Annotated in this window: 36 protein-coding genes and 1 pseudogene (2 of these 37 only partly in view); 20 read left to right on the forward strand and 17 right to left on the reverse strand. The window is 69.5% G+C overall.

Features of this window, described 5'->3' with window-relative positions; all coding sequences use genetic code 11:
• Nucleotides 1–559: the beginning of a MocR-like pyridoxine biosynthesis transcription factor PdxR gene (pdxR, locus tag H5411_RS07375; RefSeq protein WP_183123335.1), read on the reverse strand. 839 nt of this gene lie to the left of the window's left edge; only the first 559 of its 1,398 coding nucleotides appear in the window; it begins with the start codon at nt 557–559; its stop codon lies beyond the left edge, outside the window.
• Nucleotides 560–605: 46 nt separating this feature from the next.
• Here pdxR and H5411_RS07380 point away from each other — a divergent pair, with 46 nt between their 5' ends.
• Nucleotides 606–1,091 carry a carboxymuconolactone decarboxylase family protein gene (locus H5411_RS07380; protein ID WP_101438221.1) on the forward strand — a complete coding sequence of 162 codons (486 nt, stop codon included), beginning with the start codon at nt 606–608 and terminating at the stop codon, nt 1,089–1,091.
• Nucleotides 1,092–1,166: 75 nt separating this feature from the next.
• Here the strand turns inward: H5411_RS07380 and H5411_RS07385 are convergent, their stop codons facing one another.
• The 3 genes from H5411_RS07385 to pdhA are packed head-to-tail and all read right to left on the reverse strand — an operon-like array spanning nt 1,167 to nt 4,512.
• Nucleotides 1,167–2,399 carry a dihydrolipoamide acetyltransferase family protein gene (locus tag H5411_RS07385; protein WP_183123336.1) on the reverse strand — a complete coding sequence of 411 codons (1,233 nt, stop codon included), beginning with the start codon at nt 2,397–2,399 and terminating at the stop codon, nt 1,167–1,169.
• Nucleotides 2,399–3,415, reverse strand: coding sequence for an alpha-ketoacid dehydrogenase subunit beta (locus H5411_RS07390; RefSeq protein ID WP_183123337.1), 1,017 nt, complete (start codon nt 3,413–3,415; stop codon nt 2,399–2,401). The genes H5411_RS07385 and H5411_RS07390 overlap by 1 nt, the downstream gene beginning before the upstream one ends.
• Nucleotides 3,412–4,512 (reverse strand): pyruvate dehydrogenase (acetyl-transferring) E1 component subunit alpha, encoded by a 1,101-nt coding sequence (gene pdhA, locus H5411_RS07395; RefSeq protein ID WP_183123338.1) that lies wholly within the window; start codon nt 4,510–4,512, stop codon nt 3,412–3,414. The genes H5411_RS07390 and pdhA overlap by 4 nt, the downstream gene beginning before the upstream one ends.
• A gap of 140 nt (nt 4,513–4,652) precedes the next feature.
• Here pdhA and H5411_RS07400 point away from each other — a divergent pair, with 140 nt between their 5' ends.
• On the forward strand, nt 4,653–5,105 hold the full coding sequence (locus H5411_RS07400) for an Lrp/AsnC family transcriptional regulator (RefSeq protein ID WP_246368832.1): 453 nt from the start codon (nt 4,653–4,655) through the stop codon (nt 5,103–5,105).
• Nucleotides 5,106–5,111: 6 nt separating this feature from the next.
• Here H5411_RS07400 and H5411_RS07405 read toward each other — a convergent pair whose 3' ends face one another.
• Both H5411_RS07405 and H5411_RS47445 read right to left on the reverse strand, forming a co-directional pair.
• Nucleotides 5,112–5,600: a GNAT family N-acetyltransferase gene (locus H5411_RS07405; RefSeq protein ID WP_183123339.1), complete on the reverse strand. Its 489-nt coding sequence runs from the start codon at nt 5,598–5,600 to the stop codon at nt 5,112–5,114.
• A 40-nt stretch (nt 5,601–5,640) separates the two neighbouring features.
• Nucleotides 5,641–5,895: a hypothetical protein gene (locus H5411_RS47445; RefSeq protein WP_246368833.1), complete on the reverse strand. Its 255-nt coding sequence runs from the start codon at nt 5,893–5,895 to the stop codon at nt 5,641–5,643.
• 529 nt (nt 5,896–6,424) lie between these two features.
• On the opposite strand from H5411_RS47445, the gene H5411_RS07415 reads away from it, so the two are divergent.
• The gene (locus H5411_RS07415; protein ID WP_220816612.1) at nt 6,425–7,111 is read left to right on the forward strand and encodes a GNAT family N-acetyltransferase; all 687 of its coding nucleotides are present in this window, start codon (nt 6,425–6,427) and stop codon (nt 7,109–7,111) included.
• Here the strand turns inward: H5411_RS07415 and H5411_RS07420 are convergent.
• Complete coding sequence (locus H5411_RS07420; protein WP_183123341.1) at nt 7,090–7,932, reverse strand: alpha/beta hydrolase; 843 nt, start codon at nt 7,930–7,932, stop codon at nt 7,090–7,092. The genes H5411_RS07415 and H5411_RS07420 overlap by 22 nt on opposite strands.
• A 172-nt stretch (nt 7,933–8,104) precedes the next feature.
• Between H5411_RS07420 and H5411_RS07425 the strand changes: the two genes are divergently transcribed.
• From H5411_RS07425 to H5411_RS49255, 3 genes are read left to right on the forward strand one after another with little or no spacing between them, the layout of a single operon-like run.
• Entirely contained in the window at nt 8,105–8,875 is a 771-nt protein-coding gene (locus tag H5411_RS07425) for a thioesterase II family protein (protein WP_183123342.1), read from the forward strand.
• Nucleotides 8,868–10,436: an acyl-CoA carboxylase subunit beta gene (locus H5411_RS07430; protein WP_183123343.1), complete on the forward strand. Its 1,569-nt coding sequence runs from the start codon at nt 8,868–8,870 to the stop codon at nt 10,434–10,436. Before H5411_RS07425 ends, H5411_RS07430 begins: the two co-directional genes overlap by 8 nt.
• 38 nt (nt 10,437–10,474) lie before the next feature.
• Nucleotides 10,475–11,575: an acyl-CoA carboxylase epsilon subunit gene (locus H5411_RS49255; protein ID WP_376772102.1), complete on the forward strand. Its 1,101-nt coding sequence runs from the start codon at nt 10,475–10,477 to the stop codon at nt 11,573–11,575.
• A gap of 306 nt (nt 11,576–11,881) precedes the next feature.
• Here the strand turns inward: H5411_RS49255 and H5411_RS07440 are convergent, their stop codons facing one another.
• The 3 genes from H5411_RS07440 to H5411_RS07450 are packed head-to-tail and all read right to left on the reverse strand — an operon-like array spanning nt 11,882 to nt 14,926.
• Nucleotides 11,882–12,535, reverse strand: a complete 654-nt coding sequence (locus H5411_RS07440) for a response regulator transcription factor (RefSeq protein WP_183123345.1) — start codon at nt 12,533–12,535, stop codon at nt 11,882–11,884.
• A gap of 22 nt (nt 12,536–12,557) precedes the next feature.
• The gene (locus H5411_RS07445; protein ID WP_183123346.1) at nt 12,558–13,673 is read right to left on the reverse strand and encodes a sensor histidine kinase; all 1,116 of its coding nucleotides are present in this window, start codon (nt 13,671–13,673) and stop codon (nt 12,558–12,560) included.
• Nucleotides 13,664–14,926, reverse strand: a complete 1,263-nt coding sequence (locus H5411_RS07450) for a nucleotide disphospho-sugar-binding domain-containing protein (protein ID WP_183123347.1) — start codon at nt 14,924–14,926, stop codon at nt 13,664–13,666. Before H5411_RS07450 ends, H5411_RS07445 begins: the two co-directional genes overlap by 10 nt.
• Before the next feature lie 233 nt (nt 14,927–15,159).
• Between H5411_RS07450 and H5411_RS07455 the strand changes: the two genes are divergently transcribed.
• Together H5411_RS07455 and H5411_RS07460 are read left to right on the forward strand one after the other, a co-directional pair.
• On the forward strand, nt 15,160–16,092 hold the full coding sequence (locus tag H5411_RS07455; RefSeq protein ID WP_183123348.1) for a proline iminopeptidase-family hydrolase: 933 nt from the start codon (nt 15,160–15,162) through the stop codon (nt 16,090–16,092).
• A complete protein-coding gene (locus tag H5411_RS07460; RefSeq protein WP_101438235.1) occupies nt 16,085–17,044 on the forward strand; it encodes an ACP S-malonyltransferase in 960 nt (319 codons plus the stop codon). Before H5411_RS07455 ends, H5411_RS07460 begins: the two co-directional genes overlap by 8 nt.
• Here the strand turns inward: H5411_RS07460 and H5411_RS07465 are convergent.
• Nucleotides 17,037–17,282 (reverse strand): phosphopantetheine-binding protein, encoded by a 246-nt coding sequence (locus tag H5411_RS07465; protein ID WP_101438236.1) that lies wholly within the window; start codon nt 17,280–17,282, stop codon nt 17,037–17,039. The two genes, H5411_RS07460 and H5411_RS07465, sit on opposite strands and share 8 nt — an antisense overlap.
• Before the next feature lie 238 nt (nt 17,283–17,520).
• Between H5411_RS07465 and H5411_RS07470 the strand changes: the two genes are divergently transcribed.
• From H5411_RS07470 to H5411_RS07510, 9 genes are all read left to right on the forward strand, one after another.
• A complete protein-coding gene (locus H5411_RS07470) occupies nt 17,521–19,011 on the forward strand; it encodes an AMP-binding protein (RefSeq protein ID WP_183123349.1) in 1,491 nt (496 codons plus the stop codon).
• 187 nt (nt 19,012–19,198) lie between these two features.
• Nucleotides 19,199–20,668, forward strand: a complete 1,470-nt coding sequence (locus tag H5411_RS07475; RefSeq protein WP_312877861.1) for an AMP-binding protein — start codon at nt 19,199–19,201, stop codon at nt 20,666–20,668.
• A complete protein-coding gene (locus tag H5411_RS07480; RefSeq protein ID WP_183123350.1) occupies nt 20,665–21,879 on the forward strand; it encodes a type III PLP-dependent enzyme domain-containing protein in 1,215 nt (404 codons plus the stop codon). Before H5411_RS07475 ends, H5411_RS07480 begins: the two co-directional genes overlap by 4 nt.
• A complete protein-coding gene (locus tag H5411_RS07485; protein ID WP_101438240.1) occupies nt 21,876–22,352 on the forward strand; it encodes a cobalamin B12-binding domain-containing protein in 477 nt (158 codons plus the stop codon). The genes H5411_RS07480 and H5411_RS07485 overlap by 4 nt, the downstream gene beginning before the upstream one ends.
• On the forward strand, nt 22,349–23,617 hold the full coding sequence (locus tag H5411_RS07490) for a methylaspartate mutase (protein ID WP_183123351.1): 1,269 nt from the start codon (nt 22,349–22,351) through the stop codon (nt 23,615–23,617). The genes H5411_RS07485 and H5411_RS07490 overlap by 4 nt, the downstream gene beginning before the upstream one ends.
• Entirely contained in the window at nt 23,614–24,810 is a 1,197-nt protein-coding gene (locus tag H5411_RS07495) for a cytochrome P450 (RefSeq protein WP_183123352.1), read from the forward strand. Before H5411_RS07490 ends, H5411_RS07495 begins: the two co-directional genes overlap by 4 nt.
• Nucleotides 24,811–24,918: 108 nt before the next feature.
• The gene (locus H5411_RS07500) at nt 24,919–40,686 is read left to right on the forward strand and encodes a type I polyketide synthase (RefSeq protein ID WP_220816613.1); all 15,768 of its coding nucleotides are present in this window, start codon (nt 24,919–24,921) and stop codon (nt 40,684–40,686) included.
• Nucleotides 40,683–46,067 carry a type I polyketide synthase gene (locus H5411_RS07505; protein WP_183123354.1) on the forward strand — a complete coding sequence of 1,795 codons (5,385 nt, stop codon included), beginning with the start codon at nt 40,683–40,685 and terminating at the stop codon, nt 46,065–46,067. The genes H5411_RS07500 and H5411_RS07505 overlap by 4 nt, the downstream gene beginning before the upstream one ends.
• Nucleotides 46,068–46,349: 282 nt before the next feature.
• Nucleotides 46,350–46,820 (forward strand): GNAT family N-acetyltransferase, encoded by a 471-nt coding sequence (locus H5411_RS07510; RefSeq protein WP_220816614.1) that lies wholly within the window; start codon nt 46,350–46,352, stop codon nt 46,818–46,820.
• A 325-nt stretch (nt 46,821–47,145) separates the two neighbouring features.
• Here H5411_RS07510 and H5411_RS07515 read toward each other — a convergent pair whose 3' ends face one another.
• The 3 genes from H5411_RS07515 to H5411_RS07525 form a co-directional block, all read right to left on the reverse strand.
• The gene (locus H5411_RS07515) at nt 47,146–47,415 is read right to left on the reverse strand and encodes a hypothetical protein (protein ID WP_183123355.1); all 270 of its coding nucleotides are present in this window, start codon (nt 47,413–47,415) and stop codon (nt 47,146–47,148) included.
• Nucleotides 47,416–47,524: 109 nt separating this feature from the next.
• A complete protein-coding gene (locus tag H5411_RS07520; protein WP_183123356.1) occupies nt 47,525–48,307 on the reverse strand; it encodes a thioesterase II family protein in 783 nt (260 codons plus the stop codon).
• 50 nt (nt 48,308–48,357) lie between these two features.
• On the reverse strand, nt 48,358–49,746 hold the full coding sequence (locus tag H5411_RS07525; protein ID WP_220816615.1) for an HNH endonuclease signature motif containing protein: 1,389 nt from the start codon (nt 49,744–49,746) through the stop codon (nt 48,358–48,360).
• Between the two features lie 288 nt (nt 49,747–50,034).
• Between H5411_RS07525 and H5411_RS07530 the strand changes: the two genes are divergently transcribed.
• Entirely contained in the window at nt 50,035–52,623 is a 2,589-nt protein-coding gene (locus tag H5411_RS07530; protein WP_183123358.1) for a helix-turn-helix transcriptional regulator, read from the forward strand.
• Nucleotides 52,620–52,808 (forward strand): LuxR C-terminal-related transcriptional regulator, encoded by a 189-nt coding sequence (locus tag H5411_RS07535; RefSeq protein WP_183123359.1) that lies wholly within the window; start codon nt 52,620–52,622, stop codon nt 52,806–52,808. The genes H5411_RS07530 and H5411_RS07535 overlap by 4 nt, the downstream gene beginning before the upstream one ends.
• A 47-nt stretch (nt 52,809–52,855) precedes the next feature.
• Here the strand turns inward: H5411_RS07535 and H5411_RS07540 are convergent, their stop codons facing one another.
• From H5411_RS07540 to H5411_RS07550, 3 genes are all read right to left on the reverse strand, one after another.
• Nucleotides 52,856–53,815: an NAD-dependent epimerase/dehydratase family protein gene (locus H5411_RS07540; RefSeq protein ID WP_183123360.1), complete on the reverse strand. Its 960-nt coding sequence runs from the start codon at nt 53,813–53,815 to the stop codon at nt 52,856–52,858.
• 53 nt (nt 53,816–53,868) lie between these two features.
• On the reverse strand, nt 53,869–55,161 hold the full coding sequence (locus tag H5411_RS07545) for a nucleotide sugar dehydrogenase (RefSeq protein ID WP_183123361.1): 1,293 nt from the start codon (nt 55,159–55,161) through the stop codon (nt 53,869–53,871).
• Nucleotides 55,162–55,236: 75 nt separating this feature from the next.
• Complete coding sequence (locus H5411_RS07550) at nt 55,237–55,920, reverse strand: PIG-L deacetylase family protein (protein ID WP_183123362.1); 684 nt, start codon at nt 55,918–55,920, stop codon at nt 55,237–55,239.
• A 254-nt stretch (nt 55,921–56,174) separates the two neighbouring features.
• Here H5411_RS07550 and H5411_RS07555 point away from each other — a divergent pair.
• Nucleotides 56,175–57,671: pseudogene (locus tag H5411_RS07555) on the forward strand (SDR family NAD(P)-dependent oxidoreductase) (its annotated part continues 8,005 nt past the right edge of the window); the annotation flags it as partial.

Genomic DNA, 57,671 nt, shown 5'->3' on the forward strand with positions numbered 1-57,671 from the left:
CGAGCACGATGAGACTGTGCGACGTACCGGTGGACAGCATGATCTGGTCCGGGTGTGCGCGTACGCCGCGAGTACGGGCGAGATACGCGGCTACAGCTTCGCGTAGCTCTGGACGGCCGTACGGGCCGCCGTAGCCGAACGCGTCGTCGGGCGCGTCGCTCAGGGCACGGCGAGCGGCTTTGAGCCAGTCTGCGCGGGGGAACGCGGAGAGATCGGGGTGGCCGGGGCGTAGGTCGTGCACGATTCGATGTCGCGACGCTGGCTTCGGCACAGCCGGTGCGGGCGCGATTTCGGCGCGCGGGGCAACCCGGGTTGCGGCGCCTTGCCGCGCGGTGAGCCAGCCTTCGGCGACGAGTTCCGCATACGCTTGCGCCACGGTGTTCCGGGCGATGCCGAGATCCGCGCCGAGTGTGCGGCTGGACGGCAGTTTCGCGCCCGGGGTGAGCCGCCCGGTGCGGATGGCGTCGCGCAGGGCCTCCATCAAGCCGTCGCGCAGGCGAGGCCCGCGCAGGTCGAGGTGGAGGTCTTCACTCAGCGAACTGGCCCACTCGGCGCGCACGGAAATGGACCATAACAGAGTGCCAATCGCTCGTAGGGTCGAAACTATGACCACGACAGAACGACTTCCGGTGCAACCGCCTCGGCTCACGATGGCGGAGCTGGCACCCGAGGCATACAAGGCGATGATCCGTCTCGACGCCGCGACCCGCCACGGCCTCGACCCGGCTTTGCGGCAGCTGGTGCTGATCCGGGCGTCGCAGATCAACCACTGTGCCTTCTGCATCGACATGCATTCGAAGGACGCGTTGGCCGCCGGCGAAACGACCGAACGCGTCATTCAGCTCTCGGCGTGGCACGAGTCGAAGCACTTCTATACGGCGAAGGAGGTCGCCGCGCTGGAGCTGACCGAGGCGGTCACCGTGCTCACCGACGGCTTCGTGCCCGACGACGTCTTCGCTCGCGCCGCCGAGCACTTCGAGGAGGCCGAACTGGCTCAGTTGATCGCCACGATCACGGTGATCAACGCGTGGAACCGGTTCGCGGTGACGACGCGGATGGTGCCCGGCGAGTACGTTCCGGGCAAGCACTGAGCGGTCTGAACCGCTAGGTGAGCAGAGTCGCGGGCGAAAACGGTCAGGCTGGCGGAGCTGCCAGCCCGACCGTCCTCACAGCGTGCGCAGCAACCGCACGGGGTTTTCGATGCAGTCGGCGACGAAGCGGAGGAATCCGCCCGCGGTGCCCCCGTCGCACACGCGATGGTCGAACGCGAGCGTCAACTCGGTGATCTTGCGGGCGGTGACCTGACCGTCCACGATCCACGGCCGGTCGATGATCCGGCCGACGCCGAGGATCGCCACCTCCGGATAGTTGATGATGGCGGCCGAACCGTCCACTCCGAACACGCCGTAGTTGTTCACGGTGAACGTGCCGCCGGTGAGGTCGGCCGGAGCGAGGCGTCCGGCGCGGGCCTGTTCGGTGCGGTCGGCGAGCGCGGCGGAGAGGTCTTCCAGGGTGTGCTGATGTGCGTCCTGGACCACCGGGACGACGAGGCCGCGGTCGGTCTGCGCGGCGAAGCCGAGATGCACGGCGGACGGGATGACGATCTCGTCGCCTTCCAGATGCGCGTTCAACTCGGGGAACCGGCGCAGGCCCGCGACGGCGAACCGGGCGATGAGTGCGAGCAGGCTGATCTTCGGGGCGTGCGGATCGCTGTTGAGCGCGGTGCGCAGGCGCAGCAGTTCGGTCGCGTCGACGTCCACCCAGACGGTCGCCTCAGGGATCTCGCGGCGGGAGCGGGCGAGTTTGTCGGCGACGGTTTTGCGCAGGCCGCGCAAGGGGATTCGCTGCTCGTCTGCTGCTGCCGCGGGGGTTTCGGTGGCGGCGATCGCGCGTTCTACGTCCGCGCGGCTCACGATGCCGTCGGTGCCGGTTCCGGTCAGTGCCTGAAGGTCCACTCCGGACTCACGAGCAAGTCGGCGGACTAGCGGAGACACCACGCGGACTCGGTCCGAAGTGGACTTTGGTGCTGGGGCCGGTGCTGTCGCCGGTGCTTTGCTGCCGCGCGGCCGCCTCGCGCGCCGGGTGCGGGTTTGGCTGGTGCCATAGCCGATCAGGACGTTTCCGCTGCCCTCCGGCGTCACGACGCCGGGTTCGGTGAAGTCCGCGGCACTGTCCACAGTGATCAACGGACTGCCGACGGTCAGCACTTCGCCCGGTGCTCCGTGCAGCGTCGCGACCCGGCCCGCGAACGGCACCGGAACCTCGACGCTCGCCTTCGCGGTTTCGACTTCCACGACGGTCTGGTCCACGGTGACGGTGTCGCCGACCGCGACGTGCCACGCGACGATTTCCGCCTCGGTCAGGCCTTCGCCGAGGTCGGGCAGTTTGAAGACGGCCATCACTTCTCCCCGTCGAGCGGTGCCGCGTCGTCCCACTGGAGTCGTTCGACGGCGTCCAGGATCCGGTCGACGCCCGGCAGGTGGTGCTGTTCCAGATTCGGTGCGGGATAAGGAATGTCGAACCCCGCGACGCGCAATACCGGTGCTTCCAGGTAATGGAAACAGTGCTCGGACAGTTGCGCGGCGACCTCGGCGCCGTAGCCGCAGAATCGGCTCGCCTCGTGCACTACGACCGCGCGACCGGTGCGTCGCACGGACGCGGCGACCGTTTCCAGGTCGAATGGCGCGAGGTTCCGCAGATCGATCACCTCGGCGTGGTAGCCCTCTTCGGCGGCGGCTTCAGCAGCTTCGAGCGTCGTGCCGAGAGCGCCGCCGTAGGAAATGAGGGTGACGTCGCTGCCTTCGCGGCGGATCACCGCTTTGTCGAGACCGGGAGAACGGCGTTGCGGGTCAACGGTTCCCTTTTCCCAATATCGGCGCTTGGGCTCGAGGAAAATGACCGGGTCCGGGCTGTCGATCGCTTCGCGCAGCAGCGTGTAGGCGTCCTCCGGCGTGGCCGGGGTGACGACGCGCAGGCCGGCCGTGTGCGTGTAGTAGACCTCGGACGAGTCGCAGTGGTGCTCGACGCCTCCGATGCCGCCGCCGTAGGGCACCCGGATCACTACGGGCAGTTCGACCTGGCCCTTCGTGCGGTTGCGGAGTTTGGCGAGGTGGCTGGTGATCTGCTCGAACGCGGGGTAGGCGAACGCGTCGAACTGCATCTCGATCACCGGGCGCAGGCCGTTCATCGCCATCCCGATCGCCGTGCCGACGATGCCCGATTCGGCGAGCGGCGAGTCGAAGACCCGTGCGTCGCCGAAGCGTGCGGCGAGTCCGTCGGTGACACGGAAGACGCCGCCGAGCGTGCCGACGTCCTCGCCGAAGACCAGCACGCGCTCGTCCTCGGCGAGCGCGTCGGCGAGGGCGCGGTTGAGCGCTCCGGCGAGGGACAGCGTCGTGTCGAGCGTGGCGGTCATGCCTGGTCCTCGGTGTTCTCGTGCGCCAGTTGGGCGGCCTGCTGTCGCAACGCGGCGGTCGGTTCGGCGTAGACGTGCCGGAAGAGGTCCGCCGGGTCGAGCTCGGTGTCGACGTTCATCCGCTCGCGCAATGTCGCTGCTTCCTCTTCGGCGCGCGCGTCGATCTCATGCTGCGTCTTGTCGTCGAGGAGGCCACGGTCGGTGAGGTACTGCTTGAGGCGGCTGATCGGGTCGCGCGTGAGCCACTCCTCCACTTCGGCCTTCTCGCGATAGCGCGTCGCGTCGTCGGCGTTGGTGTGCGACTCCATGCGATAGGTGACAGCTTCGATCAGCGTCGGCCCTTCGCCGGCGGCGGCGCGCGCGACAGCCTGTTCGACGACAGCGTGTACGGCGGCCGCGTCGTTGCCGTCAACGAGTACGGACGGCATGCCGTAGCCGACACCCTTGTACGCGAGCGAAGGCGCAGCCGTCTGCTTCTCGAGCGGGACGCTGATGGCGTAGCCGTTGTTCTGTACGAGGAAGACGACCGGTGCCTTCCAAACGGCGGCGAAGTTCAACGCTTCGTGCGTGTCGCCTTCGCTGGTAGCACCATCGCCCACGAGAACGAGCGAGACCGTGTCTTCGCCCTTCACGCGCGCAGCGTGCGCGAAGCCGACCGCGTGCAGCGTGTTCGTGGCAAGCGGCGTGCACTGCGGCGCGACGTTGGCACGGTATGGGTCGTAGCCGCAGTGCCAGTCGCCGCGCAGCAGCGTGAGCACCGCGACGGGGTCGACGCCGCGCGCGACGACGGCCATCGAGTCGCGGTAGGTGGGGAAAAGCCAGTCCTGCGGGCGAAGTGCGAGGATCGAGCCGATCTCGGCGGCCTCCTGCCCTCGCGCCGACGGGTACACCGCGAGCCGGCCCTGTTTGGTGAGCGCGGTGGCCTGGGTGTCGAAGCGGCGTCCGGAAACCATGCCGCGGTAGAGGCGGAGGAGGACGTCGTCCGCGGGCATCGCGAGCGCCGGGTCGGGCGTGGGCGTGCCGTCGGCGGTCACGAGGCCGAGCGGCTCGTCGCTGGGCAGGAAATAGGACGCGGCAGTGCGTTCCGTGGTAGTCACCGGCAGCTCCCATCGACGAAGACGAGTAGAGCCTGATATTCGCTGCCGGGCGATCAGAGATCCAGACTTGACGGAGAACTGTGGAATGATGGCCTGGTTGTAGATCTGTGATTGGACGATTGGCTTGCGAGGTGGCGCGGATGTCCCGGCTGGATGGACAAATGGCAGCGGCGCTGGACGAGGTCGACCTGAAACTGATCGCCGAGCTGAAGAAAGACGGCCGCGCCTCGATGCGCACCCTCGCCGAACGCGCGCACATCTCGCGGGCCGGTTGCTACACGCGCGTGGAGCGGCTGCACCGCGAGGGAGTGATCACGGGGTACACGGCCGTCACCGATCCGCGACGCATGGGACAGGGCCTCGCGGCGTACGTGTACCTGAAGGTCACGCAGAACTCCTGGCGGACGGTGAGCGCGGAACTCAAGCACATCCCGGAAATCGAACACGGCGGTCTGGTGTCCGGGGACAACGACCTGATCCTGTTCGTGCGGACCCGCGACGCGGACAGCCTGCGGGACTTGGTGTTCGAACGGTTGCAGTCCATGCCGGACGTGCTCTCGACGCACACCGTGCTGGTCTTCGACGAGCTGTGAGCGTCGCTAGGCCGCTTTGACCAGGTAGACCGCGAGCCGGTACACGCCGGTCGCCTCGAACGGCATCGGCGCGCGGCGGTACCCGGCGCGTTCGTAGAGGGCGATGTTGCGTTCGCTGGACGCGCCGGTGAAGAGGACGTACTGCTTCGTCTCCGGCGGAGCGTGGCGCTCGGCGTGCTCGAGGAGGAACCGCCCGAGGCCACGTCCCGCCAGGTCCGGCGCGACCATCAAGCGGCCGATCTCCCAGCCGCCGTCCTCGACAGGGCGCGCACGGACCGCGCCGACGAGCCGGTGTTCCTGCCGGACGACCCAGCTGTGCCAGGTCTTGATCGACTCGCGGACCTCGGCGAGGTCCTCGGTCAGCGCGGGATGTTCCAGAGTGTTGTTGAGCAGGGCTTCCTGAACCCAGCAACACCGCTGGAGCACCATCAGCTCGGCGGCGTCGTCGGGGCTCGCGGGGAGCAGGGTCGCGCCGGGGAGGGTTTCGAGGTCCACTCGACCTGTTCTAGCCAGGAACCCGGTTCGGGGCAACGGCTCAGGAGCCCACGAGGAACTGCGCGCCGAACGGACCGTGGACGGTCACCGTGCGCCCGCATGGGCTGTCTTGTGCCTCGACGACCTCGCCGCCGTGCTCGACCGCCCGGTCCCGCTGAGTCCGTGACGAGGAACAGGGTGCCCCACGCCGACGCCGGGCGGGCGGGTCGCCGAGGATGCTGCCGATTTCGTGACCCTCCGGGCGGCGGAGGAAGGTGAAGTCGACGCCGGACCGGTCATCGTTGCTGTCGAGCATGAAGGCGAAGACCTTGCAATAAGGAGGCGCGCGCCGGGGTGGGTGCCGGTGTGACGAGGTCGTTGGTGGGTTCGTTGACGAGCCGGGGCCGGGGGATTGCGGCCTTGCCAGAGCCCGAACCGTGCTCCGGTCGGGTCTTCTGCGACGGCGATCCGGGCGTGGTCACCGTCGACGTGGGGTTGGTCGAGAACCTTGCCACCTGCGGCGGTGACGGCTTTGGCGGTGCCGTCGCAGTCGTCGGTCGCGAAGCAAGCAGTGGTCGCCGTCGAAGGTCCAGCCGAGGACGGTGCCGTAGAAGCGTTGCGCACGGTTCAGGTCCGGTACGTCGAGGGCGGTCCGGGTCGGCGTACCCAGCGGCGGGATGCGGTCGATGGTGCTCATCGAGGTCCCTTCATCGGCAATGGCGACGCTAGGGCGGATCGCGGACAGTTGCGGTCGTCGGGCGCTCAGCATGTGGGAGGTGGTGGCCGGATCCGGTTCGGAGCACGCATTGTGGACAAGGCACCCCGGATCGGAATGGCAGGCGAGAATGAGCACGTCCCCGCTCGAAAACCCCGCTTGGGCCGCGTTGAGCGGTCCGCACGCGTCGTTCGCGGAGCAGAAGGGGCAGGTGCTGCGGTATCCGGTCGATGTCTCTCCGTTCCTCGCCGTGCCGGACCAGCCGGACGAACACGTGTGGCACGACATCGCCGACCTCGTCGGCCCTGGAGCGTCGACGGTCGTGGTCGGCCGGGTCGGGACGCCGCCGCCCGCGGACTGGACGGTGGAGGCCGAGATCGCCGGGGTGCAGATGGACGGTTCGGCCGCCCCGGCGGTCGCCGACCCGGAAGCGGTGCGGCTGACCGAGGCGGACGTGCCGGAGATGCTCGACCTCGTGTCCCGGACGCAGCCCGGCCCGTTCCTGCCCCGGACGATCGCCTTGGGCGCCTACCTGGGTATCCGCCGCGAGGGGGTGCTGGTGGCGATGGCGGGCGAGCGGATGCATCCGCCGGGATGGACGGAGATCAGCGCGGTCTGCACGGATCCGGCGTTCCAGGGGCAGGGGCTGGCGGCCCGGCTGGTGCTGGCAGTGGCCGCCGGGATCCGGGAACGCGGGGAACGGCCGTTTCTCCACGCCGCCGGGACGAACACCGGCGCGATTCGGTTGTACGAGAAGCTGGGGTTCCGGCTCACCCGGGAGATGCAGTTCGGCGCTTATCGGGCTCCTTCGCTGTAGTCGGCGGTTCCGGCGAGGATTTCGGCGAGACCCGTCGGGTGGAGCAGTGGGTCGATGTGGCCGACGGGCAACGAGTGCACGTCGAAGGGGTCGTCGGGGGTTAGGGCGTCGGCTTCTTCGATGAAGTGGTCTTGCAGCGCGAGGGGCATGCTCGCGTCTTCGGTCAGTCGGACGTAGGTGTGCGGGATCCGGCCCCAGGCAGCGGGGTCTACAAGGTCGGTACCGGCGTCGCGGGATTCGTCGGGGTCGAGGGCCGACAAGAAGGCGACGACCTCCGCGTCGGTGCCGGTGGTGGTCCAGGCGCGTTTCAGTGCGGCCAGGTGAGCGGGGTCGGTGGTGCGCCAGTTCATCCGGACGGCACCGAGGCGTTTCGGGTCGTCGACCGGGATCGGGCCGGTGCCGGGTGCTCTGAAGGCCGGGGTGGCGAGGTAGTCGGCGGCGGTGCCGGTGACGCAGCACCAGGCTGAGACGTAGACGGTTCGGGCCAGCAGGTCGGGGACGGCGTTGGCGACGCTCGTGACGGTGAAACCGCCGCGGCTGTGACCGACCAGGATGACGGGACCGTGTTCGCGTACGCGGCGGACGAGATCGATGACGTGTGCGACGTTGTCCGCGTGCGTGATGCCAGCCATCGCGGATGGTTCTGCGGCGAAGGTCGCGAGGTCTTGGGCCTGGTAGGCGGCGGAGAAGCCGGCGGTGCCGTGACCGGGGAGGTCGACGGCCAGGTTGCGGTGGCCGCGCACGGCTAGTTCGCGTTGGAGCGCGGTGAAGCAGCGTCCGGCGGCGTGGGAGCCGGGGATGAGGACGAACGTTGGCTGCATGTGAGGGATTCTTCCGTTCTCGGCGGTCGGGGCGCGAAGCGCGCGGTTTCCGTTGCGGCTCTAGGGGCAGTTAGGGGTCGTTGCACTGGTGGGGCGTGGATAGCGTGGGTTCGCGAAGAAGATCCGTGGCCGGGTCGTCCCGGCGCAGACGTCGGAAAGGCGGTGGGACGACATGACGGGTAGCGCGAATTCCGACGAGGACAGCTGGTTTCGCCGCTTCCACACGTCGCCCGAGGCGAAGGCAAGGCTGGTGTGCCTGCCGCACGCCGGAGGTTCGGCTCCGTTCTACTTCCCGGTTTCGCGGGCGCTGACCCCGGACATCGAGGTGCTGGCGGTGCAGTACCCGGGCCGTCAGGACCGGCGGCACGAGCCGTTCCTGACCACCGTCGACGCGCTGGCCGACCGGATCGCCGACCTGCTGCGCGGCCGCGACGACCTTCCGCTCGCACTGTTCGGGCACAGCATGGGCGCGATGATCGCCTTCGAGGTGGCCCGGCGGCTGGACGCCGCGGGCACCGCGGTGGACACGCTCTTCGTGTCCGGCCGGCGGGCGCCGTCGCGGCATCGCGACGAGAACGTGCACACCCGCACCGACGACGGCGTGATCGACGAACTGCGCCGGTTGAGCGGCACCGAAATGGACCTGCTCGGCGACGACGACGTCGTGCGGATGATCCTTCCCGTGGTGCGCAACGACTATCGCGCCGTGGAGACCTACCGGTACCAGCCGGGCCCGCCGCTCGCGGCCCCGGTGGTCGCGTTCACCGGCACCGCCGACCCGGTCGCCTCGGTCGACGAGGTCCGGTCGTGGGGCGAGCACACTTCGGCGGGCTTCGAGCTGGTCCCGCTCGACGGCGGGCATTTCTTCCTGACCCGCCACCAGGACGTGATTCTCCGGTACCTGACCGATCGGCTTGTCGACAAGGGGCGTGCACATGTCTGAGGCACTGGCGGCCGGATTCGACAGCAAACTCGAGGAACTGCGGGAGATCAAGGAAGCCGCCCGGCGCGGTCCCGACGACGCCGCGACCGCCCGGCAGCACGACCGCGGCAAGCTGACCCCGCACGAGCGCATCGAACTGCTCCTCGACCCGGGTTCGTTCACCGAGATCGAGTCCTTGCGCCGGCACCGTGCGACGGCCTTCGGCCTCGAACACCGCAAGCCGTACTCGGACGGCGTGGTGTGCGGCTGGGGGACGGTTTTCGGGCGCACAGTTTTCGTGTACGCCCACGACTTCCGCATCTTCGGCGGCGCGCTCGGCGAGGCGCACGCGCAGAAGATCCACAAGGTCATGGATCTCGCCACGGCGGCCGGTGCTCCGCTGGTGTCGCTCAACGACGGTGCCGGTGCGCGGATTCAGGAGGGCGTGACGGCGCTCGCCGGGTACGGCGGAATTTTCCAGCGCAACACCCGGTCTTCGGGGGTCATTCCGCAGATCTCGGTGATGCTCGGCCCGTGCGCGGGCGGTGCCGCGTATTCGCCCGCGCTGACGGATTTCGTGTTCATGGTGCGCGAAACCTCGCAGATGTTCATCACCGGCCCGGATGTGGTGCACGCGGTGACCGGCGAGGAGATCACCCAGAACGGTCTTGGCGGCGCGGATGTGCACGCCTCGACATCGGGCGTCGCCGCGTTTGTCTACGACGACGAACCCAGCTGTCTTGAGGACGTGCGGTACCTGATTTCGCTGCTGCCGTCCAACAACAACGAGGCACCGCCGGTGGAGCCGACGGCCGATCCGGCGGACCGCCGCACGGACAAGCTGCTCGAGGTGGTGCCGACGGACGCGGCCCGCGCGTACGACATGTGCGCCGTGATCGAGGAAATCGTCGACGACGGCGAGTTCCTCCAGGTGCACGCCGGGTGGGCGACGAACGTGGTGTGCGCTCTGGCACGGCTCGACGGGCACGTGGTCGGGATCGTCGCGAACCAGCCGGCGACGCTCGCCGGGGTCCTCGACATTGAGGCGAGCGAGAAGGCCGCGCGGTTCGTGCAGACCTGCGACGCGTTCAATATTCCGCTGGTGACGCTGGTCGACGTGCCGGGTTTCCTGCCCGGGGTGGACCAGGAACACGGCGGCATCATCCGGCACGGCGCGAAGCTGCTGTACTCCTACTGCAACGCGACAGTGCCGCGGGTGCAGATGATCCTGCGGAAGGCATACGGCGGCGCGTACATCGTGATGGACTCGCGGTCGATCGGCGCGGACGTTTCGCTGGCATGGCCGACGAACGAGATCGCGGTGATGGGCGCGGAGGGCGCTGCGAACGTGATCTTCCGGCGCGAGATCAACGCGGCCGACGACCCGGAGGCGGTGCGGCGGCAGAAGATCAAGGAGTACAAGACCGAGCTCATGCACCCGTACTACGCCGCGGAACGCGGACTGGTCGACGACGTGATCGAGCCCGGCCGGACGCGGGAGATGCTGATCCGGTCGCTGGCGATGCTGCGGGCCAAGCACGCCGACGTTCCGGCGCGCAAGCACGGGAACCCGCCGATTTGATGGGGTCCCGGGTCTCGCGTCGAGGAACGGATGAAGTGATGGTGGCGGATCCGGGGCCGGGGGCGGAGGTTCGTGCTCCGGTCGGCGAGCCGGGCGGGGCGGGTTCCTCGCCGAGGGTGCGGGGTGGCTTGGCTGCGTCGGGGTTCCCTGCTGGGCAGGAGGCGTTGGCTGGGGTGCCTGGCGGTTCAGGCACGGCTGAGATCCCCGCGGAGCCGGGGGATTCGGCTGGTTTCGGTCCAGCGGGGGAGCCTGACGGTCGGAGGGTTGCGGTGGCTGCGGCCGGAACGGAATTGCTTGTCTCGGCTGCGGAATCGGCTGGAGAGTTGGTCGCTTGGGGAGCGGGCAGAAAGGACCTTCCTGCGGAGCAGCGGCACCTTGCGGACCGGGATCCTGTTGGGGTACGACGTGAACGGCGCGATGCGACGGCAGGGTGCGCAGATGCGGCCAGCACGAAGCTTCCCGCGGCGTCCGCACGCGCGGCCGGAGTGGAGGTTCCTGCGGCGCAGCGTGGCTTGGCTGGTGCGGGTGCTGGTTGTGGTGCACTGCGTGGTTCAGTAGCCGTCTCTGCGGGTTCGCCGGGGGTGGCGGCTTCTGCGGTGCAGGGTGGTTCGGTTGGTCCTGGTTCTGCTGGTGGTCGTGGTGTACTGCGTGGTTCGGTAGCCGTCTCTGCGTATTCGGCGAGGGCGCAGGCTCCTGCGGTGCGAGGTGGCTCGGCTGGCCGTGGTTCTGCTGGCGATCGTGAGCGTGATTCGGTAGCGGTTTCTGCGGACTCGGTGACGGTGGAGGCTCCTGCGGTGCAGAAGGATTCGGTTGGCTATGCATCTGGCGGAGAGCGCGAGGCGCAGCGTGCCGTGATAACGGTGTCCACAGGCGCGGGCAGGACGAAAGCCCCTGCGGCACAGGGCGACCCCACCGGGCAGGAAGCTGCCCGGGTGCGCGGGGAACAGCGTGCTGCAGCGGTAGCGCACGCAGTACGTGTGGTGCGGGGAAATCCGGATGACGCTGAAGTGGCTGCCCTGCTGGTGGCATTGGCCGTGGTCGGTCGGGCTGCGGGGAATGGGCGCGCGGACATTGCTGTGCCGTCACCTCGGCAACCGTTGACAAGGTTCGTTCCGGCGACGAGCTGGCGGGCGCGATAACTCGCCCCGTCGAGGACGCGAGCGAGTGGGGTCCGCATCGGCGCAGGGCGATGCGGGCTTTCCGCAGGACCGCGCGTCTGGCTTCGGCAACTGCGCGAAACGCTGGTCTTCGAGGCAACCAGCCACGGCGAAGTGCCGGTCTCGACGACGCGAGCGGCCACAGCGGTCGGCGGCGAGAGGCGGAAGCCTTGCGCCACAAGAGAACAACTACTTCGTCCACAACGGACGACACGGGAACAGGTCCAAGATCCATCTCTCCAAGCTACCGCCGCCGGTCGAACATCTGCACGGTATCGATCCGGTGAATCAGGCGTGGACCGCGGTACTGTCCAAATAGGTCAGAACGGCGCGGATGCGGCGGTTCTGGTCGCGGCTAGCCTCCAGGCCGAGTTTCGAGAAGATGTTGCTGATGTGGTTTTCCACCGCTCCCTGCGTCACCATCAAAGCCTTGGCGATGGCCGTGTTCGACAGTCCCTGCGCCATCTGCGCCAGCACCTCGGTTTCCCGCGCGGTCAACGCCTCCAACGGATCCCGGCTGCGGGACAGCATCTGCGCGACCACGTCCGGGTCGATGGCCGATCCGCCGCCGGCGACGCGGCGGACTGCCTCCAGGAAGTCCGCGACGTCGGCGACTCGTTCTTTCAACAAGTACCCGACGCCGGAGGTGCCTTCCGCGATCAGGTCTACCGCATAGCTTCCTTCGACGTACTGCGAGACCACAAGCACCGGCAGGCCGGGGATTTCCTTGCGGGCCGCCAAAGCCGCGCGGAGGCCCTCGTCGGTGAAGGTCGGCGGCATCCGGACGTCGGCGATGACCAGGTCCGGGCGGTGGTCCCGGATCGCCACGAGCAGGTCGTCGCCGTTGTCGACCGCGGCGGCGGTTTCGATGCCGACGTCCGCGAGCAGGCTTTGCACTCCGGCGCGCAACAGCACCGAGTCTTCCGCGATCACGACGCGCATTTTCTTGCCTCCACAACAGGATTCACCAGCGGACGGGCAGATCCGCCCGCACGACGGTGGGGCCGCCGACGGGGCTGACGACGGTGAGCACGCCGTCGATCGTGGCGGCTCGGTCGGCCAGGCCGGCCAGGCCGCCGCCGGGGCGCATCGACGCGCCGCCGTGGCCGTTGTCGGTGATCTCGACGACGACGGTGTCGTCGTCGCGGGTCACTCGCACGGACGCGCGGTCGGCGCCGGAATGCTTGGTCACGTTGGTGAGCGTTTCGCTCACGATGAAGTACGTCGTCGTCTCGACAGGTGCGGGCGGACGGGGTTCTACGGTAACCTCGACCTCAATAGGGATAGGCATTCTTGCGGTAAGAGAAGACAACGCCGCGTCCAGGCCGCGATCCTGGAGCACCGGCGGGTAGATGCCCCGGGCGAGGTCGCGCAGCTCCGAGACAGCGAGTTTGGCGTCGGCGTGCGCGGCTCCGATGAGCTCGCGGACCGCGGTCGGGTCGTCGAGGTCGAGTTTGAGCTGCGCGCGGCCCAGGCTCATCGCGACGGACACCAGCCGCTGCTGCGCGCCGTCGTGCAGGTCCCGTTCGATCCGGCGCCGTTCGGCCTCCACCGCGTCGACTCCGCGTGCACGCGAGTTCCGCAGCTGCTGCGTGCGCGCTTCCAGTTGCGCGGTGCGGTTCGGGCCGAGGAACGACGTCGCCAGTTCGCCGTGCATCGTCCCGATGCGCGGCGCCACGAAAATTCCGAAAGGAGGTACCGCGGTGGACACGACGCCCGCCACGAATTCCACGATGCCCAACGGAAAAGCGATGAGCACGAAAGCGAACTCGCGCCAGGTGGCGGTGTCGAGCAGCCGCGCCTGCCACACGGCGAGCATGCCGGGCCCTACCGGACGGCGGCGGACGGGTTCCGCGATCGTCACGCCGAGCATCCGGTGCGCCCAGCGTCGTTCGAAGGCGCAGTACGAATACATCAGCGAGGTCGCGACCAGCAGGACGGGGATGCCGATCCACAGCATCGTCGTCGCGACGCCGACCAGCATGGTCACCAGGATCAGCACGAACGCGGCGAGCCGGATCGGGAGGCTCAGCACGAGAAACCCGATCGTCCGCATGGTCGGCGGCCGCGTCACGGGCATAGCGCGAGCCGTTCCAGCTCCGGGACGAGGTCGTCGAGCGTCGGCGTCGCCAGCATCTCGTCGCGCACCTCGAGCGCACATTCCCGGAAGGACGGTTCCTCCAGCAGCCGGCACACTCCCGCCCGGACACTCGCGGGCGTCACGTCCTCGAGGTCCACCAGCAACCCGTTGCCGCGCTTCGCCTGAGCCACCGCCGAGCCGCGTTCGCTCCACGTGGTGCCCGGGATGACCAGCTGCGGGACGCCGTTCACCACCGCGTTGCTGATCGTCGCGCCGCCGCCCTGGTGCACGATCGCGGAGCACGAGGCGAGGAGTTCGTTCATCGGCACGAAATCGACGGCGCGGACGTTGTCCGGGATCGCGCGCACGGACGCGAGCTGGCTCGCGTTCAACGTGGCGATCACCTCGATGTCGAGGTCGGCGAGGCCGTCCAGCAGGTCTCCGACGGAGGTTTCCTCGACGCCGAGCACCTGCCGGTTCGAGATGCCGAGGGTGAGCATCACCCGCGGCCGTTCGGGACGCTCCAGCACCCACGAGGGGATCGCCATCGGCTTGTTCTGCGGCACGAACCGGGCCGGGACGTAGTCGACGTCCACGCCGTCGTACCGCAGATACGACGGATGGCAGTCGATGGTCCGCACGCCGTAACGGAGGGTGTCGTCGTAGTCCGCGCCGAACCGGCCGACCGCGGCGGACATCCACGTCACGAACGGGTCCGGCGAGGTGTCTTCGGGGTGGTTCGCTCTGAGGTCGCGGTATTGCGCACCGATGCGGGCGGTCTGGTCGGCGGCGTACATCATCCGCAGGTGCGGCACCCCGAGCGCGTGCGCGACGATCGGCGCGGCGTAGATCATCGGGTCCCACACCACGAGGTCCGGCTGCCATTGCCGGGCGGAGCGGACGAGCTCGTCGAGCAGCGAGTCCGGCGTGGTCCAGCGGAACACGTCGACCCAGTGTTCGTACACGTTGCGCACGTACTCGTCGGTGTAGCGCTCGGGACGGCTTTCGGAGATCCGGAAGTCGCCCTGCATCGCGTTGTTGCCGTCGACCTGCAGCTGGCGGTGCCGGGCGATGTCGAGTTCGTCGCCGAACCACATGGCGTCCAGCCCGGTTTCGGCGAACGAGGCGACCTCCCGCGGGTTGCGCTGCCCGACGAAGCGCACCTCGTGCCCGGCCGCGGCCAGCGCCCAGCCCACCGGAGCCATGCTGTAAACGTGCGTCCTCGTCGGGAAGACCATCAGCATCACGCGCATCGCGGCAGCTCCGGGATTCGTAGGCGCAGCAGGACAAGGGAAACGGTAGGGCCGCGCCGCCGCTCCGCCCACCCGGTAGGGGACCCCTGAATCCGGCACGGCGAACGGGATTTGGCTCGGCTTTAGACGCCCCTTAGGGGCTGGTGGCGCGCGGGCCGCGACGGATAGACAGGTAACCGGATCCGGCCGCGCCGCGCCGGAGAAGGACGAGGGAGGCGAACGAGGTGACGAGCATGGCTGTGGCGCCCACCGCGAAAGGCTGGGTCCCGTTCGGCGAGCACCGCACCTGGTACCGGGTCACCGGGCAACCGGGAGGGGCGGCGCCCGCGGTGGTCGTGGTGCACGGCGGGCCGGGCAGCACGCACGACTACCTGCTGAGCCTGACCGAACTCGCCGGACACGGATTCCCGGTCGTGCACTACGACCAGCTCGGCAGCGGTGGATCGAGCAGGCTGCCGGACGCCGACCCCGGGTTCTGGAACCCGGAGCTGTTCGGGGACGAGCTGGACAATCTGGTGCACCGGCTCGGCATCGAGGACAACTACGTCCTCTATGGACAGTCGTGGGGCGGTCTGGTTGTCGCGCGGCACGCCGCGGAACGTCCGGACGGCTTGCGAGGGCTGGTGATCGCCAACTCGCCGGCGTCGTACGAGCTGTGGCGCAGCGAGATGGACCGGCTGCGCGCACTGCTGCCGCCCGGCGTCGACGAGGGTCTGCGGGCGCACGAAGCCGCCGGCACCACGGACACGCAGGAGTACTTCGATCTCATGCGCGTCTTCTACGACCGGCACGTCTGCCGCGTGCTGCCGTGGCCCGCCGACTATCTCGCCTCGTTCATGGAGATGGCCGACAACAGCACCGTCTACTCGGTGATGAACGGCCCCAGCGAGTTCACCGTCACCGGCACGCTCGCGGACTATTCGGTGATCGACCGCCTCGACGACATCGAGGTGCCGACCCTGCTCATTTCCGGCGCGCACGACGAGGCCACCCCGGCCACCGTGCAGCCGTACTACGACCGGATCCACGACGTGCGCTGGGAAATCCTCCCGGAGTCGAGCCACGTCCCGCATCTCGAGGAACCGGACCGGTTCCGCGAAATCCTGCTGGGATTCCTGCAGGAAGTCCATTCCCCCGCCGAAAGAGAGGTCGCCAGTCATGGATGAGGCCAGCCAGGCCGGATCGGCGGTCGTGTTCCCCGGGATGAGCCCGTGCCGGTTCGTCGACTTCGGCAAGTTCCTGCTCATCAACCCGTTCGCGCGCAGGCTCATCAAGGACGCCGACGACCGGCTGGGCTACTCGCTGGTCGACCGCTTCCGCGAGGCCGAGGGCGACTACTCCGAGTACGCCCAGGTCGGGTTCATGCTCACCTGCGTCGCGCTCGCCGAATGGGCCGAACAGGAGTACGGGATGAGCCCGGACTACTGCACCGGCCCGAGTTTCGGCGAGAAACCGGCGAGTGTGTACGCCGGTGCGCTGACTTTCCCGGACGCGGTGTGGATGACCGCGAAGCTCGCGCGGTGCCTCGACGAGTTCTTCGCGACCGAGCACACCGACGTCGTCACGCACTCGTTCGTCCGCACCCCGGAAGAGAAACTGCGCGACGCGCTGACCGAACTCGACGGGCGCGGCGAATGGTCCGACATCTCCTGCTACATCGACCACGATTTCTACATGGTCTCGGTGCGGGAGCGGAATCTCGACTGGCTCAAGCAGACCGTGCGGGGCATGGGCGGCCTGTCGCTGTACACGATGCGTCCTCCGCTGCACTCGCGCGCGTTCGGCGCGTTGCGGCGCAAGGCCGAGGACGAGGTGCTCGGCGGCCTCGACTTCCATGATCCCCTCCTTCCGATCATCGCTGACCAGGACGGTTCGGTGCTGCGGTCCGGCGAGCAGGTCCGCACGATGCTGCTGGACAGCATCGTCGAGCCGCTGCGCTGGCCGGACGTCGTCTCGTCGCTCGAACAGCTCGGCGTGCGCAAGCTGTGGGTGGCCGGGCCGGACACGCTGTTCGGCCGCGTCCGCGCCACCACCAGCCGGTTCGAGGTGACCACGGTGAACCCGCGGCTCGCGCTGCAGCCGCGGCGGCGCGGCGCGGGTCCCTCGCGGGTCAGCTAGCCGGCTGCAGCTGCGACAGCGTCGCCCAGAGACGTCCGGGATTCTCGAACGTCTCCAGGTTCAGCGCGTCGTCGGAGAACCGGACGTTGTACTTCTCCTCCAGCACCGCCAGCAGTTCCACCGTGGCGAGCGAGTCGAGGCCGTACTCCTTGAGCGGCGTCTCGGCGGTCAGTGCCTCGTCGGCGGGCAGGAACGGGAGGTACGGGCGGAGGGCTTCGTCGAAAGAGCTGTCCCACATGGCTACTCCGGTGGCTGGCTGGGTCGGGCACTTCTACCAGGCAGGGAAACCGACCGCCCGGTTCGGTTTTGAACCTTACCCCGCGCCGCCGCTCCCAAGCGACGCGCTGGCACCCCTATTGCACATCCGACCACAAGCAGGCCGACCCCCCACCCGGCGCGCAACCGTTGCTACGAAGCCATGAGGCCGTGACTGTGGTCGGGTTGGCAGCGATTGGCACAGTACGCGGAGGACCACGATGGACACGAGGACCACCTCGGGACTGCACGCGCGGTTTCTGCGCGGGCTGGCCCTTTCCGAGTCCCGGCCGGCGGTCAGCGTCGGCGGGCGGACGCTGACCTACGGCGAGCTGCACGAGCGGGCGCTGCTGTGGGGCGGCGCGCTGGCGGAGTCCGGCGCCCGCACAGTAGGGGTGCTGGCCGGGAAGGGCGTCACCGCCTACGCCGGGATTCTGGCCGGGCTGTACGCGGGGGCGACGGTCGTCCCGCTGCGGTCGGACTTCCCGGCGGCCCGGACCGCGCAGATGGTCGAGGCGGCGGAGGTGGAGGCGCTCATCGCCGACGAACGCGGACTGACCGTGGCTCCGCCGGTGAAGACGCTGCTGGCCCCGGAGGTCAGCAAGCTGAACGCGCACCAAGCACTAGCAGCGCCGAAGGACGTGCGTCCCGAGGACTCCGCGTACGTGCTGTTCACCTCCGGCTCCACCGGACGGCCGAAGGGAGTCCGGATTGGCCACGGCTCGACCGAGCACTACTTCGGCCTGCTTGACGAGCGGTACGACTTCACGCCGGACGACGTCTTCTCCCAGACGTTCGACCTGAACTTCGACTGCGCGATGTTCGACCTCTTCTGCGCGTGGGGCGCGGGCGCGGAAGCGGTGGTCCTGCCGGGAGCGGCGTACCGGAACGTGCCGGCGTTCGTGGAGGAGCGCGGTCTCACCGTGTGGTTCTCGACGCCGAGCGCGATCGACCTGGTCCGCCGCACCGGACGGCTCACCCCGGGCGCGATGCCAGGCCTGCGGTGGAGCTTCTTCGCAGGGGAAGCGCTGACCGTCCGGGACACCGCGGACTGGCGTGCGGCGGCGGGCAATTCGGTGACCGAGAACCTCTACGGCCCCACCGAGCTGACCATCACCGTCGCCGGGTACCGCTGGGACGACCAGGAAACCCCGAGGATCGCGGTGAACGGCGTGGTGCCGATCGGCGCGGTGCACGAGGGACACGAGTACCTGCTGCTCGACGAAAACGAGGCGGGGGAGGGCGAACTCGCCATCGCCGGACCGCAGCTGACGCCGGGCTACCTCGACCCGGCCGACGAGAAGGGCCGGTTCCTCGACCGCGACGGACAGCGGTTCTACCGCACCGGCGACCGGGTGCGCCGGCTCGGCGGCGACGATCTGGCGTACCTGGGACGGCTCGATTCGCAGGTGCAGGTGCTCGGCTGGCGCGTGGAGCTGACCGAGGTGGAGCACGCGCTGCAGACGTGCGGCGTGCAGGCGGTGGCGCTGGGCGTCCAAGGCGACGGCGGGACCGAGCTGTTCGTCTTCTACACCGGGCCGCAGCGGCCGGTGATCGAGCTGGTGCGGGCGCTGCGGGCAGTGCTGCCAGAGGGCGTGATCCCTCGGCGGTACGAGCACGTCGAGAAGTTCCCGCTGAATTCGAACCGGAAGATCGACCGGAAGACGCTCGCCGCGCGCGCTGCCGACCTCCTGAACCCGGTGCCCGCTTAATTGTCCGTGAAGGGCTCCTTGAGGGAATCTGATTCCCTCAAGGAGCCCTTCACGGCTTTTGTGCGGGAAGGGCAGAGCGCCAGCTAGGGGCCGTTAGGGGTGGGGAGCACCGCCTGCGCGCGGATAACTTTCCGACGTCGGGGAGCTGTCCCGCGCAGGCACGGTGATTCTACGAATCCTTTCGGGAGTGGCAGTCGTGAACGAATCCGGTTCTCTCGTCCATGCCCTGCTCGACGCGGCGGCGGCCAGCGCGCCGGACGCCGCCGCGGTGCGCGACCGGGCGGGGGTGTGGACGTACGCCGAGCTGGCCGCTTGGAGCCACGCGGTGGAGGCGGTCCTCGCGCGGCGCGGGGTGGGGCGCGGCGATCGCGTGGTGGTGCAGTTGCCGACGGACCGGGCGCTGGTCGCGCTCTTCCACGGCACCTCGCGCCGGGGCGCGGTGTTCGTGCCGATCAATCCGGCGATGAAGCGGTTCCACTTCGATTCCGTCGTCGAGAACGCCGAACCGGTGCTGATTCTCCAGCCCGCAGAGTTCGCTCCACTGTGGACGGAAGTCGAGGAAGCCTACCGCGACGGAACTCGCACCGAGCCGACCGAGGTTGAGCTCGACGACGTCGCGGTCCTCGTGTACACCTCCGGCAGCACGGCCGCGCCCAAGGGCGTCATCGGACCGCACCGGCAGGTCACCTTCGCGGCCGGCGCGATCCAGGCGGTGCTCGGCTACCGTCAGGACGACGTGGTTTTCTGCCGGTTCCCGATGTCCTGGGACTACGGCCTGTACAAGGTCCTCCTCTCGACGCTCGGCCGCAGCGAGATCGTCCTCGCCGACGCTGAGTCCGATCTTCGCCTGCTGCAGCGGATGCGCGAGGTCGGCGCGACGGTCGTCCCGATCGTGCCCTCGCTCGCGACGATGATCGCCACGCTGGCCGAGCGCGAAAGCGGCGAACCGGCTCCGGTGCGGCTGTTCACCAACACCGGCGCGGCACTTCCGGATTCGACCATCGAAAAACTCCGCAACGCTTTCCCCGGTGTCCGCGTCGTCCGGCAGTTCGGCCAGACCGAGTGCAAGCGGATCACCATCATGCCGCCCGAGGAAGACGCCGAACGTCCGGGTTCGTCGGGCCTTCCGCTGCCTGGCACGACCGTGCACATCCTCGCTGCTGACGGAACTCCGTTGCCCGCGGGGGAAATCGGCGAGATCGTGGCCGCCGGTCCGCACGTGATGCCCGGTTACTGGCGTGCCCCGGAGCTGTCCGCGCGAGCGTTCCGCCGCGACGAGGCTACCGGCGAGCTCCGCCTGCACACCGGCGATTACGGACGGCTCGACGAGGACGGCTACCTCTACTTCGAGGGCCGCCGCGACGACATGTTCAAGCGCAAGGGAATCCGGATGTCCACTTTGGAGATCGAGGCGGCCGCGATGGACATCCCGGGCGTGCGCGCGGCGGGCGCGATCCCGCCGAGCGAGACGCGCGACCTGGCGATCTGTGTGGAGAGCGACCTGCCGCCGACCACTGTGCTCAAGGAACTGGCGCAGCGGCTCGAGCCGCAGAAGGTGCCCGCGCTGTGCCACGTCGTGGACGAGTTCCCGCTCACCGCGCACGGCAAGAACGCGACGAAGGAACTCGCCCTGCTGGTGGAAGGTGCCCGCAAATGAGCAAGTACGACGAGCTGGCCGCACGGTTCGGCACGCCGGCTTACGTGTACGACCTGGACGTGACCGCCCAGTCGCGCGATCAGCTGTTCGGCCTGCTGCCGGAGGGGTTCGCGGTCTACTACGCGCTGAAGGCCAACCCGCATCCGGAGATCGCCCGCGAACTCCGCGAGGGCGGTTGCCGCGCGGAGATCAGCTCGACCGGCGAGCTGGCCAACGCGCTGACCGCCGGGTTCGCGCCGGACCACATCCTCTACACCGGCCCGGGCAAAACGGACGGCGAGCTGGACGCGGCGATCACCGCGGGCGTCCGGTTGTTCTCCGTCGAATCGCTGACTGACCTGCGGCACGTCGGTGCCGCGGCGGAGCGGCAGGACACCGTCGCGCGTTGCCTGCTGCGGGTGAACACCACGCAGGGCAGTGCGTCGACCGGGATCCGGATGATGGGCCGTCCGTCGCAGTTCGGGGTCGACGCCGAGACGTTGCCCGAGCTGATGCCGCTGTTCAAGGCGGTCTCCGGGGCGAAGATCGTCGGCGCGCACTTCTTCACCATGAGCAATGCGCAGGATGAGGACGCGCTGCTCGGCGAGTACGAGTTCGTGCTGCAGTCGGCCGCGCAGCTGCGCCGGGAGACCGGCCTGCCGCTGGAACTGCTCGACATCGGCGGCGGGTTCTCGTCGCCGTACGCGGTTCCCGGCGAGCGCACCGATTACCCGAAGCTGCGCAACGGTTTGGAGCAGCTTCTCGACCTCTACCTGCCCGAGTGGCGCAGCGGCGAGGTGGAGCTGGCTTGCGAATCCGGCCGGTACCTCTCCGGGACTTGCGGCACGCTGCTGGCCGGGGTCGTGAACGTAAAGGAGAGCCGCGGCCACCGGTTCGTCATTCTCGACGCTGGGATCAACGTGGTCGGCGGCCTTTCCGGGATCGGACGCCTGCTGCCCGCCGCGGTCGGAGTCGAGCAGGTGGGGGACAACCCGGGGCAGCTCGTCGGTCCACTGTGTACTCCTGGTGACTCGCTCTCGAAGGCCGCGAAGCTGCCCGAGCTGTCCGCTGGCGACCTGCTGACCGTGCCGAACGTGGGCGCGTACGGCGTCACCGCGAGCCTGATCAGCTTCCTCGGCCGTCCCGCACCGACCGAAGTCGTGGTCCGCGGCGACGAGGTCATCTCAGTGTCGCGATTGGACTATCAGCGAGTCTATGAGGTGTCGCCATGAGCGAGGAAGTCCGCGCTTACGGCAATAGCGTCGTCGAAGAGCCCAGCGGGCGCACGGTGATCGTGAGCAGCATGGCGTCGGACTCGCACACTTGGAACCTCGTGTACCTCGAACTTCTCGTGCGAGAGCTGGGTTTCGACGTCGTCAACCTGGGCGCGTGCGTGCCGGACGAGCTGCTGGAGTCCGAATGCGTCAGCCGCCGTCCGGCGATGCTGGTGCTGAGCAGTGTCAACGGGCACGGCTACCAGGACGGTCTGCGAGTCGTACAGCGGCTGCGGGCCATCCCTGAGCTGCGCCGGTTGCCGATCGTCATCGGCGGCAAGCTGGGCACCGGCGGGCCGCTGTCCGACGAGCAGACCGCGGAACTGCTGTTCGCCGGGTTCGACGGCGTCTTCGACGAGCAGAACGCCGCCGCCTTCCGGCACTTCGCGGCCACGCTTCCCGGCGGGGTCAGCCAGTTGGAGGGAGCGTGAGCTTCGAGCGGTTCGTAGCGCAGCGGCACGCGGCCGGGGAACTGGTCGTGCAGCCGCGCATGGGCTTCGACAGTCCGGCCGCGATGCGCGCCGGCCTTGTCGCGACCAAGCACGCGAACGCCGCGACCGTCGGCACGCTCACGCTCGACAGCTACACCCGCGTCCGCGACACCGAATCCGCGGAACACGCTTTGCGCAACGGAATTCCGCTCAACGGTTATCCGATCGTCAACCATCCGCCCGAGGTGACCCGGGCGATGCTCGACGGTCTGGAAGGCCCGGACTTCCCGGTGCAGGTCCGGCACGGTTCGGCCCGGCCGGTGGACATCTTCCGCGCGATGATCGCCGCCGGACTGCACGCCACCGAAGGCGGGCCGATTTCCTACTGCCTGCCCTACAGCCGCACGCCGCTCGACGAATCCGTGCGGAATTGGGCGTATTGCTGCGATCTGCTGGTCGACGCCGAACATCCGGGTGGCCGTCCGCATCTAGAGACCTTCGGCGGCTGCATGCTCGGACAGCTGTGTCCGCCGAGCGAGCTGGTCGCGATCAGCGTGCTGGAGGCGTTGTTCTTCTATCGCAATGGTGTGCGCAGCATTTCGGTCAGCTACGCGCAGCAGACGAACTTGCAGCAGGACCGCGAAGCCGTTGCCGCGCTGCGCCGATTGTGCGCCGAGTTCCTGCCGGAAGCGACCTGGCACGTGGTGATCTACGCCTACATGGGACTGTTCCCGCGCACTCCCGATGGCGCGATGTTGCTGCTGGGCAGGGCCGCCGAGCTGGCGATGAGCACCGGCTCGGAACGACTGATCGTCAAGACCGCCGCCGAAGCCCACCGCATTCCGACCGTCGCGGAGAACGTGACCGCGCTCGAACACGCGGCCGCGTCGGCGAAAGGCATCAAGGCCATGGTGGACGCGGACAACCAGGTCTACCGCGAGGCCTATGCCCTGGTCGACGCGGTCCTCAACAGTCACGCCGATCTCGACCGCGCGCTCGTGGTCGCCTTCAAACGCGGTCTGCTCGACGTGCCGTACTGCCTGCATCCGGACAACGCGGGCCAGGCGCGCAGCACGCTCGACGCGGACGGCCGGCTCGGCTGGTCCGAGCTCGGTTCGCTGCCGTTGCGCGGGATCGCCGAACGCGCGCCGAGCGGCCGGATCACCTCGTCGACGCTGATGTCGGCGCTGTCCTACGTCCAGCACACCCATGACACCCAGGCATTGGAGCAGCCGATGACCGCGATCGGAGGGGATTCGCGATGAGCACGCGCCGTACCGTCCGGGCGTATCCGTTCGACATGCACGAGACGTCCGTATCCGAGGCCTACCACCAGTTGCAGCGCGACGAGCCGATGAGCCGGGTACAGTTGCCGTTCGGCGAGCAGGCGTGGCTGGCGACGAAGTACGCCGACGTCAAGCTGGTGACCGCCGATCCGCGGTTCAGCCGGGAGCTGGCCCAGGGGCTCGACCAGCCGCGGATGCGCCGCCAGCAGATGGGCGACGGCATCATGGGCATGGACCCGCCGGACCACACCCGTTTGCGCCGCCTGGTGATGAAGGCGTTCACCGCACGTCGGTTGGAGGCGATGCGCGAGAGCGTCCGCACGCTGGTGCACCAGCTGATCGACGCGATGATCGAGAACGGCGCGCCCGGCGACATCGTCGAAGACCTCGCGCGACCGCTGCCGGTCACGGTCATCTGCAACCTGCTCGGCGTGCCGAAGGAAGACCACACGATCTTCCGCGAGTGGACGCAGGCGCTGGTCAGCGACGCCACCGCGAAAGGCGACGTGCTCGACGTCTATGGCGACCAGCTGGACAACTACGTGGCGCAGCTGGTCGCGCAACGTCGTGAGGACCCGACCGACGACCTCCTCGGCGCGCTCGTCTACGCCCGCGACGCCGGGGACAAGCTCACCGAGAACGAGCTGATCTCGATCGCCGGCGCCGGCCTGCTCACCGGTGGCGTGGAGACGGTGTCCTCGGCGCTGCCGAGCTTCGTCTTCACCCTGCTGACGCAGCCGGAACTGCTCGCGCAACTGCGGGCGCAGCCGGAGATCATGCCGACCGCGGTGGAGGAACTGTTGCGGTGGGTGCCGATCAACACCGCGGCGATGTTCGCCCGGTATGCCCGCGAGGACATCCGCATCGGCGACGTCGTGGTGCGGGCGGGCGATCCGGTGCTGCCCGCGCTGCACGCGGCGAACCGCGACCCGGAGGTGTTCGCGAACCCGGACGTCCTCGACCTGACCCGCAGTCCGAACCCGCACGTCGCGTTCGGCCACGGCCCGCACCACTGCATCGGGGCGCAGCTGGCCCGGCTGGAGCTGCAGGAGGCGCTGAAGGCGATTCTGGAGCGTTTTCCGGAATTGCGGCTCGCGGACGGGCGCGACGGCGTGAAATGGGAGTACGGGGTGATCGTGCGCGGCCCGTCGCTGTTGCGCGTCGCCTGGTGATTTTCCGCCCCTAACGACGTTTTCTGGGGATCCGGCGCGGCGCGAGCCGGCCATACGATCCGACCGACGACCCATGAATGCTGCCTGGCTACCGCGGTGGAGTGCGCAATGCGTGAGAGTGAGAAGAATCGGGAATCCGGCTTCGCGGAGCGGCTGACGCTTCTGCCGCCGGCGGACCGCGCGGGGTTCCTCGCCGGCGTGGTCCACGACGCGACGCGGGCGGCGCTGCGGGCCGCTCTGCCCGAGGTGCCGGCCGTGCTCGACCCGGAGAAAGCGTTCTCCGACCACGGTTTCGACTCGCTCGCCGCGGTGGAGCTGCACGCGCAGCTGACCGAGGCGACCGGGTTGGAGCTGCCGGTGACGCTGGCCTTCGACTATCCGACCCCGGCCGCGGTCGTCCGGTTCCTGCACGCCGAGGTCTTCGGTGCGGAGGAATCCGTCTCGGTGCTGGCTGCCGGTGCGGCGAACGACGAACCGGTCGCGATTGTCGGAATCGGCTGCCGCTATCCGGGCGGCGCGGTATCGCCGGAGGCGTTGTGGCAGCTGGTCGCCGACGAGGTGCACACCATCTCCGGTTTCCCGGAGGACCGCGGCTGGGACCTCGACAGTCTCTATGACCCGGACCCCGACAAGCCAGGCAGCAGTTACGTCACCTCGGGCGGATTCCTGCCCGGTGCCGGGGAATTCGACGCCGGGTTCTTCGGCATCGCGCCGCGCGAAGCGTCCGCAATGGACCCGCAGCAGCGGCTCGTGCTGGAGACTGCGTGGGAAGCGTTGGAGCGGGCCAAGATCGACCCGTCGACGCTGCGCGGCACTCCGGCTGGCGTGTTCATCGGTGCCGAGGCGCAGGAGTATGGCCCGCGGCTGCACGAAGCTCCCGACGGCCTCGACGGCTATCTGCTCACCGGCAATGCGCCCAGCGTCGTCTCCGGTCGCGTCGCCTACGCACTCGGTCTGGAAGGGCCGACGCTGACCGTTGACACCGCTTGCTCCGGTTCTCTTGTCGCGCTGCACTTGGCGGTACAGGCGTTGCGCCGTGGGGAAACCCAGCTCGCGCTGGCCGGTGGCGTCGCGGTGATGGGCGCGCCGGGCACGTTCACCGCCTTCAGCCGTCAGCGTGGTCTCGCGGAAGACGGTCGGTGCAAGGCTTTCGCAGCGGCGGCGGACGGCACTGGCTTCGCCGAGGGCGTCGGGGTGCTGGTGCTGGAGCGGCTTTCTGACGCAGTCGCGAATGGACACACGGTGCTGGCCGTGGTCCGCGGCTCGGCGATCAACTCCGACGGTGCGTCGAATGGTCTTACCGCGCCGAACGGTCCGTCACAGCAGCGGGTGATCAAGCGCGCGTTGGCGGACGCTGGTTTGGCAGCGTCCGATGTGGACGCGGTCGAGGCACACGGCACCGGTACCCGGCTCGGCGACCCGATCGAGGCGCAGGCGCTGCTGTCCGCCTACGGGCAGGACCGCGAGACGCCGCTGTTGCTCGGGTCGATCAAGTCGAACATCGGCCACACGCAGGCCGCGGCGGGCGTCGCGGGCGTGATCAAGATGGTCGAGGCGATGCGGCACGGCGTCCTGCCGAAGACCCTGCACGTGGACGAGCCGACGCCGCATGTCGACTGGACTGCGGGTGCCGTCGAACTGCTGACTGAACAGCGGGAGTGGCCGGACAGCGAACGTCCGCGCCGCGCTGGCGTTTCGTCGTTCGGCGTGAGCGGGACCAACGCGCACGTCATCATCGAGCAGGCTCCGGCCGTCGAGTCCGCGGAAACCACGAGTGACGAGCTGCCGGTCGTGCCGCTCATGGTGTCGGCACGCAGTGAGGAAGCGCTTAAGGCGCAGGCCGCAGCACTCGTGTCGACTGTGGAAAATAGCAACCTGACTGACCTTGGCTTCTCGCTCGCTACCACCCGCGCCGCGCACGACCAGCGTGCCGTGGTGGTCGCGGAGGACATCGCGGACGCCGTGCGCGGGCTGCAGGCTCTCGCGGCGGGGGAGCGGGATCCGAACGTTGTCGTCGGCGAGCGCACGCCGGGCAAGCTCGCGATGCTGTTCACCGGCCAGGGTTCGCAGCGGCTCGCGATGGGGCGTGAGCTGTACCTGGCATACCCGAAGTTCGCCGAGGTCTTCGACGAGGCTGTCGACCACCTCGACGTGCAGATGGAGATCCCGCTGCGCGACGTCCTCTTCGGCGACAACGCTGAGGAACTGAACGAAACGCAGTACACGCAGTGCGCGCTGTTCGCGGTCGAGGTCGCGTTGGCGCGGCTGCTCGAATCGTGGGGCGTGCGGCCGGACATCCTGCTCGGCCACTCGATCGGCGAGCTCGCTGCTGCGCACATCGCGGGCGTCTGGTCGCTGCCCGACGCGTGCCTGGTCGTCGCCGCTCGCGGACGGCTCATGCAAGCCTTGCCGGAAGGTGGCGCGATGGTCGCCGTCGCGGCGACCGAGGACGAGGTCCAGCCGCTGCTCGGCGACCAGGTCAGCCTGGCCGCGGTGAACGGTCCGACGTCGGTCGTCGTCTCCGGCGAGCGCGAAGCGGTGGAAGCCGTCGTGTCGGTGTTCCGCATGCAGGGCCGCAAGATCAGCGAGCTGCGTGTGTCGCATGCGTTCCACTCGCCGCTGATGGAGCCGATGCTGGCCGACTTCCGCGAGATCCTCGAGGTGGTCGACTACGCGGCCCCGGCGATCCCGGTCGTCTCGAACGTCACCGGCCGGATCGCGACCGCCGAGGAACTGTGCTCGCCGGGATACTGGCTGTGGCACGTCCGCCGCGCGGTGCGGTTCGCCGACGGGGTCCAGGCCCTGGTCGACGCTGGCGTGACGACCGCGGTCGAGGTCGGTCCGGATGCCGTGCTGTCGGCGATGGCCGCCGGCACGAGCGACGCCATCGCATTCACCCCCGCGCAGCGCCGCGACCGGCCCGAGGTCACCACCCTCGCGTCCGCGCTCGGCCGCCTGCACACCCGTGGCCTGGTGATCGACTGGACTGCGTTCTTCGGCCCCGCGCAACTGGTCGACTTGCCGACGTATGCCTTCCAGCACAAGCACTACTGGCTCACCGCGCCCACCGGCCACGGCGACGCGGCGGAGTTCGGTCAGCTGGCTTCGGGGCACCCGTTGCTGGCCGCCGAGATCGGCCTGGCGGGTGACGACGGCCTGGTCCTCACCGGTCGGGTCGCGCTCCGGACGCACCCGTGGCTGGCCGACCACGCGATCGCCGGTACGCCGGTGCTGCCAGGTACCGCGTTCGTCGAGATGGCTCTGCACGCCGCCGCCCAGGTCGGCTACGGCGTGGTGGACGAGCTGACGTTGCAGGCCCCGCTCGCGCTGCCGGAGTCCAGTGGCGTCGCGCTGCAGACACTGGTCGGCCCGGACGTCGACGGCCGCCGCACCATCGAATTCCACTCCCGCCCGGACCACGACGCCGACGCGGCTTGGACGCGGCATGCCGTCGGTGTCCTCGCCGCTGGACCGGTAGCCGAACCCTCGCGTGGCGAATGGCCGCCCGCCGGTGCCGAAGTGGTCGCGACGAATGAGCTGTACACCGAACTGGCCGAGCAGGGTTACGGCTATGGGCCGCTGTTCCAGGGCCTGCGTACCGCGTGGAAGCGCGATGACGTCGTGTTCGCCGAGGTCGCGCTGCCGGCGACCGGGCGCGACGCGGCGTTCGGCATCCACCCGGCGCTTCTGGACGCGGTGCTGCACGCCACCGATTTCGCCCCCGGTGAGGCGCGCGAACCGGACGAGATCCGGTTGCCGTTCGCGTGGACCGGCGTGCGGCTGCACGCTTCCGGCGCGACTGAGGTCCGGGTGCGGATCACGTCCCCGGCTACCGGCGGTGTCTCGATCGACGTGACGGACGTGGCCGGTGCTCCGGTGCTGTCCGTCGAGTCGTTCCGCTCGCGGCCGGTCCGCGAGGCCGACCTCGGCACTCAGGTGCGCGACCTGCTGTACACCGTCGAATGGACGCCGGTCACTGGGTCCTTCGAACTGCCGACGCTCGCCTCGCTGGGCGCGGTCAGCGGCTTCGACCTTCCGGTGGTCGACTCGCTGGTGTCGCTGGTCGACGTGCCCGACGTCGTGCTGCTGCCAGTTTCCGTGCCCGGCAAGAACATTGCGGCCGCTGCCAAGCAGACCGCGCACCGCGTGCGTACTGTGCTGCAGCAGTGGCTGGAAGGCGACCGGTACGTCGGTGCGAGGCTGATCGTGCTGACGCGCGGCACGCTCGCTGACTCCGCCGTCCGCGGGCTCGTGCGTTCGGCGCAGGCCGAGCACCCGGGCCGCGTGGTCCTGGTCGAGGGCGCGGCTACCGCGGCGACGCTGGCCACCGCGCTGGGCTCGGGTGAGCCGGAGTTGCGCATCGACGGCGAGACGGTGTCGGCAGGGCGGATGGTCCGGTTGGCGGCCGAAGCTGGCGAGCCGACCTGGCGCGCTGACGGCACCGTGCTGATCACCGGCGGCACCGGTGGTCTCGGTGCGCAGGTCGCGAAGCACCTGGTCACGAAGCATGGCGTGCGCAGCCTGCTGCTGCTGAGCCGTCGCGGGTTCAACGCGCCGGGCGCGGCCGAGCTGGTCGACGAACTGGCCGAGCTGGGCGCGACCGCGAAGGTAGTCGCCTCGGACGTCAGCAAGAAGCGTTCGCTCGCGGCGGCGATCAAAAAGGCCGAGCATCCGCTGTCGGCCGTCGTGCACACCGCCGGCGTGCTCGACAACGCGATGATCGGCTCGCTGACCGCCGAGCAGCTTGACGCGGTGCTAGCCCCGAAGCTCGACGCGGCGTGGGTCCTGCACGAGCTGACCGCCGAGCTGGACCTGTCGGCGTTCGTCCTGTTCTCCTCCTCGGCGGGCCTCGCCGACGGTGCCGGACAGGCGAACTACGCCGCGGGCAACACCTTCCTCGACGCATTGGCCGAGCACCGGCACGCCGCTGGCCTGCCCGCGACGTCGCTGGCGTGGGGGCTGTGGGCCCCCGACGCCGGTCAGGCGATCGGGATGGGCGCGACACTGTCCGAAGTGGACCGCAACCGCATCACGCGGCTGGGCCTGGCTCCGCTGACTGTGGCGGAAAGCCTTGCCGCCCTTGACGCGGCGGTCGGCACCGGAGTTCCGACGGTCGTGCCGACCCGCGTCGACCGCGCCGCCCTGCGGTCGCGTGGCGAGGACGTTCCGGCCGTGCTGCGCGGGCTCGTTCCTGCCGGCCGCCGCCGGATCTCGGTCGCCAGCGGGGAAGTGACGCCCGAGCAGCAGTTCGCCGAGCGGTTCGCGCATCTCGCCGAGGCCGATCGGGATCGCGCGCTGCTCGACCTGGTGCGCACGCACGTCGCGGCCGTTCTCGGGCACGACAGCGCCGATGCGATCAGCCCGGCCCGCCCGTTCGGCGAGATCGGCTTCGACTCGCTGGCCGCGGTGGAACTGCGCAACATCCTCGATTCGGTCACCGGCATGCGGCTGCCCGCGACGCTGGTGTTCGACTACCCGACGCCGCGCGCGCTCGCCGAGTACCTGGCGTCGCGGCTGGCCGGGCTGGCTCCGGCGCGCCTCGTTGCCCCGGTGACCACTGTGGACCCGGAGGAGCCGATCGCCATCGTCGGCATCGCTTGCCGTTACCCGGGTGGTGTCGAGACGCCGGAAGACCTGTGGCGGCTCGTGTCCGAAGGCGAGGAAGCGCTGTCCGGTTTCCCGGTCGACCGCGGCTGGAACGTCGACTCGCTATACGACCCGGAGCCCGGCAAGCCCGGCCGCTCTTATGTCAAGCACGGTGCTTTCCTGCACGACGCGGCCGAGTTCGACGCGGATTTCTTCGAGATCAGCCCCCGCGAGGCGGCGGCCATGGACCCGCAGCAGCGGTTGCTGCTGGAGGTGTCCTGGGAGGCGTTCGAGCGGGCCGGAATCGACCCGGTCGGCCTGCGCGGCAGCGCGACTGGCGTGTTCGCCGGGGTGATGTACCACGACTGGGGCACCCGCCTCGGCACGGTTTCCGACGACATCGCGGGCTACCTCGGCAACGGCAGCCTCGCCAGCGTCGTGTCCGGTCGCGTGTCGTACGCACTGGGGCTGGAAGGTCCGACGGTCACGGTGGACACCGCGTGCTCCTCGTCGCTGGTCGCGTTGCACTGGGCGGTGCAGGCGCTGCGGCGCGGGGAGTGCACGCTGGCGCTGGCCGGCGGTGTCACCGTGATGTCCACTCCGGACACTTTTATCGACTTCAGCCGTCAGCGCGGGCTTTCCGCCGACGGCCGGTGCAAGGCGTTCGCCGAGGCGGCGGACGGCACCGGCTGGGGCGAGGGCGCGGGCATGCTGCTCGTCGAACGGCTGTCGGACGCGCGCCGCAACGGTCACCCGGTGCTCGCGGTCCTCCGCGGCTCCGCGGTGAACCACGACGGCGCGTCGAACGGCCTGACCGCACCGAATGGTCCTTCGCAGCAGCGGGTGATCGCCAAGGCGCTGGCGGACGCTGGTCTGCAGCCGTCCGAAGTGGACGCTGTCGAGGGGCACGGCACCGGCACCACGCTGGGCGACCCGATCGAGGCGCAGGCACTGCTCGCGACCTACGGGCAGGACCGGCAAGAGCCGCTGTGGCTCGGGTCGATCAAGTCCAACATCGGCCACACACAGGCTGCGGCAGGTGTCGCGGGCATCATCAAGATGGTCATGGCGATGCAGCACGGCCAGTTGCCGCAGACGCTGCACGTCGACCGTCCGTCCACTGTGGTCGACTGGGAGACCGGCGCGGTCCGGCTGCTGACCGAACGGCGGGAGTGGCAGGTCGACCGGCCGCGCCGCGCCGCGGTGTCGTCGTTCGGCATCAGCGGCACGAACGCGCACGTCATCCTGGAACAGACTCCGGCGATCCCGGTCGAGCGGCCTTCCGAGACGCAGACGATCGTTCCGGTCGCGCTGTCCGGCCGGTCCGCCGCGGCGGTGCGCGGACAGGCCGCACGACTGCATTCTTGGCTCACTGAAGGCATTTCCGTCGCCGAGATCGCGCGTTCGCTGGCTGCGACGCGGGCCTCGCTGGAACACCGCGCGGTGATCGTCGCAGAGACCGCAGGAGAACTCGCCGACGGCCTCGACGCGCTGGCGGGCGGAGACGCACCGACTGGCCAGGTCGTGGACGGCAAGCTCGCCTTCTTGTTCTCCGGCCAGGGTGCGCAGCGGGTCGGCATGGGACGCGAGCTGTACGACGCGTATCCGGCCTTCGCGACCGCCTTCGACGCGGTGTGCGCGGCGATCGACCCACTGGTCGACGTGCCATTGCGGGACGTCGTATTCGGCACCACCGAACTCGCCGACCGGGGCCTGCTGGACCAGACGCAGTACACCCAGACCGGGCTCTTCGCGGTCGAGGTCGCGCTGTTCCGGCTCGCCGAGTCGTGGGGCTTCCGGCCCGACGCGCTCGCCGGACACTCGATCGGCGAGCTGGCCGCGGCGCACGTCGCGGGCGTGCTGTCCCTTGCGGACGCGGCGAAACTGGTCGCCGCACGCGGCCGGTTGATGGGCGCGCTGAACGACCGGCGCGGCGCGATGGTTTCGTTCTCCGCGACCGAAGAGGTGGTCCGGGAACTGCTGCGGGGCCGCGAAGACTCGGTCAGCATCGCAGCGGTGAACGGCCCGGCTGCCGTGGTTGTCTCCGGCGACGCGGACGTGGTCGCCGAGATCGAGCGGGCCGCTGGTGATGTCCAAACGCGACGGTTGCGGGTGAGCCACGCGTTCCACTCGCCGCTGATGACGCCGATGCTCGACGAATTCCGCGCGATCGCCGCCGGACTGACTTACGAGGCGCCGAAGATCCCGATTGTCTCGACGGTCACGGGGAAACTCGCCACCGACGACGAGCTGCGTTCGCCGGAGTACTGGGTCACCCATGTTCGCGAGACCGTCCGTTTCGGTGCTGCGGTCACGACCCTGGCCGACAGCGGCGTCGAGACGTTCCTGGAGATCGGGCCGGACAGCGTGCTGTCCGCGCTCGGTCCGCAGAGCGTCGAAGCGGAGTTCGTCCCGTTCGGCCGACGCGACCAGGACGAGGTGCGCACCGCGCTCACCGCGGCCGGTCGCCTGCACGTTCGCGGCGCGGTGAAACTTGGCCCGCTGCTCGGTGACGGCCCGGTCCGGCTCGACCTGCCGACGTATGCCTTCCAGCACAAGCGCTATTGGCTGGACGCGACGCCGTCCGGTGATGTGACCTCGGTCGGCCAGCAGTCGCTGGCGCACCCGATGCTGGGCGCGGTCGTGGCACTGTCCGGTTCGGACACGACCGTCCTCACTGGACGGTTGTCCGCTTCATCGGTGCCGTGGGTCGCCGACCACGTGGTGAAGGGCGCGATCCTGGTGCCCGGCACCGGGTTTGTCGAGCTGGCGGTCGCCGCTGGCGACCAGGTGGGCCACCCGGTGGTCGAGGAGCTGACGCTGCAAGCGCCGCTCGTCCTGCCGCCGGATGGCGCGGTCGCGCTGCAGGTGGTGGTCGGTCCCGCGAACGGCGACCGCCGCTCGGTCACCGTGTTCTCCCGTCCGGTCGAATCGGGCGGCGACTGGACCCAGCACGCGCTGGGGACGCTGTCTGCGACTGCCCGGCCGGAACCCGCTGGCCTCACCGAATGGCCGCCGGCGGGCGCGACCCCGATCCCGGTCGAGGGCGCGTACGAACGGCTCAACGAGCGCGGCTACGGCTATGGCCCGGCCTTCCAGGGGCTCCAGGCCGCGTGGCGACGGGGCAACGAAGTGTTCGCCGAGGTGGCGCTGCCCGAACCGGCCGCGTCCACGGCGGGCTCGTACGGTCTGCACCCGGCGTTGCTCGACACCGCGATGCACGCCGACCTCCTCGGCGACCCGAGCGGTTCGACGCTGCTTCCGTTCGTGTGGAACGGCGTCACGCTGCACGCGGTCGGCGCTTCGGTACTGCGGGTGCGGATCGTGCGGCTGGACGGCGACGAGCTGTCCTCGATCGAGGTCGTGGACGGCGAGGGCAACCCGGTCGCGTCGGTCGAGTCGCTGGTGTCGCGGCCGGTGCGGACTGAACTGGCCGCGCAGGCGGAGACCACGGACGGTTCGCTGCTCAAGATCGGCTGGCAGTCCGTGCCGGTTCCGGCCGCGGAGCCGGGCGACGTCGTCGCGATCGGACAAGGCCGAGTCGGCGTGGCCGCCACCTACAGCGGGTTCGCGGACCTGCTCGGTGCGGTCGATCGCGGCGAGCCGGTTCCGGGACTCGTGACGCTCTCGGTGCCTGCCGCGGAGGGCGCGGTGCCGGAAGCAGCGCGGGCGAACGTGACCTGGCTGCTCGCCGAAATCCAGGCGTGGCTGGCCGAATCGCGCCTGACGGACACGAAGCTCGCCATCGTCACGCAGTCGGCGGTTCCGGCTGGCGAGTCCGCTGTGGATGTCACGCAGGGTCTGCTCTGGGGCCTCGCCCGGGCGGCGCAAGCCGAACACCCCGGACGCGTGTTCCTGATCGACGCTGACGAGCCCAGCACAGCCACGAAGGTCGAGACGATCGCCGCGGTGGTCGCCTCGGGCGAGCCGGAAGCGGCGATCCGGGCTGGCTCGGTGCTCGCTCCGCGCTACACCCGCACCGAATCGACCGGAAGCACTTCGTGGGACGGCACGGTCCTGGTCACCGGCGGCACCGGTGGTCTCGGCAGCTTGCTGGCGCGTTACCTGGTGGCCGAGCATGGTGTGCAGAGCCTGGTGCTCACCAGCCGCCGCGGTCTCGACGCGCCGGGTGCTGCGCAGCTGGCCGAAGAGCTGACCGACCTGGGCGCGACGGTCCAGGTAGCGGCCTGCGACGTCGCTGACCGTGCGGCGGTTGAACAGCTGATCAACGGCCTGCCGGACCTCGGCGCGGTGGTGCACGCCGCCGGTACCGCCGACAGCGGCGTCGTCGATTCGCTCACCGCGGAGCAGCTTGACGCGGTGCTGCGCCCGAAGGTCGACGCGGCCTGGCACCTGCATGAGCTGACCGCCGACCGCCAGCTGTCCGCGTTCGTCATGTTCTCCTCGGCAGGCGGCCAGGTGCTGCCCGCCGGACAGGCGAACTACGCGGCGGCCAACGCGTTCCTCGACGGGCTCGCCGAACACCGGCGCGCGGCCGGACTTCCGGCCACCGCGCTGGCCTGGGGTCTGTGGGCAGAGAACACCGGACTTGGCGGAGACCTCGCTGAAGCCGACCTCGCCCGGATGGCCCGCCTCGGCCTGCCCGCGGTGACCGCTGAGCAGGGGCTGGCCTTGTTCGACGCCGCCGTGGCCACCGAAGACGCGGTGATCGCGCCGCTTCGCGTGGACGTTCCGGCACTGCGGGCGCGTACTGACGAACTGCCCGCACTGCTGCGTGGTTTCGTGCCGCCGAAGGCACGTCGCGTGGCGAAGGCGGCCAAGGCAGCGGACAACGCGCTCGCCGACGAACTCGCCGCGCTGGTCGAAAGCGAACGGGACCGGGTGCTGCTCGACCTCGTCCGCACGCAGGTGGCCACCGTGCTCGGCTACGCCGACAAGTCCGAAGTGGACGGGACCAGGGCGTTCAAGGAGCTGGGCTTCGACTCGCTCGCCGCCGTCGAACTCCGCAACCTGCTGGGCACCGCGACCGGTCTGACGCTTCCCGCGACGCTGATCTTCGACCACCCGACCGCCAAGGCCGTCGCGGACTTCGTCAAGGGCAAACTGCTCGGCGCGGTCGCGAAGACCCCGGCGACGACCGCCCGGACGAACGCGTCGATGCAGGAACCGATCGCGATCGTCGGCATGGCCTGCCGCTACCCCGGCGGCGTGCGGTCGCCGGAGGACCTGTGGCAGCTGCTGGTCGACGAGGTCGACGCGGTCTCCGGCTTCCCGACCAACCGCGGCTGGGACACCGAGGGCATCTACGACCCGGAGCGCGGCAAACGCGGCAAGACCTACGCCAACCAGGGCGGCTTCCTGCACGACGCGGCGGAGTTCGACCCGGCGTTCTTCGGCATCGGGCCGCGCGAGGCGATGGCGATGGACCCGCAGCAGCGGCTCCTGCTGGAAACCGCGTGGGAGGCCATCGAGCGCGCCGGGATCGACCCGACCGCGCTGCGCGGCAGCCTGACCGGGGTCTTCACCGGCGCGATGTACGACGACTACGGCAGCCGCGCCCCGGGCGCCCCGGCCGACGTCGCCGCCTACATCCCGAACGGCAGCTCCGGCGCGGTCGTCTCCGGCCGCATCTCCTACCTGCTCGGCCTCGAGGGACCGAGCATGACGGTCGACACCGCGTGCTCGTCCTCGCTGGTCACGCTGCACCTCGCGGTGCAGGCGCTGCGGGCGGGGGAGTGCGGGCTGGCCCTGGCCGGCGGTGTCACGGTGCTGTCGCAGTCGGACCTGTTCGTCGACTCCAGCCGTCAGGGCGTGCTTTCGCCCAACGGCCGGTCGAAGTCGTTCTCCGCGGCTTCCGACGGCGTCGGCTGGGCCGAGGGCGCGGGTCTGCTGCTGCTGGAGCGGCTGTCCGACGCGCAACGCAACGGGCACGAGGTGCTCGCGGTGGTTCGGTCGAGCGCGGTCAACCAGGACGGTGCGTCCAACGGGCTGACCGCACCGAACGGCCCGTCGCAGGAACGCGTGATCCACGCGGCCCTCGCCGCCGGTGGGCTGAAGCCGTCCGATGTGGACGCGGTCGAGGCGCACGGTTCGGGCACCAAGCTGGGCGACCCGATCGAGGCGCAGGCGTTGCTGGCCACCTACGGCCAGGACCGTCCGGACGGGCAGCCGCTGTACCTGGGTTCGGTGAAGTCGAACATCGGGCACGCGCAGGCGTCCGGCGGCGCGGCTGGCGTGATGAAGGTCGTGCAGGCGTTGCGGCACAACATGTTGCCGAAGACACTGCACGTCGACGCGCCGTCGCCGGTCGTCGACTGGACCACGGGCGACATCGAGCTCCTCACCGAACCGCGGCCGTGGCTGCCGAACGGACACCCGCGGCGCGCCGGCGTCTCGTCCTTCGGCATCAGCGGCACCAACGCGCACATCATCATCGAGGAGGCTCCGCCCGCTCCGGCCAACGAAATCCGGCGCACCACACCGGAACTCGCGGCGATTCCGTTGCCGCTGGCGGGCTCGGTCGCGCAGGCGCTTGCCGACCAGGCCGCTCGGCTGGCCGCGCATCTGCGGGCCAACCCCGATGTCAGCCTGACCGACATCGGCTACACGCTGGCGACCGGTCGCGCGGCGCTCGACCACCGCGCGGTGGTCCTGGCGGCCGACCGCGAAGCCGCGCTGAAGGCGCTCGACGGACTGGCCGACGGCCGGACCCCGGCGGGCACCGTGGCGGGCACGGTCAGCGCGGCCGACCTGACGGCGTTCCTGTTCACCGGACAGGGCGCGCAGCAGCCGGGCATGGGACGCGGTCTGTACGAGGCGTTCCCGGCCTTCGCCGGAGCGTTCGACGAGATCTGCGGTCTCTTCGACGCCGAGCTGGACACCCCGCTCAAGCAGGTGATCTGGGAGGACTCGCCGCTGCTCAACCAGACCGCATACACGCAATGCGCGCTGTTCGCGATCGAGGTTGCGCTGTACCGGCTGGTCGAATCCTGGGGCGTCACGCCGGATTACGTCGCCGGGCACTCGATCGGCGAACTCGCCGCGGCGCACGTCTCCGGAGTGTTCTCGCTGGCCGACGCCTGCTCGCTGGTCGCCGCTCGCGGCCGGCTCATGCAGGCGCTGCCGACCGGAGGCACGATGGCGGCGATCGCGGCCACCGAGGACGAGGTGCGAGCCGCGCTGCCTGCAGGCGTGGACATCGCCGCAGTGAACGGTCCGGGGTCGGTGGTCATCTCCGGTCCGGAGGAGGCGGTTGTCGCTGCCATGGCGACCTTCGCCGACGCTGGTCGCCGGACGAAGCGGCTGGTGGTGTCGCACGCGTTCCACTCGTCGCTGATGGAGCCGATGCTGGCCGAGTTCGCGGTGGTGGCGGAGAAACTGACCTACTCCGCGCCGTCGATCCCGGTGGTGTCGAACGTGACCGGCAAGATCGCGACTGCCGCCGAGCTGTGCTCGCCGCAGTACTGGGTGGGCCACGTGCGGGAGGCCGTCCGGTTCGCTGACGGGGTCGGCACCTTGCTCGCCGCGGGCGTGACCCGGTTTGTCGAGTTGGGCCCGGACGCGGTGCTTACCGGGATGGCGCGCGAATGCGACACCGCGGTGGCCGACCGGCCGGACCGGGTCGTCCAGGTGCCCGCGATGCGGCGCGGCCGGGCCGAGGTGCCGACCGTGTTCACCGCGCTGGCCACGCTGTTCTCCCGGGGCGCGAAGATCGACTGGAAGGCGTTGTTCGCCGGACAGGGTGCGTCCACTGTGGACTTGCCGACGTACGCGTTCCAGAACAAGTCCTACTGGCTCGACGCGACGAAGCCGACCGGCGACGTCAGCACGCTTGGTGCGCAATCCGCCGGACACCCGCTGCTGGGTGCGCTGGTGGAACTGCCGGACGGCGGCGCGGTGCTGACCGGACGGCTGTCGGTCGCGACGCAGCCGTGGCTGGCCGACCACGTGGTGATGGGGCGGACCATGCTGCCCGGCACCGCGTATGTCGAGCTGGCGGTGCACGCCGGGGACCAGGTTGGCTGCGACCTTCTGGAGGAGCTGACCCAGCAGGCACCGTTGCTGCTGTCCGAGGACGGGGTCGACCTGCGCGTGGTCATCAGCGCGCCGGACGCCAGCGGCCGCCGGGAGCTGTCGGTGCACTCGCGGACTGAGGCCAGCTGGGTCCAGCACGCCGCGGGCACGCTGGCCAACGGCGCGGCCGCGGAGTTCTCGCTCAGCGAGTGGCCGCCGTCGGGCGCGGAGTCGGTTGACCTGACCGGGTTGTACGACGACCTCGCCGGGCTCGGCTTCGGCTACGGGCCGACGTTCCGCAATCTGAGGGCGGTCTGGCTTCGCGAAGGCGAGGTATATGCCGAGGTCGCGCTGCCGGAAGGCACCTCGGCGAACGAATTCGGCTTGCACCCGGGCCTGCTCGACTCGGCACTCGGCGCGACGGACTACCTGATCCCAGGCGGTCCGAAGGCGCTGACCGAGACGACGATCCCGTTCGCGTGGAACTCGGTGTCGCTGCAGGCCGGCGGCGCGACGGCACTGCGGGTTCGGGTCCGGAAGACCGAGAGCGGTTCGTCGCTCGACCTTGCCGACGCATCGGGTGCCCCGGTGGCGCAGATCGCCTCGCTGGTCACGCGACCGGTGTCGGAAGGCCAGCTCGGCGCGAAGGTGCCGGACTCGCTGTACCGGATCGAATGGCAGCCCGCTTCGGGCGTTCGGCTGGTGCCGTCGCTGGACGGCTGGGCCGTGCTCGGGACCGACGACCTCGGCCTCGGCGTGCCGCTTCGGACTGAGCCGATCGATGCGGATGTCCTGGTGCTGCCGGTCGGTTCGGGTTCCGGCTCGGTTCCGTCGCGGGTGCACCAGGTCGTGCAGGAAACGGTGCGACACCTGCAGAACTGGCTGTCGGACGGGGACGGGAAGCTGGTCGTGGTCACCCGCGACGAGCTGGCGCAGGCTCCGGTCTGGGGTCTGGTGCGGGCCGCCCAGGCGGAAAACCCGGGCCGGATCCAGGTCGTGGACCTCGACGCGTCGCCCGCGTCGGCCCGGGCGCTGCCCGCGGTCGTCGCGTCCGGCGAACCGGAAGCCCGGGTGCGGAACGGCGAGGTGGGCGTGCCGCGGCTGACCCGGGTCACCGAGGTCGGCGAGACGGTCGAGTGGGACCCGGACGGCACGGTGCTGATCACCGGCGGCGCGGGCCTGCTCGGCGGGCTGCTCGCTCGGCATCTGGTCGCTCGCGGTGCCCGTGACCTGGTTCTGACCAGCCGGCGCGGTCTCGACGCGGCGGGTGCGCGGGAACTGGTCGACGAACTGGTCAGCGAGGGCGCGAAGGTGACGGTGGCCGCGTGCGACGTCACCGACCGGGACGCGCTGGCGAAGCTGCTCGACACGCTGCCGCGGCTGACCGCCGTCGTGCACGCGGCCGGGCAGATGGACAGCGCGGTGCTGAGCGCTCTCACTCCGCAGCAGGTCGAGAACGTGTTGCGGCCCAAGGTCGACGCGGCCTGGCACCTGCACGAGCTGACGGCTACTCGGGAACTGACGGCATTCGTTCTCTACTCCTCGGCAGGCGGCCTGCTGCTCGCGGCGGGACAGGCGAACTACGCCGCCGGCAACGTTTTCCTGGATGCGCTGGCCGAGCACCGCTCTTCTCTCGGCCTCCCGGCGACCTCGCTCGCGTGGGGTCCGTGGGAAGGCACCGACGGCGAGGTGGACCTGGCGCACATCGCCCGGTCCGGGGCCGCGGAGCTGTCCGCGGCTGAGGGGCTGGAGCTGTTCGATGCCGCGCTGGCCGCTTCGTCGGCGTCCTTGGTGCCGGTAAAGCTCGACCTCAAGGACGCCGACCGCGCGTCGGCACTGCTGAAGGGTCTCGTCACTGCCGCACCGCGGCGCGCGGCGGTCTCCTCGTCGGCAGAGCCGGAGGCCGGGTTCGCCGACAAGCTCGCCACGCTCCCGGCGGACGAGCGGGACTCGGCGGCGCTGCACCTGGTGTGCGAGCACACGGCGGCAGTCCTCGGATACGACGACGCCTCGGCGGTCCGGGTCGAGAAGGGTTTCACCGACCTGGGCATCGACTCGCTCGCCGCGCTGGAGCTGCGCAACCGGCTCGGCGCCGCGACCGGGCTGCGGCTGCCCGCGACGCTGATCTTCGACTACCCGAGCCCGCTGCCGCTGGCCCGGCACCTGCTGACCGAGCTGGCTCCTGAGCCTGAGGTTTCGGTCGAAGAAGAACTGAACGGCACCGACGACGCGGCGGCGGCAGTCGCCTCGATGGACCTGGCCGACCTGGTCCGCTCCGCGATGGGCGGCACCGACGAACGGGGTGAATCCCAGTGACCGACAAGTCCGCTCCTTCGACCGAGCAGATCGTCGCCGCGCTGCGGCAGTCCATGACGGACAACGAACGGCTCCGTGCGGACAACCAGCGGCTGGCCGCCCGGCAGTCCGAGCCGATCGCGATCATCGGCATGGGCTGCCGGTACCCCGGCGGCGTCACCACGCCCGCGCAGCTGTGGGACCTGGTGGCCGGCGGGGTCGACGCGATCGGCGAGTTCCCGGCCGACCGCGGCTGGGACACCGCCGCCCTGCACGACCCGACCGGCTCCCGTCCCGGCACGACATACTCGAACGAAGGCGGTTTCCTTTACGACGCCGCCGATTTCGAGCCGGAGTTCTTCGGCATCTCGCCGCGTGAGGCGGTCACGCTGGACCCTCAGCAGCGGTTGCTGCTCGAGACCGCGTGGGAGGCCGTCGAGCGCGCCGGGATCGTGCCGTCGACTTTGCGCGGCAGCGCGACCGGGGTGTTCACCGGCGTGATGTACCACGACTACGGCGCGGGCAGCAGCGACGGCAGCCTGATTTCCGGGCGGGTCTCGTACACGCTCGGCCTCGAAGGCCCGTCGGTGTCGGTGGACACCGCGTGCTCGTCCTCGCTGGTCGCGATGCACCTTGCCGCGCAGGCACTTCGGCGAGGCGAGTGCTCGCTGGCGCTGGCGGGCGGGGTGACGGTGATGGTCACGCCGGACATGTTCGTGTACTTCAGCGAACAGCACGGCTTGTCCTCGGACGGTCGCTGCAAGGCCTTCGGCAGCGGCGCTGACGGCGTCGGATGCTCCGAAGGTGCCGGAATGCTGTTGCTGGAACGGGTTTCCGACGCTCGGCGCAACCGGCACCACGTGCTCGCGGTGCTGCGCGGCAGTGCGGTGAACTCGGATGGCGCGTCGAGCGGGATCACCGTGCCCAACGGTCCGGCGCAGCAGCGGGTCATCCGTTCCGCGCTGGCCGATGCCTCGCTGGAACTGTCCGATGTGGACGCGGTGGAGGCGCACGGGACCGGTACCAAGCTGGGGGACCCGATCGAGGCGCAGGCCCTGATCTCCACCTATGGCAAGGTCGCTACTCCCGCGCGACCGTTGTATGTCGGCTCTTTCAAGTCGAACGTCGGGCACACTCAGGCCGCTGCCGGGGTCGGCGGGGTGATCAAGATGGTCGAGGCTCTCCGGCGGGGTGTGTTGCCGCCGACGCTGCACGCCGATGAGCCTTCGCCGCACGTCGACTGGGCGGATGGCACTGTTGCGCTGCTGAACGAGTCGACGCCCTGGCCGTCGACCGGACGTCCTCGGCGGGCCGCGGTGTCGTCGTTCGGCATCAGCGGGACGAACGCGCATGTGATTGTCGAGCAAGGTGATCCGGCTCCCGCACCTTCGCCTTCCGCCGGGCCGGTTACCTGGCTGCTCTCGGCTTCCTCGCCGGAGGCTTTGCGGGCGCAGGCTGCTCAGCTAGCCGGGTTCGCTTCTGCGGGCTCTCCGGCGGACGTCGGGCTTTCCCTTGCCACTACGCGAACCCTCAGCGAGCAGCGGGCTGCGGTGGTGGCTGCTGACCGGGAAGCTGCTGCGCGGGCTCTGGGAGATTATGCAGCAGGCCAAGCTTCTTCTTCAGTGGTCGAGGGCGTGGCTTCTCCGCGGCGGCTGGCGTTTCTCTTTACTGGCCAGGGGGCTCAGCGCGCTGGCATGGGTCTCGACCTCGCCGCTGCGTACCCGGTCTTCGCCGCTGCCCTGGACGAGGTCGGTGCTGCGCTGGACCTCGATGTTCCCTTGCGTTCCCTGCTCGCCGACGCTGACCGGCTCGATCAGACTGGTTACACGCAGCCTGCCTTGTTCGCGGTGGAAGTCGCCCTGTATCGGTTGCTGGAGTCGTGGGGCGTCCGGCATGCTTATCTGCTGGGCCATTCCGTCGGGGAGATCGCCGCCGCGCATGTCGCCGGGGTGCTTTCCCTTGCGGACGCCGGAAAACTGGTAGTCGCTCGGGCTCGGCTGATGCAGGATCTGCCCGCCGGCGGGGCGATGGTCGCGGTGCAGGCTACCGAGGACGAGGTCCTTCCGCTACTAACCGATGGGGTAGGAATCGCGGCCGTGAACGGGCCGCGGTCGGTGGTATTGTCGGGGGCAGAAGAAGAAGTACTTGCGGTTGCTGGGAAATTTGATCGAACTTCGCGGTTGCGGGTGTCGCACGCGTTCCACTCCCCGCTCATGGACCCGATGCTGGACGAGTTCGCCGCGGTGGCGCGCGCCCTGACGTACTCCGCTCCCTCGGTGCCCATCGTGTCCACAGTGGACCCCTCGGCGGACGTGGCGACGCCGGACTACTGGGTGCGTCAGGTCCGTTCGGCAGTGCGGTTCGCGGACGGCGTGCGAGCGCTGGCCGACGCCGGAGTGGACACGTTCGTCGAGGTCGGCCCGAGCGCGGTGCTGACCGCAATGGGGCAGCGCTGTGCCGATGGTGCTGTGGTGGGTGGGGCGGGGGGAGGGGGCGGGCCCGCCGGTGATACCGCCAGCGCAACCGCCGCTCTCGCCAACGCCGCCTTCGTGCCGGTCCTGCGCAAGGACCGCGCCGAAGCAGAGTCGGCCGCCGCCGCGGTCGCGACCCTGTTCACGCTCGGCGGGGCGGTCGACTGGGACGCGTTCTACTCCGGCGCGCACGTGGTCGAGCTGCCCACCTACGCGTTCCAGCGCAAGCGTTACTGGCTGGACAACCCGACCGGCGCGCGGGCTCGCGGCGTGGCCGAGGTCGGGCAGCGAGAAGCCGCGCACCCGCTGCTCGGCGCGGTAGTCGGCACCGCGGACTCCGGCGGCGTCGTCCTCACCGGACGGCTGTCGCTGGCCGCGCAGCCATGGCTCGCCGACCACGTCGTGCAGGGCACCGCGCTGTTCCCCGGCACGGCGTTCGTCGAGCTGGCCGTCCGCGCGGGCGACGAGGTCGGCTGCGGTCGGGTCGACGAGCTCACCCTGGCCGCGCCGTTGATCCTGCCCGAGCAGGGCGCGGTGCGGCTGCAGGTGACCGTCGGTGCGGAGGAAGATGACGGCACCCGAGCGCTGGGGATCTTCTCCCAGCCCGAGGACGCCGACGAATGGGTCCAGCACGGCAGCGGCCGGCTCTCCCCAGCCGGTTCGCCGTCCGCGGCGACCGCGGAATGGCCGCCCGCCGGAGCCACGGAGATCGACGTGACCTCCCGGTACGACGAACTGGCCGCACAAGGCTTCGACTACGGCCCGATTTTCGCCGGCCTGCGCCGAGCTTGGCAAGCGGGCGACGTGCTGGCCGCCGAGGTCGCGCTGCCCGAGCACGCCGACGCCAGCGCGTTCGGCCTGCACCCCGCGCTGCTCGACGCTGCCCTGCACACGATCGGCCTCGCCGGGCCGACCGAGGACAAACCAGTCCTGCCCTTCGCCTGGTCCGGCGTCTCGCTCTACGCCGGCGGCGCGGCCACCCTGCGCGTGCTGATCTCGTCGGACGTCGAGAACACCGTCTCGCTCACCGCGACGGACCCGTCCGGCGCACCCGTGCTGCGGGTGGATTCACTCGCGCTGCGTCCCATCGCCGACGACGCGTTCGCCTCCGCCACGCGTTCAGCCGCGGACGATTCGCTCTTCCGCGTCGACTGGATCCCGTGGCAGGGCGACGACGTCACCGCCGTGACCACCGCAATCCTGGGCAACGACCCCTTCGGCCTGAGCGGCGAGTCCTATGTGGACCTCGATGCCTTGCTGGACGCAATCCACAACGGTGCCCTGGTCCCAGACGTCGTCTACGTACCCTTCGCCGCTCCGGAAACCGCCGCCCCGGAAGGCGCTCGCGCAGCCGTCCACAACCTCCTTTCCTTGTCACAAGCCTGGGTCGCCGAGGGCGTACTGGCCGCTTCGCGCCTGGTCGTTGTCGCCTCCGGCGCGATCGCCACTCGACCGGACGAGGGCGCACCCGACCTCACCCACGCGGCACTGTGGGGCGTGATCCGCACCGCACAACTCGAGTACCCAGACCGATTCATGGTCGTCGACCTCGACAACGGCCCGCTCCCGGTCGGCTCGGTCCTCGGCGCGATGTACGCCGACGAACCCGGCGTCGCAGTCCGCGATGGCGCGGTTTTGGTGCACCGCCTGGCAAAGTACCTTCCGGAGGGCACCGTCGCCTTAGACCCGGACGGCACCGTCCTGGTCACCGGCGGCACCGGCGTGCTAGGCCGACTGATCGCCCGGCACCTGGTCACCGAACACGGCGTCCGCCACCTGCTCATCACGAGCCGCCGCGGTCCCACCGCTCCCGGAGCCGAGGAGTTCGCCGCCTCCCTCACCGAGCTGGGTGCCACAGTCTCGCTGGTGGCCTGCGACCTGGCCTCCCGCGACGCCGCCGCAGCTCTCCTCGCCGACGTTCCCTCCGACCACCCGCTGACCGCAGTAATCCACACCGCCGGCGTCGTCGACGATGGCGTACTCCTGTCCTTGACCCCGGAACGAATGGACGCAGTCCTCCGCCCGAAGGTCGACGCCGCATGGCACCTGCACGAACTCACCGCGTCCCTGGACCTGTCCGCCTTCGTGCTGTACTCGTCCGCCGGCGGAACCCTAGGTGCCGCAGGCCAAGCCAACTACTCCGCGGCAAACGTTTTCCTCGACGCTTTAGCGCACCACCGCGCCGCGCAAGGCTTGCCAGCCGTGTCGCTCGCCTGGGGCCTGTGGTCCGAAGGCGGCATGTCCGGCGACCTGGCCGACACCGACCTGATCCGCATGGCCAGGTCCGGCGTCTTCGGCCTGTCCTTCGCCGACGGCCTGGAACTCTTCGACGCGACAGTCGCCGCCGGTCAGCCCTCGCTGGTTCCGGTACGCCTGGACATGTCCGGCCTGCGCGCCGACGCCCACAGTGTCCCCGCAATGCTGCGCGGCCTGATCCGAGGCCGCCGCCGAGTCGAGGCCGTCGACGATTCCTGGAACCAGGTACTGCGCCTGTCCGGCACCGAACGAGTACGAGCCGCCGTCGACCTGGTCTGCGGCACCGCCGCCGTAGTCCTCGGCCACGACCGCCGAGACGCGGTAGACCCCAGAAAGGGCTTCATCGAACTCGGCTTCGACTCCCTGACCGCCATCGAACTGCGCAACCGCCTGGACGTCCTCACCGGGATGCGCTTGCCCGCGACGCTGATCTTCGACTACCCGTCCGTGCAGGTCCTGGGAGAACACCTGGTAGCGGACGGTGCCCCGTCCGCCGTCGAGGTCCAGCTGGACGCGCTGGAAGACGTCGTACGAGGCCTGGAACCCGACGAGGTTTCCGGCGTCGTGACGAGGTTGAAGGCAGTGCTGGCGTCGCTGGTTCTGGACGAGGAAGTGGAAGGAGCGAGCGCGGACGAGTTGTTCGCGCTGCTGGACGAAGAATTGGAAGCCCGCTAACGCGTTGGGGGCCGCCCGCATCGGCCGGGCGGCCCGCATCGGCGCTCGTTTGTTCCAGGCGTACCCGGGCAGCAACTCCGTGTGCGGCAACTCTCCGCCGTGACCTTTTCGGCACCGCGCCAAGCTGCACGTCGCCCTCCGCCGTGTCGAGCGTCAGGTCGGTCAGCCAGCTCAGCAGCGAGTCCTGCCGCGTTCACGCCACTTGCGTCCAGCTGAAGGCGTGGAATCCGAGCACTCTCAAATTGGCTTTAGCCCTGGACCCGCCTGTGCGAAGATCACGAGGTGCCCGAGCTGACGTATCTGGAGATGACCCATCCAAGTGAGCTGCGCCCTTCGACCTCAACGTTCAGCGGACAGGTCCAGCTGAAGCCCATCGACGGGAACGAGGTCCGTACTCTGACCCTCGCGGTCGGGCGCGACTTCGCGTGGCCGAGCCAGCAGTGGGATACCCAACAGTGGGACGAATACCTGGGCAACCCAACGATGCGGCACTGGGCTGGCGTGATCGACGGCGCAGCCATCGGGTTGCTTTCACTCAACCTCCGGCAGGCACCGGACATCGAGATCGACTCCTTCGGCCTCGTGCCGGAACGAATCGGTCACGGCATCGGCGGCCCATTCCTCACCGAGGCCGTCACCATGACGTGGGGGTTGCCCGCGCAGCGAGTCTGGCTGCACACCTCCAGCGACGACCATCCCCATGCGCTCCAGAACTACCTCGCGCGCGGATTCCGGCCATTCAAGCGACCATGACTGCGTGGTTTCGTTTCAAGCCAACGCGGCTTGATTGTTCCCAGAAGTAGAACGGGTTCAGGCCGGTGGCGGTCGTGATCTCCCGCGTCGGGCCGGAATTCCCTCTGTGGATGCTGCTGAGCACCGGAGCGAGGTGGTGGGACGGTCGTCCGTCGCGGGGTAACCGCGCCGTTCGGCTTGTTCCCGCTGGCGTGGCGGCGTTGGATTGGGATAGCAGTGCGTCGCGGGGCCTGGCCGTGGTCTCACTGGCGGCGGCTTTCGATGCGGATGCCGGACCAGGCCGCCGCATGCTCCCGGTTCACGACAGGCTCGGAGCTACGCCGGGTTAGGACTCGGTGGCCATGCCCAGCGAGCACAGCGAACCGGCCAGGGCGATCAGGTCGTAGCGGGTGTCTTCTTCGTTCGTTTCCCACAGGGCGGAGAGGGTGGTGGCGGCTTGGTCGACGTCGCCGTTGTGCTGCTTCAGGGCGATCCACATCGCGGCGGCGACTGGTTCGCATTCGATGTGGCGGTTGGTCGTGCGGCAGGTCAGCTCCAGGTGGCCGTTGGCGAGCATGCGCTGGGTGACGCCGGGGGCGGTGGTGATCGCCATCATGATGGCCTCCTGGTTGAGGGGGTGTTTCCTTGATGTACCTAGTTTCTCGGAACCGGGAAGCGGGAGCCATGGGGTGTGCTCCTGAAGCTTCCCTGGGGTTTCCCCACCCTTATTCCCGGTACATTCCCGGTTGCCAGGCGGCCAGGGTTGTGGTGATCGTGTCCAGGACGGCGTTGAGCTGGTCGTTCAGGTAGAAGTGGCCACCGGGGAAGATCTTGACCTGGCAGGTGCCGGTGGTGTGGTTGCGCCACGCGTCGGCCTCGTCCAGGTCGGTGACCGGATCTGCGTCGCCGACCAGGACCTGGATCGGGCAGCTTGGCTCCACACCTGGTTGGTGCCGGTAGGTTTCCACTGCGGTGTAGTCGCCGCGGATCGCGGGCAGCACCATGCGCAGCAGCTCGTCGTCGCCCAGTACGCCGGCGTCGGTGCCGCTGAGTTCCTTCAGCGCGGCGATCAGGCCGTCGTCGTCGCGTTGGTGGATGAACTCGATGCGTTGCGCGGACGGGGCCCGGCAGGCGGAGGCGAACAGGCCTAGCGGGGGATTGCCCCGGGCTTCCAGGCGGCGGGCCACCTCGTAGCCGACGGTGGCACCCATGCTGTGGCCGAACAGGGCCACGGGCAGGTCGGACCAGTCGGCCAGGTCGTCGGCGATCGCATCGGCGATGGCGGCGACCGTGTCCAGGCATGGTTCGGCGCGGCGGTCCTGGCGGCCCGGGTACTGGACGGCGACCACCTCGAAGTCCTGCCCCGCCGCGGCGGCGGAAAGCGGGAAGTAGGCGGTCGCCGAGCCGCCGGCGTGCGGGAGGCACACCAGACGCGCCCGTGCTCCGTCGGTCGGGTGGAAACGGCGGATCCACCGGCTTGTGCGTGCGTTCGCGGGTGTTTCGTCCACTGCGGTCACAAAACCAGGAGTGTTGGCGGAGGATCGGCATTGGACAACCCCTAGCTGGCCCGGCGCGCCCGGGGAGGGGTGGCGCTGGTGGCCGCGGCTGCGGTTCGCAAGGGGGCGGGCGGAGGGTTGTGTGCGGTGTTGCGGAGCGGTTTCTGCTCCGGATCGAGGATGGACGGCGGAATCCAGTACACGGCACCGTCTCGGAGCACGATTTTCCAGCCGCTGTGGTGCAGGAGGCGGTGGTGGCGTTCGCAGCACGAGGCGAGGTTGTCCAGATCCGTCGCGCCGCCGTGGGCCCAGTGGACGATGTGGTGCGGAGTGGTCCACTTTGGACCGCGGTCGCAGCCGGGGAAGGTGCAGCCGCGGTCCCGGATCGCGAGGGCCCGGCGCTGGGCGTTCGTGGCGGTGCGGGCGGAGCGGCCCAGATCGAGGACCTGACCTTCGGTGCCCAGGACGGCGGGGTAGACCTTGGCGTCGCACAGGATCCGGCGCAGGTGGGACGCGGGCAGGACGGATTCGTCGTCCGTGAAGATCGTCTTCGCGGCGCTCTGCAGGGTTTCCAGGCTGACGGTCACCGTCGCGACTGCGCGTTCGCCGGCCTTGGCCGGGAGGTCCGGAGTGCGGGCGGCCAGGTCGACAATCGCGGCGATGGCGTCTCCGTGGCGTTCGGCCGGGGTGCGGGGGTCGGGGGTGTCCGGCGTGGTCGCGGGGTCCGGTGCGGCCAGAGGGACCAGCAGTTGTTCGATCAGGGTGCCGGTTTCGTGGTCGACGTTGCCGGCGAAGCGGAAACGGCCGGTTCGGGTCCAGTGCCAGCTGAATTCCCGCCACGGGCGGGCGGCTGCATCGGAACCGGAACCGGAGCGGAAACCGGAACCCGAGCCCGACCCAGAACCGGAACTCGGGTCGGGAACCGAATCGGGGTCCAAGCCGTGGTCCACGTCCGGGGATCCAGGTGAAGCCTCAGAGGAAGAACCGGACACGTCGGAAGGATCGTTGTCCCAGTAGATCTTGAGCCGGGTCGCCGCGCGGCGGACGATGCTGGGGTTGGCCTGCCCCGCGAGGGTTACCAGGGTGTCTTCGGCGACGGTGTAGTCCTCGGGAGTCAGCCACCTCGGCGCGTCAGCGAGGAATTCAGCGATCACGGTCGCGTGCTGGGCGGTGATTTCGCCCGCGGACAAGGCTTTCCACGTCAGCGGCAACGTGCCGGTGGCTTGGGCGAGCCGGGCGCGGGCCTCGCGCAGCGTCACGTGCAGGATCGTCGCCAGATAGGCCGAAGTCGAGGAATAGCCCTCCGGCACGGCACCGCGCGATTCCAGTTCCCGGATGGTCTCCAGTTGCGCGGCGTAAGCGACGTTCTGCTGTCTTTGGGTGGTCAGGAGTCTGGTGGTCAGGTCCCGGTCTGACAACTGCCAGGCGGGGAGCGTCGTGGTCGTGGACACCTCTCCATGTTCTCGAACGCACGTTCGACTACGCCATCGCTCGAAGTGGTCAACCCCGACTGCGGAAGCAAGACCAGCAAGATCACTGTCCGGAGCCAAAACGCAGCTACTGCAACAGAATTCTGCCCTTCGCGGTCAGGCGGCAACGCGGCAATGCCGCGACGAAAACAGCGCAAGGTAGTCATGATCACCTGATTGAGTGACTTTAGATCGCGGTTGGCTGTGCTTAGGGGGCGGCTGCGACGGTGGCACACGCAGGAAGATGACCGTTGGGTCGAGGAGCTTGCGATGGGCGTGAACTGGGGGCAGAACCGCCGCACCGAGCCGAACGAAGCAGTGTCCCTCCTCGAGGGTCTGCTGATCGAATGCGATGCGGGGGCAGGAGACACGGTATTGGTCGGCGGAGGACCGGCCAGCGGCAAAACACAGGTGCAGAACCAAGTAGTGGCCCGAGCTCGAGAGCTGGGCATTCTGACGCTCACCGCGGCGGGCGCGGCCGACGAGCGCGACGTGGACGGAGGCGTGCTCGACCAGTTGCTGGCCAGCCCGGTATTGCCGCGCGAAGTGCTGGCCGCGGCGGACGGCGAGGACCGGATCGCCGCGCTGTGCAGCGGGTTGCACCGGTTGGCGCGCGAACGGTCGCTGCTGATCGCGGTCGACGATGTGCAGCACGTGGACGAGACGTCGGCCCGGTTGCTGCTGAGATTGCAGCGGCGGGCGCGGTCGGCCGCGATGTTGCTGGTGTTGACGCAGCCGGACGCCTGGTACTCGGGCGAGGGCGTCGAATTCGCCGCGCAGCCACACCGGTACGTGCATCTCACGCCGTTCACCGTGGAGGCGATAGCGCAGCTCGTAGCGGACCACGGCGAGGCTGAGCGGATCCACGGGCTCAGCGCGGGGAATCCGTTGCTGGTCAACGCATTGGTCGAAGCGTGCCGCAGTTCGGTGGACGACGGCGCGGCGTATTCCGATGCGGTGCAACGGCTTTTGCATCGCTACGGTTCGCCGCTGCGCGAAGTGGCGACCGCGATCGCGGTGCTGGACACCGACGTGACGACGGATGCGGTGGCGACCGTCGCGGGTGTGGACCCGGTCGAGGCGGAAGCGTCGGCGGGGTTGCTCGTGGAGACGGGGCTGGTCGACGGGGTCCGATTCCGGCAGCAGCCGGCCGCGGCGGCGGTCGTCGGCGGGTTGCGCGGGTCTGAGAAGGTGCGGCTGCACATCCGGGCTGCCGAGGTGAAGCACGCTCGCGGGTTGTCGGCACCGGAGGTCGCGCGGCATCTCGTGGCGGCGGGCGAAGCGCGGGCGGAGTGGGCGTTGCCGGTCCTGGTCGCGGCTGCGGAGCAGGTAATGCTCGGCGACGACGTCGACTTCGCCACCCGCTGTCTGCAGTTGGCGGCATCGACGACCACCGCGTCGTGGGAGCAGCAGATGCTTTCGCAACTGTTGGCCAAGATCACATGGCGGGTCAACCCGGCGGCAGCCGCGCCGCATCTCGCGGCGTTGCGCGAAGCTGATTCGCTCGACCAATCCGACCGGATCGCGCTGGTACGCCAGTCATTGTGGTTCGGGGACCGGGAAACGTTCGAATCAGCGTTGGTCCGACTGGGCGATGACCTCGAGCCGCTGCACCCGCGAACGGCCGCCGAGCTGACTCTCGCCGCGCATTGGCATTACGGCACGGCGCCGGAGCTGTCGATCGATAAATCGGATCCCTGGATGCGCACGGCAACCACGCTCGCGTCGGTGTGGCGCGTAGGTGGCAGCGGAGAGACTTCGGTGTGCGCGGAGCGGATTCTGCAGAACTGCCGACTCTCCGACACCTCGCTGGAAGCCCTGGCCACGGCAATCCTCGCGCTCGCGTACGACGGCAAGGCGGACCGCGCGGAAGGCTGGTGCACTTCGCTGGCCGAGGAGGCCGAGTACCGCGGCGCGGTGACCTGGAAGGCGATGCTCGACGCTCTCGGCGCGAGCCTGCTGCTGCGTCGCGGCGAACCCGCCGAAGCGGCGGAAGGAGCGAGCCGTGCGCTTGCGCTGCTTGACGAACCGAACTGGGGCGTAGCGATCACGTACCCGCTGGCCACGATGCTGACCGCGTACACCGCGGCAGGGGCCTTCAGGGCCGCAGCGCGGGTGTTGCGACACGCTCTGCCCGAAACGGCGTACACGACACTCGGCGGCGTGCGGTTCCTCAGGGCGCGCGGGCAGTTCCACCTGGCCACGAACCGCGGACTATCGGCTGTCAGCGATTTCCAGCAGTGCCAACGGATTCTCCGGGACAGCAACCTCGACCTGTCCACGGTAGCCCCGTGGCGGACCGATCTGGCCGAGGCGAACCTGCGGCTGCGCAATCCGACTCTGGCGGTTGAGCTGGCGAAACAGCAGCTCGCGGACACGAAGGACCCTTTCTCCCAGGCGGTGGCGCTACGGGTGCTGGCGTTCGCCGGAGACAGCGGCGCGCGATCCGGTCTGCTGAACCGGGCGGCGGAGGCGTTCAAAGAATCTGGCGACCGACTTGAACTGGCCCGCACGGTCCGCGCGATCAACCAGCTGGGCCAGCGCGCGGAACGCTCGGCAGGCCTGGTGAAACCGGTGCAGGTGCCGCGACAGCCGATGCGTCCGCTCACACCTCGTCCGGTGGCGTCGAGGCCAGAGCCGCCGCGCGCGGATCCGGAGGGGCCGGTAGCGACCGCGTTGAGCGAGGCCGAACTGCGTGTCGCGGAGCTCGCGGCGCACGGGCGGACCAACCGCCAGATCGCCGAAACGCTGTACATCACAGTGTCCACTGTGGAGCAGCATCTGACCAGGGTGTACCGGAAACTCGGCGTGGCCGGACGGAGTGCGCTCGCCGGCGAACTGGCCGGTGCCCGACAGTGACGGAAAAGCTAACGGAACAGCTGGCGGAACAGCTAACGGGAGCGCTGACCGACGTGGAGCTGCGAGTAGCGGAACTCGCCGCGCAGGGCACGCCGGTGGCGGTGATCGCGGAGGTACTGGGAGTGTCCGCGAACACCGCCGCCCGCTACCTGACGGCCGTATACGTCAAGCTCCGCAACGTGTGAAGGGCCTCTCGCGGCGACTCCGCAAGAGGCCCTTCACCGGAAACAGGTCAGGATCGGCGGTCGGCGACCACCGCGGCGATGATGTCGTCCAGAGAACGCGTCGGTACGAAGCCGATCTGGTTGTACGCGCGGGTGCAGTCGGGGATGCGGCGCTGCATGTCCTCGTACCCGTCGCCGTACGCCTCCTCGTACGGCACCTTCGTGATGGTGCTGCTCGAACCGGTCGCGCCGATCACGCGCTCGGCCAGCTGCGAGATGGTGGTCTGCTCGTTGCTGCCGAGGTTGAACACCTTGCCGTACGCGGACTCGTCGGCGAGCAGGTCCGCCAGCGCGGGCACGACGTCGTGCACGTGGCAGAAGCAGCGGGTCTGCTGTCCGTCGCCGAACACCGTGATCGGCTCACCGGCCAGCGCCTGCGTCACGAAGCGCGGGATGACCATGCCGTAGCGTCCGGTCTGGCGCGGGCCGACGGTGTTGAACGGCCGCACGATCACCGTGCGCAGGCCGTGCTCCACCGCGTACAAGTGGGCGAACGTCTCGTCCAGCGCCTTCGCTTCGGCATACGACCAGCGGTTCTTCAGCGGCGATCCGATGATCCGGTCGTCGTCCTCGCGCAGGCCGTCCGCGGTGTTTTTGCCGTAGATCTCGCTCGTGGACGCGATGAGGATCGGCACGTCGTGGCGCAGCGCCGCGTCGAGCATGTTCTCCGTGCCGTGCAGGTTGGTGCGCAGGCTGTCCATCGTCTTGTCGAGGATGGTGAACACGCCCACCGCGGCGGCGAGGTGGAAAACCGCGTCGATGCCCGCCATGCAGGATTCGACCGCGTTCGGGTCGGTGATCGAGCCGCGCACGAACCGGAAGCCGGGGTGCCCGGCGACGCCGGTGAGGTTGTCCAGGGTGCCGGTGCTGAGGTTGTCCAGTGCGACGACCTCGTCGCCGCGGGCCAGCAGGTGCTCGGTGAGGTGGGAGCCGATGAACCCGGCGCCTCCGGTGATGAGGTAACGCACGGTAGGTCCTTTCGAAACGCGGCGAAGCCGCTCCGTTGAGGGTGGTGACAGCGTCAGTTCGCGAAGAGCGCGCGGTCGAAGCGGTAGGTCGCGTCGATGACGGTCGGGCAGTCGGCGAGCCATTCGTAGTCGTGGCCCGGCTGGGCGGTGTGGATGAGCGCGACGTCCCAGTCCTGGCCGTCCGGCTCGGGGACGGTGTCGAGCGAACCGCCGGTCACTCGGACGTTCGGGACCAGCGGGTCGTAGTAGCCGACCTTCGCGCCCTTCGCGGCAAGGAGGTCGAGGATGTCCAACGCGGACGACGAACGCACGTCCTGCACGCCGGGCTTGTAGGTCACGCCGACCACCAGCACGCGCGTACCCGCCATGCCCTTGCCTTCGCGCGACAGTGTGTTCAGTACGCGGTCGACAACCTGCTTCGGCCGCTCCGCGATCGCGTGCATCGCCTGAGTCACCAGCGGCGCGTTGCTCTGCGTCGCGCGCAGCTGCCACAACAGGTAGTGCGGGTCGCAGGGAATGCAGTGGCCGCCGACGCCGGGGCCGGGGTGGAAGGCCATGAAGCCGTACGGTTTGCTGGCCGCAGCGTCGATGACCTCGATCGGGTCGATCGAGAAACCGTCGCTGATCTCGGCGAACTCGTTGGCCAGCGCGATGTTCACCGCGCGGAAGGTGTTCTCGTACAGTTTGGTCATCTCGGCCGCTTCCGGCGAGCTGACGCAGTGCACGCTCGGAGTGAGCACGTTGATCACGCGCTGCGCCATCGCGGTGCACACGGGGGTCACGCCGCCCAGCACGCGCGGTGTCTCGGCCTGGGTGTGCGTGACGTTGCCCGGGTCGATCCGCTCCGGGCTGGACGCCACGAACAGGTCGCGTCCGATCGTGAATCCCTTGGCCACCAGCGGTTTCACCAGCAGCCGGTTCGAGGTGCCGACGTAACTGGTCGAGGTGAGGATGAACGTCTGCCCGCGCCGGGCGTTCGCGACCAGCGCCGCGCACGCCGCCTCCAGCGGGCCGAGGTCGGGCATCAGGTACTCGTCGAGCCCGGTCGGCACGCACACCAGCACCGCGTCCGCCTCGGCCATCCGCGCCGAGTCCGTGGTGAGCTGGAAGTCCTCCTGGTGCACGGCTTTCTCGAGCCGGCGGTGGTCGGCTTCGATGAGGTCGACCTCGCCGGAGCGGATCGAGTCGAGCCGGTTCTGCGAGAGGTCGATGCCGATCACGCCGACGCCGCCGGCGTGCAGGCCGAGCGCGGTCGGCAGGCCGACGTAGCCCATCCCGATCACGGCGACCGACGTCAGTTCGTTCCGTTCGGCGATGGTCTCGAATTCAGCGACAGTACTGGTCATTCCTGGTCACCCGTTTCTGGATGGGCAGTGGAAAAGCGAGCGGAAGAGCGAGTCGGACAAGCGGGGGAACGCCGGTCATCGGACGGAACGGACTATTTCGAAGGCCTCGGCGAGGCCGGCGCTGACCTGCGAGCCGCGGTATTCGGCCAACGCGCGGACGCCGCGTTCGCTGCGCGGGTTCGGCCACGGCTCGAGTTCTTTCCCGTAGGCGCGCAGCGCTTCGATTTTGCGCTCGAGGTGGCTCTCGTCGAGAATCTGCCAGCAGTTCGGCCGGAAGGTGACCGGCAGCCCGGAGGCCTCTCCGACGTCGGTGGCGGAGCGGATCTCGAACGTGCGGACCTCGCGCACCGGGCCCTTGCCCGGCCGCCCGGCGACCCGTGCGGCGCGGCTGACCAGCGCGTGGTCGGTGCTGAGGTCGCACATGCCGGTGGCGAAAATGGTGTCCGGCTCGAATTCGCGGACCTCGCGCTCGACGACCTGGTTCAGTTCGAGGTGGCTGACCGTGTCGAGCCGGTTGTCCCCGAATTCGTGGACTCGCACGCGCTCGATGCCGAGCGTTTTCGCGGCCAGTTCGATCGCGTCGGTGCGGTCGGTGACCTCGGCGCCGGCGGCCGAACGCGAACCGTCGTCATTGGTAAGGATGCAAAGCGAAACGGTGACGCCCTCGTCGGCGAGCCGGGCGATAGTCCCGCCCGCGCCGAGCGTTTCGTCGTCGCCGTGGGCTCCCACCACCAGCAGCCTGCGTGTCAACGTGTGCATACGATTCCCCAGTCCTTGTCCGGGCGGTGAAACCCCCAGCGGAAACGAGCCGTGCGAAATGGCTTGGAACGCCAGCAAAATCTGACATCCGCCGTTCCCAGCGACAACCCCTAAAGACCGTCTAAAGCGGACCTTGGCCGGGCGGGCGGACCGGCGCGGCAGGGGCCGTTAGGGGTGGGTCCGCGCACGGGCGCGCTCGTATCGTCACGACGTCGGATGAGCATGCGACGCGGAAGGAACGTGGGCACGTGGGCAACTCCGAGGAGAAGCTGGTCGGTGCGCTCCGCGCTTCGGTGAAGGAAACCGAGCGGCTGCGCGAGAAGAACCGCAAGCTCACCGAGGCCGCACGGGAGCCGATCGCGATCGTCGGGATGGCCTGCCGGCTTCCCGGCGGTGCGGGCACCCCGGAAGCGTTGTGGGATCTGCTGTCCGGCGGGGTCGACGCGATCGGCGAGTTCCCGTCGAACCGCGGCTGGGACCTCGACCGGCTTTACGACCCGACCGGGGAACGGCCGGGCTCGAGTTATGTGCGCGAGGGCGGGTTCCTGCACGACGCGCTCGATTTCGACGCCGACCTGTTCGGCATCAGCCCGCGCGAGGCTCTGCTCATGGACCCGCAGCAACGGCTGCTGCTCGAAACGTCCTGGGAGGCGTTCGAGCGCGCCGGGATCGCACCGCATTCGGTGAAGGGCAGCCCGACCGGCGTTTTCGCGGGCACGATGTACCACAATTATCAGGGCAGCTACGGCTCTTCCGGCGTCATTTCCGGCCGCCTCGCCTACACCTTCGGGCTCGAGGGACCCGCGGTCACCATCGACACCGCGTGCTCGTCCTCGCTCGTCGCGCTCCACTTGGCGGTACAGGCTCTGCGCAACGGCGAATGCAGCCTCGCCCTCGCCGGCGGCGTCTCGGTGATGTCGACGCCGCGTACGTTTGTCGAGTTCTCCCTCGACGGCACACTCGCCCGCAGCGCCCGCTGCCGTACTTTCGCCGACTCAGCGGACGGAACCGGCTGGTCCGAGGGCTGCGGCATGCTGCTGGTGGAGCGGCTGTCCGACGCGCGGCGCAACGGACACCCGGTGCTGGCGCTCGTTCGCGGCACCGCAATCAACCAGGACGGCGCGTCCAACGGCATGACCGCGCCGAACGGGCCCGCGCAGCAGCGCGTGATCCGGCAGGCGCTGGCGAACGCACGGCTGCGGCCGGACGAGATCGACGTCGTCGAGGCGCACGGCACCGCGACGAAACTCGGCGACCCGATCGAGGCGCAGGCGCTGCTCGCCACGTACGGCCAAGAGCGCGAAGAGCCGTTGTGGCTCGGGTCGATCAAGTCGAACGTGGGGCACACGCAGGCCGCGTCAGGTGTCGCCGGGGTGCTGAAGATCGTGCTGGCGCTGAACAACGACCTGCTGCCGAAGACGCTGCATGTCGACAAACCGACCCGACAGGTGGACTGGACCGCGGGCAAGGTCGAACTGCTGACGGAGGCCCGGCCGTGGGAGCGCGGGGAACAGCCGCGGCGCGGCGCGGTGTCGTGCTTCGGGCTGAGCGGGACCAACGCGCACATCATCATCGAGGAAGCACCCGCACCGGAACCTGCCGGCAACCCGCGTGACGAGGCGGCGGTCCCGGTCGTCGTTTCGGGCCGGACACCGCAGGCGCTGCGGGCGCAGGCGGCGCGGTTGGCCGAACACCTGGCGGCACGGCCGGAGCTTGAGCTGCTCGACGTCGCTGCCACCTTGGGCGCGTCG

The sequence above is a fragment of the Amycolatopsis echigonensis genome, from assembly GCF_014174495.1.
Lineage (GTDB): Bacteria > Actinomycetota > Actinomycetes > Mycobacteriales > Pseudonocardiaceae > Amycolatopsis > Amycolatopsis echigonensis.

Excerpts from the sequence above, each read along its gene's own strand:
- H5411_RS07380 (WP_101438221.1), top strand. The coding sequence starts at position 606 with ATGACCACGACAGAACGACTTCCGGTGCAACCGCCTCGGCTCACGATG.
- H5411_RS07385 (WP_183123336.1), bottom strand. The coding sequence starts at position 2,399 with ATGGCCGTCTTCAAACTGCCCGACCTCGGCGAAGGCCTGACCGAGGCG.
- H5411_RS07390 (WP_183123337.1), bottom strand. The coding sequence starts at position 3,415 with ATGACCGCCACGCTCGACACGACGCTGTCCCTCGCCGGAGCGCTCAAC.
- H5411_RS07400 (WP_246368832.1), top strand. The coding sequence starts at position 4,653 with ATGTCCCGGCTGGATGGACAAATGGCAGCGGCGCTGGACGAGGTCGAC.
- H5411_RS47445 (WP_246368833.1), bottom strand. The coding sequence starts at position 5,895 with ATGCTCGACAGCAACGATGACCGGTCCGGCGTCGACTTCACCTTCCTC.
- H5411_RS07415 (WP_220816612.1), top strand. The coding sequence starts at position 6,425 with ATGAGCACGTCCCCGCTCGAAAACCCCGCTTGGGCCGCGTTGAGCGGT.
- H5411_RS07420 (WP_183123341.1), bottom strand. The coding sequence starts at position 7,932 with ATGCAGCCAACGTTCGTCCTCATCCCCGGCTCCCACGCCGCCGGACGC.
- H5411_RS07425 (WP_183123342.1), top strand. The coding sequence starts at position 8,105 with ATGACGGGTAGCGCGAATTCCGACGAGGACAGCTGGTTTCGCCGCTTC.
- H5411_RS07430 (WP_183123343.1), top strand. The coding sequence starts at position 8,868 with ATGTCTGAGGCACTGGCGGCCGGATTCGACAGCAAACTCGAGGAACTG.
- H5411_RS49255 (WP_376772102.1), top strand. The coding sequence starts at position 10,475 with ATGGTGGCGGATCCGGGGCCGGGGGCGGAGGTTCGTGCTCCGGTCGGC.
- H5411_RS07440 (WP_183123345.1), bottom strand. The coding sequence starts at position 12,535 with ATGCGCGTCGTGATCGCGGAAGACTCGGTGCTGTTGCGCGCCGGAGTG.
- H5411_RS07445 (WP_183123346.1), bottom strand. The coding sequence starts at position 13,673 with ATGCCCGTGACGCGGCCGCCGACCATGCGGACGATCGGGTTTCTCGTG.
- H5411_RS07450 (WP_183123347.1), bottom strand. The coding sequence starts at position 14,926 with ATGCGCGTGATGCTGATGGTCTTCCCGACGAGGACGCACGTTTACAGC.
- H5411_RS07455 (WP_183123348.1), top strand. The coding sequence starts at position 15,160 with ATGGCTGTGGCGCCCACCGCGAAAGGCTGGGTCCCGTTCGGCGAGCAC.
- H5411_RS07460 (WP_101438235.1), top strand. The coding sequence starts at position 16,085 with ATGGATGAGGCCAGCCAGGCCGGATCGGCGGTCGTGTTCCCCGGGATG.
- H5411_RS07465 (WP_101438236.1), bottom strand. The coding sequence starts at position 17,282 with ATGTGGGACAGCTCTTTCGACGAAGCCCTCCGCCCGTACCTCCCGTTC.
- H5411_RS07470 (WP_183123349.1), top strand. The coding sequence starts at position 17,521 with ATGGACACGAGGACCACCTCGGGACTGCACGCGCGGTTTCTGCGCGGG.
- H5411_RS07480 (WP_183123350.1), top strand. The coding sequence starts at position 20,665 with ATGAGCAAGTACGACGAGCTGGCCGCACGGTTCGGCACGCCGGCTTAC.
- H5411_RS07485 (WP_101438240.1), top strand. The coding sequence starts at position 21,876 with ATGAGCGAGGAAGTCCGCGCTTACGGCAATAGCGTCGTCGAAGAGCCC.
- H5411_RS07495 (WP_183123352.1), top strand. The coding sequence starts at position 23,614 with ATGAGCACGCGCCGTACCGTCCGGGCGTATCCGTTCGACATGCACGAG.
- H5411_RS07500 (WP_220816613.1), top strand. The coding sequence starts at position 24,919 with ATGCGTGAGAGTGAGAAGAATCGGGAATCCGGCTTCGCGGAGCGGCTG.
- H5411_RS07515 (WP_183123355.1), bottom strand. The coding sequence starts at position 47,415 with ATGATGGCGATCACCACCGCCCCCGGCGTCACCCAGCGCATGCTCGCC.
- H5411_RS07530 (WP_183123358.1), top strand. The coding sequence starts at position 50,035 with ATGGGCGTGAACTGGGGGCAGAACCGCCGCACCGAGCCGAACGAAGCA.
- H5411_RS07545 (WP_183123361.1), bottom strand. The coding sequence starts at position 55,161 with ATGACCAGTACTGTCGCTGAATTCGAGACCATCGCCGAACGGAACGAA.
- H5411_RS07550 (WP_183123362.1), bottom strand. The coding sequence starts at position 55,920 with ATGCACACGTTGACACGCAGGCTGCTGGTGGTGGGAGCCCACGGCGAC.